The following is a 55,082-nucleotide window of genomic DNA, read 5'->3' as shown; positions in this document are numbered from 1 at the left end:
GAACCTTGTTGAAGCAACGACTCCTTCTGGGACCCGTCCTGATCCTGCTCCTCGTAGGGGGCATATGGCTCGACGGCTGGCTTGATCGCCAGAGGATGCCCGACTGGCTCGGACAGATCTTCCCGGGCCACCGCGATTACCCACCGGGCGTCGTCGTGTTCATCGTGGTCCTCGCCCTCAGCTTTGTCGCGGCTCGTGAACTCGTCAAAATCCTGCGAGACAAGGGCATCGAGGCCTCGATGCGCCTCTGCTGCGCTTCCGCGATGATCGGATTGGCGGTCTCCTGCCTCGTTCCGACCGAGTTCAAGGGCGAGCACAGCGCAACAATCGTCTCGTCCGCCGCCGCACTCGTGCTCGTGATCTCGCTCGCCTTTTACTCGAGGCGTCAGAAGTTCGAGGGCGTCATCGCAGCAACCGGCGGCACCCTCCTGGCCTTTGTCTATCTCGGGCTCATGTTCGGGTTCATTCCGGCGATCCGGCGCGAGCATAGCGCGTGGATCCTCCTCTGGATCCTCGTGACAGCCAAGAGCTGCGACATCGGTGCCTATTTCACCGGAAAGGCGATCGGCAAGCACAAGCTCATCCCCTGGCTCAGCCCCGGCAAGACGTGGGAAGGGCTGGTCGGAGGTGTGATCTTCTCAGCCGCGGTTGGGGCATTCGGAGTGGAAGTCCTTCGAGAATATGGACATACGTCCATGCCGACGTGGCAGTGGGGGGCCTTGGCAGGGGTTTTGTTCGCGTTGGTCGCCCAGATGGGTGATCTGATGGCGAGTCTTCTCAAGCGTGATGCCGGCGTCAAAGATGCCGGCAAGATCCTTCCGGGGTTCGGGGGGATGCTGGATGTGATCGATTCGCCGCTGCTGGTTGCCCCAGTGGCGTATTGGTGGTTGCGCGTGGTCGTACACCACGTGACGCCCGAGTGAATAGACTATCGTGGTTGAAGAGCGGAGCAGTCGATGAGCGAGACGGCCAAGCTTCTAAGAGTCTTTCTGGTGGACAAGCAACTCAGCGGGCTTACGTCTCGTCTGAGAGCGGCCGAGCGCTTCCTCGGCGAGCAGGAGAAGCAGCTCACGCAGCTCGGCTCGCGAAAGTCCACGATCGAGGCGCAGATCAAGCAACTGGCGGCAACCGTCGCCAACCACGAGGGCGAGATGTCGCGCCTCGATGCCCGCATCGAGCACCTGCGTGGCCAGATGAACTCCGCTCAGACGAATCGCGAATACAAGGCTTTCCTCACCGAGATCAACACAATCAAGGCGGACCGCTCCAAGATCGAGACCGTCGCACTCGAGCAGATGGCCCAGATCGACGGTCTCAAAGGCCAGCTCGCCGAGATCGACACCAACCGCGAGGATCGCCAGAAGGTCCGCTCTGTCGCAGACGACGAACGCACCAAGCGTGCCGACGAGATCCGCGAACGAGTCGAGCAGCTCAAGAAAGAGCGCGAGGCACTCGTTGCCGAGGTTCCCACAACCGTTCTGAGCGACTACCAGGCGCTCTACGCCCGGCGTGAGGACGAGTCGATGGCCCCGGTTGAGGTCCAGGATCGCAAACGCCACGAGTTCAACTGCGGCTCATGCATGATGAGCATCCCCGTTGAGATCGTGAACCGGCTCATGACACACGGCACCATCACGCGCTGCGTCTCGTGCCAGTGCATCCTCTACATGGACGAGGCCGCGACCAGCGCGATGCAGCCCGCGAAGCGCTGAGCACGCTCGATGTCCTCACCGGAACGAACCCGCATCCGCTGGCGTGCCGCTCATCGGTGGCTGCGAGCACGGGTGTGGCTGCTTCCCATCGTGGCCCTGCTCGCCGTCACGCTCCCGCACCTCTCCGACGGCGACTGGATGAGAAGCGACTCCGGTTGGTACGCCGCGATCGGAGTGCAGGCATGGCGAACTGGCGAACTGCTCACGCTCGGCGCAGAGCCGGGTGTGCCGTATTTCAACAAACCCCCCCTCGTCTTCTGGATCATCGGCCTTCCCATGCATCTCATGGGGCCGAACGCGTGGACCGCGCGTCTCGGCACCATCGCCGCAGCCGCTCTCTGCGTTCTGCTCACGGTTTCGATCGCACGCACGGGCATGTCCCGGAGAGGTGCGCTCTGGGCCGGGCTCACGCTCTCCTTGACCTACGAGTTCTTCCGGCGCACACGCGAGATCTCACTCGACATGTGGCAGGCCGCCTTCTTGCTGATCGCGCTCCGTTTCCTCGTCGGTGCAATCACAACCACCCACCGCAGGCGGGCAGTTGTTGCGATCGCTCTCTCGGGGCTCCCCATCGGTCTCGCGTTGCTCTGCAAGCCCCTTGTTGGTCTCGCGGCAATACCGATGCTCGCGATCATGCTCCTTCTCTGTCGCAAAGGCCGCCTGATCCCGTGGTTGCTCCTCACCCTCGCCTCAGCCCTGCTCGTCGCAGCCCCCTGGCATCTGGCCATGCAGGCCATCCACGGCGAAGCGTTCGTTGCCCAGTACTTCGGCGCGGAGATCGCGGATCGCGCCTCGGGCGGCTCCGTCGTCAATGAAGGAGGCGTTGGCCGGTGGTGGTTCTATCTCGGGAAGATTCTCGCTGGCTACTGGCCCTGGCTCATTCCCATCGCCTGCTGCTTCGGCGCAACGATCCGCAGGCGTCGGATCGGAGGCGATGCACGTCTGCTCATCTGCGCCGCGATCTGGACCCTTGCCTGGCTCGCCCTCCTCAGCGTCTTTCCAGACCGGAGGGATCGCTACGCGCTCGTGCTCTACCCCACACTCGCGATTCCGGTCGGCGCGTGGCTCGCGTACCGGTCGCGCCCGGCGATTCGCTCACTCTTGAAGGGCGTAGAGCGGCACGGCATCTGGGCGATGCCGCTGGCAGCTTGCATCTTCGCGTTCCTGCCCATCAGAGTCCAGAACCCCCCCGATCCGCAGTGGACAGAGCTCTTCGCGTACCTGGAATCTGAGGGCAATCCCGACATCTGGCAAGGAGCGATGATCGGGCATCGTGGCTCTCGGATATACCTAGAAACCGGGAAGTGGCCCGCAACAACGAGAAATCGCCAGGGCGAGATCATCGCCGTTCCACCCGGAGGAGCCCTCATCATCTACCACGATCACGACGGCCTGAAGCCCGGACCGGGCGAGCATGTCGTCTTTCGAGCCAGAATGCTGACCCTCACGCGACTCACAGAAGACGCCGTCTGGAGCCCGATTCCCAGCGGCGGCTGATCGTCCACCCCGGCACGTGCGTCGCTCAGCTCCGCGATCCCTGAGTCCCCTCGCCGAACAGCGTCGGATCTGTCGCGGCCGCCACGCTCAGAGGCAGGCCAAGGTGCTCCGCCGCCGCCCGCGTCAGCGCACGACCCCGCCGCGTGCGAGCCAGAAAGCCGATCTGAAGCAGGTACGGCTCAACGACATCCTCGAGCGTGCCCGCATCCTCGTTCATGGTTGCCGCGATCGTCTCCAGTCCGACAGGGCCGCCGCTATAGGTCGTGCCGATCGTCCGCAGGAAAGAGCGATCCAACTCGTCCAGGCCGAGGTGATCGATCGCCTCGATCGCCAGTGCACGCTCAACGCTGCCCACCGTGATCGTGCCGTCCCCCTCGACCTGTGCGTAATCACGAACCCGACGAAGCAGCCGATTCGCGATACGGGGTGTGCCGCGAGATCTGGATGCGATCAGCGACAGCGCGTCCGGTTCCGCAACCCGAAGCGTCAGCAGGCGGCACGACCGTGCCAGGATGCTCAGCAGCTCGTCCACGCTGTAATACTGCAAATGGTGAACGATGCCGAACCGCGATCGCAAAGGCGAACTCAGGAGCCCCGCACGCGTCGTCGCCCCGATCAGCGTGAACGGCTTACAAGAGATCTGGACCGTCCTGGCGTTGATCCCCGAGTCAACCGTCACGTCGATCCGATAGTCCTCCATCGCCGGGTACACGAACTCCTCAACCGCGACCGGAAGCCGGTGGATCTCGTCGATGAACAGCACGTCCCCCTGCTGGAGGCGGGTCAGAGCCGCGACGAGATCCGTCCCCTTGGCAAGCGCAGGGCCGGATGTCACGGTCAGTCGGGTCCCCATCTCTTTCGCGATCACATGCGCGAGCGTGGTCTTGCCCAGTCCGGGCGGACCATGAAGCAGCACGTGCTCTGCCGGCTCGTTCCGCCCCCGTGCCGCCTTGATTGCGATCTGAAGCCGGCGGATCAGGTCCTGCTGCCCGGTGTATTCCTCCATCGAGCGGGGGCGCAACGCAACGTTCGCCTGCTCCTCGTCGGGACGGGACTCTTGGGGCGAGATGAGGCGTTCCGTCGCCAAGGCGTGTTACTCCAATCTTTCACAGTGTAGCGAACTCCGGAAGCAAACCGGCCCCGGCAATCTGCCGGGGCCGGTGAAACTCACAGATCGCGCCGCGCAGCCGCCAAATCGCTCAGTTTGATCCCTCCTGCTGCACCCGCGGCAGAAGCGTCGGGGCGCACGCGAGGTTGTACGCCGTTATCGCGGCATTGGTCGCGGATTGCACCAGGTACTCAGGAATCGCAAGGTCGAGCTTGTCGTTCTGTGTGTGCCAGCCGTACTGGTAGTCCGAGCGGCCGACCTCGTCCCAGAAGAACCCGGGAATCCCGACCGCGTTGAACGACGCGTGGTCAGAGCCGCCGCCCCGGGGAAGCGTGTCCCCCACGCGACGGATGTTCACATCCATCCACTTCTTCTCGACATCGTCGTAGAAGAGCCCGTTCGTCGGCGCGGTCGCCGCTGCCATCATGTCAGCCATGCTGTTGGTAACCGGGGCACCACCCTGGTAGTTCGTGCCGCCGTCGTCGACGAATACTGCTGAGATCTTCGGCCACTCGTACTTGATGCGATCGACATACGAGCGAGAGCCGAGCAGGCCCTGCTCCTCGCCCGTCCAGAGAATGAAGCGGATGGTCCGCTTCGGCTTGGCGCCGACCGCCATCAGGATTCGCGCCGCCTCGAGCGTGACTGCCGAGCCGGTTCCGTTGTCAAGCGTTCCCTCAGAACCCGGACCGTCCCATGAATCAAGGTGCGCCGAGATGATCACCACCTCGTCAGGGAACTCCGTCCCGCGAATCTCCGCGATCGTGTTGTACACCGGGATCGGACCAGGAGTGAACGTCGCCTTGGCGTTGATCTCGACCTCGATCGGAATCCCGTCGAACACGCGAGAGTTGATGAAGTCGTAATCCGACTGGCGGATCGCATACTCCGTGTCGCGCCCGATCCTGTCGAGCGTGAGCTCGCGCCAGCCACGCGCGGAAGTCGTCCACACACGCTCGTCACGCGAGGTGCCGAGGAAGCCGGCGGGGTTCAGTGCCAGCACCTGTTCAAGCACGTCCGGAGCCGCCGCCGGATCCGGCATCGAGGCCTCGACTACGGACTCCCCGGCCGCGCTCGCCGCCTTGCCGGCGAGTTTCAGCCCGCTGCGCGTGAGCGTGTATGCCGACGTGCCCGAAGGAGAGACCCAGTCGAATGAGATCGTGTCGCCGCTGACCGTCACGTTGGTCGCTGGGCCCGTGTGGAACCGGCGCACGCTCACGCTCACGTCAGTTCCGTTGATGGTGATGCTGATCGGAACGCCGCCCTCGGGCAGATTCGCGCCCGAAAGCGTCCCTTCAAAGCGGTCGCCGGACGCGGCATCAGCCGTCACAACGCCCGCCTGCTTCGCACGGATGTCCTTGAAAAGCTGGTGACGGTCGCCCATCTGGCCACCGACGCCCCGGATACCCCGTCGAGTCTCACGATTGCTCGGAATCAGAATCCACGAGCCAGCGATCTGATCCTTCACAGCATCAAACTCGGCCTGATCCTTCGGCAGGCGAACCACCGGTGCGCGGACCGCCCCGTTCGTTCCCGGAGCCCAAGCGAGCCATGAGAACTGCATCTCGCGCACGCTGTCGTACTCAACTTCGACACGAGGCGAGCCCCCCTCTGGTCGAACCTCTCGCTCACGCCTCAGCATCACCCTCGCCGAGGATGGGCCTCGGTCGAACCGCATCGACACCTCGCCCCACTGATCGAGCGTGACGTTCGTGAGGCCCCATGATCTGAACTGATCTGCAGTCCAGCGGTTAGCCGCTTCCATGCTCGTCGAGCCGGTCAAGCGAGGGCCGATGGTCTTCGTCATATACGTCAGGTGGTCCATCACCTGGTTGCGGTTCATCCCCTCATCGATGATCCGAGCGATGGTCGCTTGGTCGCCCATCGGGATCTTGGGAACCTCGGTCGGTTTCCCATCAATCACGGCATATGGCCGGGACATCGGCGGCTTCACGCCCGCTGGCGCGCCCGCGGCAGTGTCTGTTCGTTGTGAACCACCCCCTGAACAGGCCGTCAGGCCGGCGAGCAGTGCGATCGCAAGAGTGGGGGTCAGACGTCGTGCAAGATGCTTCATGTTGGCGTGAACCTCCGCGTAGGGCCGGTATGGCCGGGTGGACAGCATACCGATGTCCCACCCCTGGGGTTTCTCGCCTGCAAAGCCCGGCTGGACTCAGTCCATCGGGAGGCCTGCCCGTCGCCACAGCGAAACAAGCCGGTCCAGCTGCGTCGGCTCCCACACACGCCCCTCGGATAGCATCGAGCGAATCAGGTCCCCTCGTTCATTCATCGATGTCACCTGTGCAGGGCTGTCATCGTTGAGTCTCGTCGTCAGCACCCACAGCCCAGACCGATCCTCCGGCTGTTCCAGCACATCACGCCGGAGTCTGATCGAGCCGCTCTCAGACTGGTATGTGTAGAAGCCGTACTCGGCGGGGATCCGCTTGTTCATGAGAAGATCAGGCAGCAGCACGGCCTCGAGACGGCTCAGATATCCCTCGCCCTCGATGCTCGGCTTGATCGTCTGGCTCTGCCCATCCGGCGGATCGATCCGCACAGTCATGCTCGACCCCTCACGAGCACCAGTCTCGGTCCATGTCGCGACGACGCCACCTTCTCGCCTCGAACTGCGGATCAGCCACGCCTCTGAGGCCCTGTCTTCCGAAAGGAAGAACATGCTCACCGTATCGTAAATACCACTCCCATCAAGAACCCGTGCCTCCAGTTTCAGGAGGTAGCCAGACTGGCGATCCGCGCTCCGCCAGCGCGCCTTCTCGCGGCTCGAATCCAACTCTCCGCGCTGGCCGACCCAAGCCGTGATTCGCTTATACCCAAGCTCCTGATCATCCGACCCGACCGGAGATGGCGCAAATAACCTGTCCCAACGCGGCTTCCCCTTCGGCGAATATCGCTCGATCACGCCGCGATAGTCGTCAAGCGTCATCTGCGACATGAGTTGGACGCCCATCGCCACAGCCGCTTGGCGCGCCGCACTCAGGCGGCTTGGGTCTTCAAACGCCACTGTCGCGATGACCGTCTCGTACAGCGGTCTCACCTGCGCAAAGGCCGGCTCCGGCGTGAGCAACTCGAATGTGATGTATCGCTCGGGTTGCGGATTGAAGACCGTGTAACCCTTCACCGAGGCCGGGCCGGATGGGCCCGGCACCTGAACGTACACACGCTCGGCAGGCCCCCCCTTCAGCGAGAGTCCCTGCTGGCGATCGATGACGCGCCCCATCGTTCTCGCGACCGTGCCGTCAGAGTTCAACACACCCACGGAGCCCAAAATCTGATCCCGGATCGCGTCAACGACCGTCGAGAGCGGACGCTGGCTCGTCGTTTCGCGGCTCTCTATGTTGATGATCCATGTCTGATCAGGCGCGAGCACCCGTGCAGTCACCTTGCTCCCGTCACGGGTCAACTGCGTCGTCGAGCCCGCCGGCAACTGCATGGTAAGACCGATCGATTCGATCCTGTAAAGACTCTCTGCAAACTCGACCGTCGCCATCGGCTTTGCCTGGTTCGATGGAGGAGGTGTTTGTTTGGGCTGGACCGTCGCAGTGCCTTCTGAGAGGTGGGTCGCGGCCGAAGCGTGCATCCCCATCGAAGCCATCATGGACAAGACCGACATTGCGAGCATGTGCGTGGCCTTCATGCCTGTATTCTCCGGCGGACGGGTGGCTGGACCAGTGACAATCGCTCCGAACAACCTGGTTCAATGGTTCCATCGTTCAGGTCGGCCGCGCCGCGATAGTCCCTGCAACGAGAATCCAGAGAGGACCCTGACGAGACATTGACAATGCGTTGAAGCCCTCTACTCTTACGGGCTCATCTCGGAGCGATCCGGGGTGGTGTCGTATGCCGGGCGGAGCCCGGCACCCCCGAGTGCGAGGGTTTACCGCACTCATCGCCGAAGGACGGCAGTTGATCAGACAGGGACTCGCCCGGGGCGAGTTCGGTGGATCAATCGCCCCCTGATCGATCAAGGGTGCCGAGCGACGGATCGATCGGCGACGACAAGAGTGTGTGAGCGATCGGACGAAAGGTCAGGAACGAGCCATGACGGGGACACGGATTCGAATTCGGATGGAGGCCTATGACCACCTGGCGCTCGACGCGTCGGCTCGCGAGATCGTTGATCACGCGAAGCGGACCAACGCCAAGGTCGCCGGTCCCATTCCGCTGCCCACACGCATCGAGCGATACACAGTTCTCCGCTCGCCCTTCATCGACAAGAAGAGCCGCGAACAGTTCGAGATCCGCACGCACAAGCGCATCATCGACATCATCGAGCCCAACGCCCGCACCGTCGAAGCGCTCAACCGCCTCGTCGTTCCCGCAGGCGTCTTCGTCAAGATCAAGGCATGACATCTGCCAGAGGACGCCGCGAAAGCTGCGTCCTCTGCTTCATTCCAGAAACCTTCCTCTGCACGGTTCCGTCGGACTGAACCATGGCACGAAGCGGTCCCGGCCGTAACCGGGGGCGACCCGCGGGGGCTCGCCGAGTGGAAAGGCGATTCGGATGGCTTTCACGCTTCTCGGAAAGAAACTCGGCATGACCCGGATCCTCACGCCCGAGGGCGTCTCGGTTCCGGTGACGGTTATCGAGTGCGGCCCGTGCGTCGTCACGCAGCTCCGCACCGCAGAGACCGACAAGTACACCGCAGTCCAGATCGGTTTCGGCGAGATCAAGCCTCGCCGCTCAACCATCCCCATGATCGGGCACGACGCCAAGGCGGGCACCACGCCCAAGCGTCACCACAGCGAGTTCCGCGTCGATGCCTCTGAGCTCGCGAACTACACCGTCGGCCAGGTCCTGACCGTGAAGGATCTCGAAGGCACGATGTACGTTGATGTCGCCGGCACCAGCAAGGGCAAGGGCTTCGCCGGAACCATGAAGCGTCACAACTTCAAGGGCATGTGCGCCTCGCACGGCACCGAGCGTAAGCACCGTGCCCCGGGTTCCATCGGTTCGCTCGGCTCGAACCGCGGCTTCGGCGGCGGTCTCAAGAAGGGTAAGAAAATGTCCGGCCATATGGGTGCCGAGCGGGTCACCGTTCGGTCCCTCGATGTGGTCAGAATCGTCCCCGAACAGAATCTTTTGCTGGTCAAGGGGCCGATTCCCGGTCACAACCAGTCTACAGTCTCCGTTCGCACCTCGACCCGTCTCTATCGCAGCAAGGCGAAGAAGGTCCAGGCCGCGAAGAAGTAAGTCGTAGCAAGTCCAGTCGCGGGCAATCCCCGCAGCACACGTCACCGGGCGCTCCAGTCGTCCCGGTGAGCCCGGTAGGTTCGATCAACGAATACCGCCGGGCGAGGACAACGAGTGGACGCGGGCGTGCGAGTCACGATCCGCGATGACGGCCGAGTCGATTCCGATCCGCCCCATATGTGAAGGAGGCGAGACGGATAGGCGAAGCACCCGCAAACCACCCGGTTTGTGGAAGATTCCCGGAGACGGTCTTCGGGAACACAAGGCGTCGGACGAGGTGAATCATGAAGGTCCCCGTCTACAACCTGCAGGGCAATGAAGTCGGATCGATGAACATCGACGAGGCTGCCCTGGGGTCCACAATCAATGCTCCCCTCATCAAGCAGGCGTACGTCATGTACCACGCCAACACCCGTCAGGGGTCGGCGCGTACAAAGAAGCGCTCGCAGGTCGAGGGATCCACGAAGAAAATCTACAAGCAGAAGGGCACCGGCAACGCACGCCACGGCGATCGCAAGGTCGCTCAGATGCGAGGCGGCGGCCACGCCCACAGCAAGAAGCGCACGCGCGAGGACTTCCACCTCGACATGCCCAAGAAGATGCGTCGCAAGGCAAATCGCAACGCGCTCCTCGCCAAGCTTGTTGACAACGAAGTCCGTATCCTTGAGACGCTCGCTCTCTCGTCACCCAAGACGAAGGACTTCGCGACGCTACTCCAGGCGTTGAAGATCGACCGCACGGCCCTTCTCGCCCTCTCATCGGACGAGTCCAAGGCCGCCAACGCTCGCCTCTCGGCTCGCAATGTTGACGACGTCACGACCTGCAGAGTCGATCAGCTCACCTGCTTCAACATGCTCAACAGCCGCTACCTCATCATCTCCAAAGAAGATCTTGAGGGTTGGCTGAGCGGCCCGACCTCTCAGACCGGCAAGGTCGCCAAGGTCTCGCCGATGGGCCGCGTCGATACGCCCGAGCCCAAGGCCGCAGCGAAGCCCGACGCCCGCCGCGTCCGTGCCGACGCACGCCGCGCTGCCACGAAGGAGAAGGCGTAAATGGAATCCATCCACGTCATCCGACGCCCCCTCCTCACCGAGAAGTCCACGTTCGGCATGAACGAGCGTGCGCAGTACTCGTTCGAGGTCGACCGCCGCGCCACCAAGACCGATGTCAAGCGCGCCATCGAGGAACTCTACAAGGTCCATGTCGTCTCGGTGAACACGCTCGTCCGCAAGGGACGCGTGAAGCGGATCAAGACCGGCTACACCACGACCGCAGAGACCAAGCGTGCCATCGTCCGTCTTCGCGACGGTGAGGTCATCGAACTGCTCTGAGGCGCGATCCTCCAAGACTCTGAAGGAACAGATCCATGGCCATTCGCGTTTACAAAAAGACCAGTGCCGGACGCAGATTCGCGTCCGTCAATATGCACGTCGAGGTCACGAAGAAGACCCCGGAGAAGTCCCTCCTCGCTCCCCTCCCAAAGAAGGGCGGCAGGAACAACTCCGGCAAGATCACGGTCCGTGGCCGTGGCGGCGGTGCAAAGCGTCAGTATCGTCGCATCGACTTCAAGCGTCGCGACCGCGCCGGCATCGTCGGCAAAGTCGCGGGTGTTGAGTACGATCCCAATCGCTCCGCTCACATCGCCCTGATCCAGTACGCAGACGGCGTGAAGCGGTACATCATCGCTCCCATCGGCCTCGTCACGGGTGCCGAGGTGATGACCAGCATCGACGAGGCGATCGATCCGAACCCCGGCAACGCCATGCCCCTCAAGTTCATCCCCCTCGGTCTTGAGGTCCACTGCATCGAGATGCAGCCCGGTCGCGGCGCACAGATCTGCCGCTCCGCCGGTTGCACCGCCAAGCTCTCGAACAAAGAGGGCGAGTACGCCACCTTGGTCATGCCCTCCGGCGAGATCCGGCGTGTCCATGTCAACTGCCTGGCGACCATCGGCCAGGTCGGCAACATCGACCACCAGAACCGTCGCCTCGGCAAGGCCGGTCTCACACGCCACCTCGGTCGGCGCCCCATCACCCGTGGCGTCGCCAAGAGCCACCACGCCCATCCGCTGGGCGGCGGCTCCGGACGCTCCAAGGGCAACCGCCCGCCGTGCGGACCGACCGGTGTCGGCGCAAAGGGCGGACGCACGCGTAATCGCAAGAAGCACAGCACGAAGTTGATCATCCGTCGTAGGCGCTCGGTCCGCTACGGCCAGTTGAAGTGATTGAAGGGCCAGGAGCACACACATGGGACGCAGTCTGAAGAAAGGCCCCTACGTCGATGAGAAGCTCTACCGAAAGGTCGAGAAGCTCAACGAGCGAAACAAGCGAGAGCCCATCAAGACATGGGCAAGACGCTGCACGATCGTGCCCGAGTTCGTCGGACACACGTTCAAGGTCCACAACGGACGCGTCTTCCTTGACGTGTTCGTCACCGAAGACATGGTCGGCCACAAGCTCGGCGAGTTCAGCATCACTCGCACGTTCAGAGGCCACACCAACAAGAAGGAAGGCATCGCCGCGGGCGATACCAAGAAGTAAGCCGGCAGAAGCAAGCCGAGCCACAGCGACGAGTACCCGACTCCCCACGCTTTCTGAAGGAAACGTGCCGTGAAACTGCGAGGCGACAAAATCAAGACACTCGCCGAGGCCAATGGCGTCAGCCGCCAGGACCTCGCACGCTCGATCGAGCGCACCGGTCTGAAGGGCGATCGCGCCCTCTCCGCCGTCAACAACTGGATGGCAGGCAAGGACCACCCACGTGCCCGGGCCGAAGACATCCGCCGCCTCGCGCAGACAATCGGCTGCGAGGTCAAGGACATCTCCCGGTTCGTCAGCATGGTCCGCTTCCACAGGGGGAGCGAGCGCAAGGCCAAGCTGCTCGTCGATCTCGTCAGAGGCAAGACCTTCCTCGAGGCCGACAACCTGCTCCGCTTTAACACCAAGCGGGCCGCTGTCAACGTCCGCAAGGCGCTCAACGCCGCGCGTGCCGATGCGGAGCTCCAGCAGGCCGATGTCGAACTGCTCGTCGTCTCCGAAAGCCGCGTCGATCGCGCGTTGCACATCAAGCGATTCAAGGCCAAAGACCGCGGCCGTGCCCACCCAATTCTCAAGCGAACCGCCCACATCACGGTCGGTGTGGAGGAGCGTAACTAATGGGACAGAAAACCCATCCATTCGGTCTCCGCGTCGGTATCACAGAGGCCCACCGCAGCCGCTGGTACGCCCCCAAGGCGCTCTACGGCGAGCTTCTGGTTGAAGACGAGAAGATCCGTCAGCACCTCGACAAGCGCCTCAACCGCAGGCCCCCGAACGCCGCGGTCTCCGATATCCACATCGAGCGCACCCGCGAAGAGCTCAAGGTCATCATCCGCACCGCACGCCCCGGCCTGGTCATCGGTCCGAAGGGCGCGGAAGTCGAGCGCATGACCGAGGAGCTGCAGTTCATGACGGGCCGCAAGGTCTCGATCTCGATTCTCGAGATCAAGCAGCCCGACCTTGATGCACAGCTCGTCGGCGAGGCGGTCTGTGAGCAGCTCAACAAGCGGGCCGCGTTCCGTCGCGTCGTGAAAAGCCGCGCCGAGGCGACGATGGCCGCCGGCGCCAAGGGTGTCCGCATCCAGATCTCCGGCCGCCTCGGCGGCGCGGAAATGAGCCGCACCCTCGATGTCCGTCTCGGCTCTCTCCCGCTCTCAACCCTCCAGGCCAACATCGACTACGGCTTCGCCCAGGCGTTCACCACCTATGGTGCGCTCGGCTGCAAAGTCTGGATCTACAAGGGGCTCTACACCCAGGAGCAGGTGCAGGACGAAGTCCAGTCGAACGCAGCGGGCGGCAAGGCGCGTGCAAGAGGCCGTCGCTGATCAGAAGTTTCTTTGTGTATCAGTTGTACGTGAGTGAAGTGTCGGTTTGATCGAAGGAACCTTGCCATGGCGATGCTGCCAAAGCGAGTGAAGTACCGGAAAGAGATGCGTCGCGTCCGCGATCGCAAGGCCACCAAGGGCAACTACGTTGCCTTCGGTGACTACGGACTCCAGGCCCTCGACGGGGCATGGGTCACCGCGCAACAGATCGAGGCCGGGCGCGTCGCGCTCGCCCACTATCTCAAGCGTGAGGGCAAGCTCTTCATCCGTATCTTCCCCAACAAGCCCATCTCGAAGAAGCCCCTCGAAACCCGAATGGGCACCGGCAAAGCCGACGTGGATTACTGGGCCGCTCGCGTGAAGCCCGGCACCATGCTCTTCGAGATCGCCGGCGTTCCCGAGGCCGCCGCGAAGGCCGCACTCGTCCGCGTCGCCATGAAGATGCCGATCAGGTGCCGCTTTGTCGGTCGTCGCGTCTCGGTGTGAGTCAAGGCCCGAAAGGGCCGTTTGGAGCCAGCGGGTAAGCCCGGAGCCAGTGCCATGAAGTCCAAAGAAGTACAGAGCATGACCGCCGACGATCTGAACGACAAGCTCACCGACCTGCGCCACAAGGTCTACAACCTTCGCGTGCAGGCCGTCACACAGAAGATCGAAGACAACAGCCAGATCGGCAAGACCAAGCGTGACATCGCTCGGCTCCTGACCGAACGCCGCGCCCGTCAGATCGTCGCGACCACCAAGAGCGCCTCCTGAACCCGAACCGGAAAGACCAGATGAGCACCAGCACAGCAGCCAAGGCCGAGAAGAAGCAGGTCACCCGGGTCGGGGTCGTCGAGTCCGACGCCCGCAGCAAGACCCGCAAGGTCGTCATCAACTTCCTTGCCAAGCACCCCAAGTACGGCAAGTTCCTCCGCAAGCGCACCATCCTCCACGTCCACGACGAAGAGAATGTCTCGAAGAACGGCGACATCGTCGAGATCACCGAGTGCCGCCCCATCAGCAAGACCAAGCGCTGGCGGCTCGTCCGCGTCGTCGAGAAGCGTTCGCAGTAAGCACCCACGTCTCACTCCGGTCCGATCGCCGCAAGCGTCCGGACCCGTTCAAGGGATCGTTCCCATGCTCCAGCAAGAATCACGATGCGAGGTCGCGGATAACTCAGGCGCAAAGATCGCCTACGTCATCCGTGTCTACGGCGGCTCCACCGCAACGGGCGCGTTCACACGCCGCACCGCGGGCGTCGGCGACCGTGTCCTCGTCTCGATCAAGAAGGCCCTCCCCGGCGGCGACATCAAGGCCGGCGACAAGAGCAAGGCCGTTGTCGTTCGGACCAGCAAGCCCCGCCGCCGTGCGGACGGCTCGTACATCCGCTTCGACTCATCCGCCGTGGTCCTCATCCAGGACGACGGCAATCCCAAGGGCACACGCATCTTCGGGCCGGTCGCCCGCGAGCTGCGCGATCGCAACTACATGAAGATTGTCTCACTCGCTTCGGAGGTGGTGTGATGCCGGCTCATGTTCGCAAAGGTGACACCGTGGTCGTCCGCTCCGGAAGCCACAAGGGTCAGGTCGGCGAGGTCATCCGCGTCGATCCCGACAGCAAGACCGTCGTGATCAAGGGCGTCAACCTGGTCACACGCCACATGCGTCCCACTCGCACGAATCCCAACGGCGGCGTCGTCACTCGTGAGGCCCCGCTCGATTGGTCAAAGGTCAATCCCGTCGTCGATGGCAAGCCGACTCGCGTCCGCTTCCAGACCAAGGACGACGGATCAAAGGTCCGCGTCGCCGCTCGGGGCGGCAAGGTTCTCGGCACCGTCCGGGGACCCCGGAAGACGTCGAAGAAGTCTTGAGGTTCATTCCCGCATAAGCATGAACGCCTCGAAGCCAGTGGCTCGAAGCGAACGACAGAGATGGCAAGGCGACAGCCAAGCCGAGGAACGAAGCAATGGCCAAGGACACGAAGCCAGCCGGCAAATCAGGAACCGGGAAGAAGAAGGGCCACTCCGAAGAGGCAGTGGCAACCGCTTCCGCTCCCGCGGGCAAGCCGCGCCTCCAGACCATGTACGAGTCCAAGGTCCGTGAGGCCGTAACCGAGAAGTTCGGCATCAAGAACCCCATGGCCATGCCCCGGCTCGACAAGATCACGATCAACGTGAACATGGGCCGCCACATCGAGGGCACCAAGATCCCGCCGCACATCCGCCAGACCGTTCTCGACACCATCGTCGCGATCAGCGGCCAGAAGCCCGTCGTCCTCAAGGCCAAGAAGTCCGTCTCGAACTTCAAGGTCCGCGAGGGCGTCGAGACCGCAGCGATGGTCACCATCCGCCGCGACCGGATGTGGCACTTCCTCGATCGCCTCATCAACCTCGCGACGCCCCGTATCAAGGACTTCCGGGGCCTCAACGACAAGGCCTTCGACAGGCAGGGCAACTACGCCATGGGCCTGACCGAGCAGGGCGTCTTCCCCGAGATCAACATGGCCGACGTGCAGTTCACGCACGGCATGAACATCAACTTCTCGTTCCGCAACTCATCTCCCGAGCTCAGCAGGTTCGTCCTCGAACAGCTCGGAATGCCGTTCAAGAAGGCCGGCGAGAACTAAACAACACCACCGACCACACCATCGGACGGAGTGAATCATGGCCAGCAAGGCGCAGACCGCAAAGTCTCAGAGAAAGCCCAAGTTCAGCACCCGCGTGGTGCGCCGGTGCGAGCTCACCGGGCGCGACCGCGGCGTCTACCGCAAGTTCCGCATCAGCAGGATCATGCTCCGAAAGCTCGCGCTCGAAGGAAAGATCCCCGGCATGCGCAAGGCGAGCTGGTAACACGTCAACCAATGTGAGTCACAGTCATCCGGACGCTCCCACACTCGGGGCGACGGCAGAACGAATCGCGAATCGACGCTCTTCAAACAGCGAGTCTGGAACGAAACATGGCCATTAGCGACCCCATCGCAGACATGCTCACCCGCATCCGCAACGGCCTGCGGAACCGCGCAAAGACGGTGAACTGCCTGAACAGCAAGGTCTGCCGCGGCATCGCGGACGTCCTTCGCGACGAGGGCTACATCACCTCATACGATGTCATCGAGGACGGACGCCAGGGCATCATCCGCCTTCATATGAAGTACGGACCTAGCGGTGAGGCCCTGATCTCCAGGATCACCCGCTCCAGCAAGCCTGGGTGCCGTGTGTACGCCGCCGTCGATGAGATCCCAAGACCGCTCCAGGGGCTCGGCATCGCCGTTGTCTCCACCAGCCGCGGCGTGCTGAGCGATCGCAAGTGCCGCACCGAGCGTGTCGGCGGCGAACTGCTCTGCGTTGTTGAGTAAAGAAGGGCCTGAGTTTCGGAGTTCAAGCCATGTCAAGGATCGGAAAGAAGCCAGTGCCCGTCCCCGCGAACGTCAAGGTCGCGATCTCAGGACGCAGCGTCTCGATCACGGGCCCCAAGGGCACCCTCGTCTTCGAGCACCACCCGCTCGTCAAGGTCACCTGGACCGAGAGCGAGAAGTCGATCGTCTGCTCCGTCGCGGATGCCGCTGATCGCGTCGCCAAGGCGCAGTGGGGCACCACCCGCGCCATCCTCAGGAACATGATCGAGGGTGTCTCGAACGGCTATGAGAAGACGCTCGAGGTCAACGGCGTCGGCTGGGCCCCCTCCATGCAGGGAACCAAGCTCAAGCTCGTGGTCGGTCTCGCCAGCCCGATCTTCCTCGAGATCCCCAAGGGCATCAATGTCGTCGTCGACAAGCAGATCATCCGTGTCAGCGGCGCTGATCGTCAGATGGTCGGCGAGTTCGCCGCACGAGTCAGGTCGCAGCGCAAGCCCGAGCCGTACAACGGCAAGGGAATCAAGTACACCACCGAAACAATCCGTCGCAAGCAGGGCAAGCAGTTCGGCGCTTGAGCCGGATGATCTCTCCAGAGGTTCGGACACATGGACAAGAACGTACTCAAGGCAAAGCGTCGCACGCGTCGAAAGATCGGCATCCGCAAGCGGGTCGCCGGCACCGCCGAGCGTCCGCGCCTCTCGATCTATCGCTCGCTCGGCCACATCTACGCCCAGCTCATCAACGACCTGGACGGCACGACCATCGTCGCCGCGTCCTCGCGTGACAAGGATGCCGCTGGCACCCCTGGCAACACGAAGTCCGCCGCCGATGTCGGGTCCCGCCTGGCCGCAAAGGCCAAGCAGTCCGGCGTCTCCGCGGTTGTCTTCGATCGCAACGGCTTCCGGTATCACGGCCGCGTCAAGGCACTCGCCGACGCCGCTCGTGAGGCCGGCCTGAAGTTCTGATCCGCCCGTTCACTCAACGTATCGCACCAAACGAAGATCCACACCTCGCAGAGCAGACCCCATGCAAGACCTTCTCGAGCAGTCCTCCCAGATGGATTCCACGACGATCGCCGTCGGTCGCACCTCAGCGACTGTCAAAGGCGGCCGTCGATTCTCCTTCGGTGCGCTCGTTGTCGTCGGCGATCGGCGCGGCAAGGTCGGCTTCGGCTATGGAAAGTCCAACGAAGTACCCAACGCCGTTGAGAAGGCCCAGAAGTACGCCAAGAGGGCTCTCGTCACGATCCCCATGGTCGGAACGACCATCCCGCACGAGGTCGAGGGCACCTTCTCCGCATCCAAAGTGCGGCTCATCCCCGCCGCTCCCGGAACCGGCGTCGTCGCAGGCGGCACCGTCCGCTCGATCCTCGAGATCGCGGGCATCACCGACTGCCTCACCAAGTGCTACGGCTCCACCAACAAGACCAACACCGTCAAGGCCGTCTTCGACGCACTCCGTCGCCTTCGCACCGCAGAGCAGATCGCCACGCTCAGAGGCGTCAAACTCGACACCACACACATCGAGAGCATGATCGAGAAGGGCAAGCGATTCATGCCCGTATCCACCGGCGAGAAAGCCCGCGGCCCCGTCAACACCATCGGCCAGGACCGCCGCGGCGGCCGTGGCGGTCGTGGCGGACCCGGCGGCGGTCGTGGTGGCCGTGGACGCGGCCCGCAGAGCGACAGCCCAGCTCCTGCAGCTGACGCATCCGCGCCACCCGCTGAGAACGCCTGAACACCGATACCACAGCCCTTCCGTTTCCTTCCCATACAGACAGCAATCGCAGAGACAGACGATCGAAGGAGTGACCGGCCATGATGATCCATGACATCACCTCACTTGCCGGAAAGAGCAAGAAGCGCAAGCGCATCGGACGCGGACACGGCTCCGGCCAGGGCAAGCAGGCCGGTCGTGGCCACAAGGGTGCGGGCTCACGCTCCGGCGACGCCGCCAAACGTGGCTTCGAGGGTGGCCAGATGCCATACTTCCGCCGCTTGGCGAAGTTCGGCTTCACCAACGCCCAGTTCAAGACCGAGTTCTGGATCGTCAACCTCGCCGATATTGTCCGTCACCCCGCCTTCGCAAAGGGCGGCAAAGTCGATATCGACACGCTCATCAAGGCCGGTTTGGTCCGCGATACATCCAGAGACCTCAAGATCCTCGGCTCGATCGGCGAGGACGGACTCAAGTCCAAGCTCGACGTCACCGCCAGCCGCGTCTCCATGTCCGCTCGTCGCCTGATCGAGGGCGCAGGTGGCAAGGTCCACGAAACGGGCACCCGCCGTGATCATGTCCGGGGCGTTGATCGCAACGCCGAGGACAAGTCGCCCAAGAAGCTCACCAAGAAGCTCAAGCGAGGCGCGAACTCGCGAGGCAAGGCCGCAGTGGCCGCTCAGGAAGCAGCACAGGAATGAGCCCACGGATCGGCAGCGATCTGGGCCTACCATCATGACCCATCCGGCGGACGCCGACCCACCGGGTCGGCGTCTTGTCCGTCAGAGGGACGTTTCGCACGCGTCAGGGACGACCAACAGAAGATCCATCACGGAATCACGATGTTCAAGATCATCGCAAACATCTTCTCGATACCGGAACTGCGGAACAAAATCCTGTTCACCCTCGCGATGCTCGCCGTCTACCGCATCGGGTACTGGGTCCCGCTTCCGGGCATCGAAACCGGCGCGCTGAGCGAGTACTTCGCCACCCAGGGAGGCGAGAGCTCCGCAGCCAAGAAGGCCGCATCCTTCGTCGCCATGTTCGCGGGCGGCTCTCTCTCCCAGTCCACGATCTTCGGACTGGGCATCATGCCCTATATCTCCGCGTCGATCATCTTCCAGATCCTCACGGCCGTCTCGCCCGCGCTCAAGAAGATCCAGGAAGAAGGCCCCACCGGCCGCCAGAAGATCATGGAGTGGACGAGGTACGCCACCCTCGTGCTCTGCGTCTTCCAGGCCATCGGATGGCTGATGTTCATCTCTCGCCCGGGCGTCGGCGGCGTCGATCCCATGTGGGTCCGAAACCCCATGTGGTGGGTCACCGCAATCTCCATGCTCACCGCCGGCACCATGTTCCTGATGTGGCTCGGCGAACAGATCGACCGACACGGCATCGGCAACGGTGTCTCGCTCATCATCACCGCCGGCATCATCACGGGCATGCCCAACGCCGTGAAGTGGCTGATCGAGAACTTCAATCCGTCCGATCCGAATCAGCTCGACTGGATGAGCATCATCCTGCTCGCGCTCGGGTTTGTCGGCGTCATCATGGGCGCGGTCCTCATGACCGTCGCACAGCGACGAATCCCCGTCCAACAGGCCAAGCACACGCGAGGCCGCCGCGTCTTCGGAGGCCAACGCTCCTATCTCCCGCTCCGCGTCAACCACAGCGGCGTCATGCCCGTCATCTTCGCCTCCTCCCTCATGATCTTCCCCCAGGTGCTCATCTCCGGACTCGGTGAACAGCTCCGCGCTGCCGGCAACATCGGTTTCTTCACCCAGACGCTCCAGTGGCTCGGTGCAAACCTCACCGCCGGCCAGTTCCTGTTCGTTGTCCTCGAAGCGATCCTCATCTTCTTCTTCAGTTATGTCTGGATCACCATCCAGTTCAATCCCGAGGAGATGAGCAAGCAGCTCAAAGAGCACGGCTCGTTCATCCCAGGCCTGAGGCCCGGGCCCCGCACCGCCGAATACCTCGAATCCGTGATGGAACGCATCACCTTCGTCGGTGCTGGCATGCTCGTCATCATCGCCATCCTCCCGCAGGTCATCGCAACCTCAATGCGAATCGACTGGTCCGTCGCACAGTTCCTCGGCGGCACCGGCCTGCTCATCGTGGTCTCCGTCAGTCTCGACCTCCTCCAGAGGATCGAAGCGAACCTGCTGATGCGAAACTACGCTGGCTTCCTCGGTGGAGACAGCGCGGGCAACGCGCCTCGAATCCGCGGCCCCCGCGCCTGACGCAAGCCGCCGACGCGCATCATGCCATGGCGATACACCTCCGCTCCGACAGCGAGATCGACGCGCTCGCGCGAGCAGGCCGCGCGTGCTGGGCCGCGCTCGATCGCATCGCGTCCGCCTGCGTCCCCGGCTGCATCACACGCGATCTGGACGCCATCGCGCGAGAAGAGATCAAACGCGCGGGTGCATCCCCGCTCTTCCTCGGCCACAAAGGGCCCGACGGTCGCCCGCCCTTCCCCGGCCACCTCTGCGTCTCGATCAACAACGAACTCGTCCACGGAATCCCAGGAGAGCGTTTGCTGCGCCCCGGCGATGTGGTCTCGGTCGATCTTGGCCTGACCCTCGACGGGTGGTGCGCAGATGCCGCACGAACAGTCCTCATCGACCCCGTGCCGGATCACCACCGCGAGCTTCACGCCCGCACGCTCGAGATCCTCAAGCTGGCAATCACAATGATGGAGCCCGGCATCGCGTGGTCGACGATCGTCCAAGCCGTCGCGAAAGCAGTGGGGGAGACCGACACACGTCTCGTCGAGCCATACGCCGGACACGGCATCGGAAGGGCACTGCACGAGCCGCCGCGTGCTCCGCTCCTGAACGCCGGGTCCCCCCTCAGCCCGAACGAAGACTTCATACTCAGACCAGGCATGGTTCTTACCGTCGAGCCGATCCTCGTCCGTGGCAACGCCAAGACCATCACCGGCTCCGACGGATGGACGGTTCTCGCCGCTGACAACGCCGTCGGCTGCCATGAGGAGCGAATGGTGGCTATTGTTCGAGGCGGCTATCGGATGCTCACCGGTGCGCCGATCTGATGCGGCACTCGCCGATCGATCTTCACTCTTCCGAGCACACGGGCAAGTATGTCAAAGCAGGACGACAAGTTTACATTTGATGCGGTGGTCACCGAGGCGCTCCCAAACGCCATGTTCAAGGTCCGGCTGCCCAACGAGCAGAAGACAGAGGTCTTGGCCTACGTCTCCGGCAAGATGCGCATGAACTACATCCGCATCCTCCCCGGCGACCGCGTCACCGTCGAGATGACCCCATACGACCTCTCCAAGGCCAGAATCACGTACCGGCACTGATCACCAGCCCCGCTGGCGAGCCGGCCAGGCATCGCCCCGGGAACAGGCCCGATCAGGCCCCAATCTTGGACGTGACTTCCTGGCAGACCAGGTCTAACATCCCAGCCCGGCCAATCGGATTGGCCTATTGTTGCGTCCCACGGGCGTAGCAGTGGGGGTGGATCGATCCCGTTTCGGGGTTGATCCAGAAGTGTCGAGAGTTTCCCGTGGCGTGTCGGACACGGCGTCATGCCGGTGTCGGAGGTGGGCCATGAAGGTTCGGTCGAGTGTCAAGAGAGTCTGTGGCAGCTGCCAGATCGTTCGCCGCAAGGGCAAGGTCCGGGTCATCTGCAAGGCGGAACCCAAGCACAAGCAGGTTCAGGGCTGAGTCTCTGATCTTTTAGCAGGAGCGCACGAGTGCCCCGTATCGCAGGTATTGACGTTCCGGATCGCAAGAAGATCCTCTACGCCCTCCAGTACATCCACGGGATCGGCCCCAAGTTCGCCGCAGACATCCTCGCAGAAGCGGGTGTCGATGGTGACGTGCGCGCCAACGAGGTCACCGAGACCGCCATCGCGCAGATCAACGCGATCATCGACGGCGGCTATCTCGTCGAGGGTGCCCTCCGTCGCCAGGTCCAGCAGAACGTGCAACGCCTCAAGGACATCAAGTCCTACCGAGGCGAGCGCCACCGCAAGGGCCTTCCCGCCAGAGGCCAGCGCACCCGCTCCAACGCCCGCACTCGCAAGGGTCGCAAGAAGACCGTCGCCGGCAAGAAGAGCGTCAAGGCCAAGTAATCCTGATCATCCGATCCGCACCCGCCCTCACGCCGCACGCGTGCGCCGCACACAGAGGTTGTCATGGCCAAGAAGGTCAAGAAGATTCGCAAGAACGTCGTTCGTGGCATCGCCCACGTTCGCGCGACGCAGAACAACACCATCGTCACCATCACCGACATGAACGGCGAGGCCCTCGCGTGGGACTCCGCCGGAACCATCGGATTCAAGGGCACTCGCAAGAGCACCCCCTTCGCAGCCACGCGTGCCGGTGAGCAGTGCGGCCAGAAGGTCCGCAAGATCGGCATGACCGAGGTCGAGGTCCGCATCACCGGCGCAGGCGCCGGACGCGAATCCGCCGTCAACGGCCTTGTCTCCACAGGCCTCCGCGTCACCGCCATCGAAGACCGCACGCCCGTTCCCCACAACGGCTGTCGTCCTCGCAAGCGCCGCCGCGTCTGATCCGTCATCACACGTCGGGCACGACGAGAGCCGTGCCCAACGCTTCGTTCATGCGGCATCCGAGCAGAAGGACAACGGGTTCCAGCGGGCCCGTCACGAGCCGAGAATCGGAACACCGCGCGTCATCAAGGCGTCCGCTGGATAGCAGAGGTCACACCCATGCGGGTTCGTTGGCGCGGGCTTGAATTGCCCACACGTGTTGCTCCCGATTCCAAGTTCCGCAGCGAGGTCTACGGCCGGTTCACGGTCGAGCCGTTCGAACGCGGCTTCGGCACAACCATCGGAAACTCACTCCGTCGCGTCCTCCTCTCCTCGCTCGAAGGTGCCGCCGTCACCGCCGTCAAGATCAAGGGCGCAACCCACGAGTTCACCTCCCTCCCCGGCGTCATGGAAGATGTCACCGACATCATCCTCAACGTCAAGAACCTCGTCGTCCGCATGGACTCCGACGAGCCCAAGACCCTCCGCCTCGCGGCCCAGGGCCCCGGCGATGTCACCGCCGACCTGATCGAGGGCGACCCCTCCGTCACCATCGTCAACAAAGACCTCGTCATCGCCACGCTCACCAGCGAGGTCGATTTCGAGATGGAACTCCACGTCGCCAAGGGCCGCGGATACGTCCCCGCGACCGAGCAGTACGGCAAGGCCGACGAGCAGGAAATCGGCCTTATCCACGTCGACGCGATCTACTCCCCTGTCCAGCGCGTCCGCTACAAGGTCGAGGACACACGCGTCGGACAGCGCACCAACTACGACAAGCTCACGATCGAGATCTGGACCAACGGCACCATCTCCTCCGACATGGCCATGGTCGAGGCCGCCAAGATCCTCAGAAAGCACCTCAACCCCTTCGTCCAGTACTTCGAACTCGGCTCCGACCGCGTCTCCGACGAGGCCGCCGCAGCCGCCGGAGTCGACGAGGAACTCATCCGCAAGCTCAACACCCCCGTGTCGGAGCTCGACCTCTCCGTCCGGGCCTCCAACTGCCTCGAGTCGGCACGCATCGAGCACGTCGCACAGCTCGTTACCCAGACCGACACCGATCTCCTCAAACTCCGCTCCTTCGGCAGAACATCCCTCCGAGAGGTCAAGCGCAAGCTCCAGGACATCGGCCTGGACCTCGGCATCGCCCTCCCCGAGGGGTACTCGCCGCCTCAGAAGTAATCGTCCCGAGTCCCAGTGGGCAAAGCAGGGAACTGTTCGCCCCTTCCACGCGGCCGAGGCAACTCCTCGTTCGCCCGATCGACGCCTAGTATCAAGGCCCGTCGGCCCCGCCGCCGGGCTTTCATGATCGACCTCTGGAGTCTCTCCGATGCGCCATCGCAAGGCCGGATACAAGCTCGGCCGTACCACAGCCCACCGACTCTCGACCCTCCGCAACATCGCCGCGGGTCTCTTCGAGCACGGACAGGTCACCACCACCGTCCCCCGCGCCAAGGCCGTACAGCCCTTCGTCGAGAAGATCATCACGCTCGCAAAGCGTGGAGACCTTCACTCTCGACGCATGGTCATCGCCAAGCTCGGTGGCGACCGTCGCGGCTTCGAGTGGCTCTACCTCCCCAAGAACGCATCCGACGCCGAGAAGGAGCACGTCGAAAAGCTCCGCGACTTCTCCGGCCAGTTCTTCAACCTGCCCGAGTCCAGCCAGGTCGAGCGAAACCGCTACGGCGAGCTCCGCAAGGCACCGAAGATCGTCAAGCACATCTTCGACAACATCGCACCTCGCTACCAGGATCGCGCGGGTGGCTACACCCGCATCGTCAAGCTCGGACGCGCACGCCTCGGCGATGCCGGTGAACTCTGCGTCATCCAGCTCGTCGGAAACGAGCAAGGCCCGGAGATCGGCGGCAAGCCCAGCACCCGCCGCCGCATCGCAGACAAGCGCACCGCCTACGCCGCCAAGGTCCGCAAGGAAGCCGCTTCCGCCTGATCCCGCGACTGGTCTGGCACCTGATCTTGCGATCGAGTGCAATCACATGTCCACCCCAACGCCCGCACACGCCGTGCGGGCGTTGTGCTTTCCATCTTCCGCGTACAATGCCGCCAACAGCCGCTTGTCGCGGCACTTGACCGGGGTCGCAACCATGTCCACCCGGACCGCAAGATCCTTCGGCGTGATCCTCGGATGCATCGCCCTCTCCGCGTCTTCGCTTGTCGGCTGCCGCTCAAAGGACAACTGCTACAAGACCTATCCGCACGCCTACTCACCGACAGATCGAGCCATGAACCCCGACGATGATGCTCCCGAGATCGAGCACGCGCCCGCCGGTCCCACGGCCCAGACGCTCCCCCGCCCATCAAACCCGAACGCCGCGCCGCGCTGAGCCGCACCCCCCGCTCGCGCGACACAAGAGACCAACCCCATGCTCGCAGAGATTGAGTCGATCGAATCCGGCGCGCTCGCCGAGCTCGCCGCCGCCTCCGACGCCGACACGCTCGAATCCTGGCGCCAGGCATACATCGGCCCCAAGGGCAAACTAAAGGCCCTCATGCCCCGTCTGAAGGACGTGCCCCCGGCCGACAAGCCCGCTGTCGGACAGCGTCTCAACGCGCTGAAGTCCACGCTCGAATCCGCCTTCGATTCGCGAAAGGCCGCGCTCGGCGCAGGAGCCGCCGCAGCCTCAGGCCCGATGATCGATCTCAGCGAGCCCGGCCTGCTCCGCTCAGAGACAGTCGCCCGCCGCCACATCATCACGCGCGTCCGCGACGAACTCGTCGATGTCTTCGCCTGCATGGGCTTCCAGGTCGCCGACGGACCGGAACTCGAAGACGACGAGCACAACTTCATCAAGCTCAACATCCCCCCGAACCACCCAGCCCGCGAGCCCATCGACAACTTCTACGTCGACGATCCCCGCACAACGACACGCCCTCGCATGCTCCGCTCCCAGACCTCGACCGTGCAGATCCGAACGATGGAGCGCATGATCGCCGAACGCAGCGGTCCACCCATCAAGATCGTCTCACCCGGACGCGTCTATCGCCCCGACACCGTCGACGCGACCCACTCCTTCATGTTCCACCAGATCGAAGGGCTCTACATCGACCGGGGCGTCACCATGCAGGACCTCAAGTCCACGCTCCTGCACTTCGCTCGCGCCTACTTCGGGCCGAACGCCGACGTCCGCCTCCGCCCCTCCTTCTTCCCCTTCACCGAACCCTCCGCCGAGTTCGACATGAAGATCCGCCTCCGACCCGACCAGCCCGAACGATGGATGGAACTCGGCGGCTGCGGCATGGTCGATCCCGCCGTCCTGCAAGCGTGCGGCATCGATTCCGAAGAGTGGACGGGCTTCGCCTTCGGATTCGGCATCGAACGGCTGGCCATGGGCAAATACGGCATCCCGGATATCCGCCTGCTCTACCAGAACGACATCCGGTTCCTCAACCAGTTGTAGCCGCCGCTCCCGCATCGAGAGAGGATTCGCCGGCAGACACGGGGGTCACTCAATGAGCCACACACCAGGCACGCCAGCCCCGCAATCCCCTGACTTCATCGACCTCCCCGCGGACCCTCCTGTCTGGCCGAAAGTCATCGGCATCATCAGCATCGTTTTCGGCACCCTCGGGCTCGTGTGCGGCGGCTGCGGCCTCGCCGTCATGCCCTTCATGGGCCAACTCATGGGCAACGTGGCGGAGGGCCAGGACCTCCCACCGGCGTACCAGCCCAACATCGGCACCATGGCATACGCAGGGTTCGGACTGCTCCACGCGATCCTCCTCCTCATCGCCGGGGCCGTGACAGTCGCCCGCAAGCCCGTCGGCCGCCCGCTCCACCTCGTCTACGCGTGCATCGGCATCCCTCTCGCCATCACCGGCCTCGTCATCCAATGGAAACTCCAGCAAGAGAACATCGCGTGGGCCGCTCAGGCCGATCCGAACAACCCGTTCGCGCAGCAGTTCAACTCGCCGCAATCTCGCATGGGCAACATGCTCGGCATGACCTTCGCTGCCGCCATGGGGCTCGGCTACCCGCTCTTCCTCCTCGTCTGGTTCGGCCTCGTCAAGCGCAAGGGATCCGACATGGGTCAACTCCCCGAGTACTTGTGAGTCGACACGTGTCCCCGCATGCCACGAACCCGCTTGGGTCAGTGCCGCCTCGAAGGGAGCCCCGAGCGCAAGAGCATTTTGCGCCATGTGTTCCAAGTGTTTCCATTGTGGAGACTTGCGCGATCTGATGGCTCATGCCATGCTCGGTCCCACTGGTGGAGCTGCCAGACAGGAGACCGAGCATGGACAACGCGAGTTGGAGGGTGTTGGCGGCGAGCGTGCGGAAGCTGGATCGGAGCCCGCGTGGCGGTCGCTTCACCTTCACCGATGCGGACATCGTGCTGACCTTTCTCTGGGCCGTCTTGCACCGACGACCCACCTCCTGGGCGTGCCGACGCGATGCATGGCCGTTGTGGCGGCGTGGTCGATTGCCCTCGCCAAGCAGGATGAGCCGGCGGCTGAGAACCACCAGCGTCCAGGCGTTACTTGCCGCGGCGGAGGCGGAGAATCTGGTCTCTGCATCGGGAGCGTTGGTGCTGGCTCTTGACGGCAAGGCCCTGCGCGTCGCCTCGCACTCCGGAGACCGGACCGCGACCTTCGGCGCATGGGGACTGCGCGGCTACAAGCTCCATGCGATCTGCGATCTCGCGGGCTCGATCGTCTCCTGGCGTCTCACGCCCATGCACTGCCATGAAGCAGTGATGGCCAAGCGGATGATGCGAGACATGGAGTTGAACGGGTATGTGCTGGCCGACTCGAACTACGACAGCGTGAAGCTCTATGAACTCTGCGCGTGCAAGGGCGGACAACTGGTGGTTCCGCGGAAGGACTGCCGCGTGGGTCGCGGCGTGCGGCGGTCCGGAACGCATCCGGACCGCCGTCGAGCCATCGACATGCTGGAGCAGAGCATGACGGGCTTCGGCAGGGGCCTGCTGTCACTCCGGCGCGTGATCGAGCGTGTGTTTGCACGCCTGGAAATGACCCACCATGTGGGGCTTATCCCGCCGCACGTGCGCGGCATCGAGCGGGTCCGTCGATGGATCCAAGCCATCATCATCCTTGATCGACACACACAGGCAATGAAGCGATGACGCAAAAAGCTCGCAAGCTCGGCGGTGCCTTTCGTTCCACCCACCCATACACCCACACCTTTGCGGCTCCTCACCACCCGGCATACACTCCACCCGCCGCGGGCGTAGTTCAGCGGTAGAACGTCAGCTTCCCAAGCTGAATGTCGCCGGTTCGATCCCGGTCGCCCGCTTTCGTGGACCAATGACCGCCGCCGATGTCACCCACACGGGGCCCGACACCGGCGGCGTTTCGTTGCCCCCCGGGACGCTGGCCTCGCGGACTCCGCGAGTTCCGGCGAGTGGGGGGAGCGAGCCGGAGCGACCAGATCGCGACCGAAGGAAATCGATCAACACGAAAGTACTTGCGTGCATGTTCTTGCACATCATCGCGAGCCGCACTGACGTCCCGCATGTGGCCTAATCCGCAGCTCGTCAGCGGACCCCGCACACCCCCACAGCACCGCCGCGTTCCACCCTGGCGCGATCCCGCCCCATCCTCCGCGTCCTGTGTCAGACCCAAACCCACAACGGTCACACAGGAGAATCCAATGCTCTCGATCAATCGTCACGCCGAACGCCGCACCACCCCCAACATGCCCGCTGCCATCTTGGCCCTCTCCGCAGCCGTCGGGCTCGCCTCAGCATCCAGCCCGGCCCACACGCAAGACTGCAAACTCACCATCCACGCCACGCCCAATGTGGTCTATACCGGCCAGAGCGCGGCCGTCGATGTCATCGCTCACTTCCCGACCGGCATGTACGCCCTCGCCTCTGCCCAGTTCGATGTCCGCGCCACCATGCCGATGTGGTCGTCCGTCTCCTCAGGCGTCATCGCCGGGAGCGACGTCACGGGCATGGCCTTCACGCAGCCACACGCCCCGCACGTCGGCGTCTACGCCAACCCTTCCAATCCGAATCGCATCTGGTTCGGACGCTTCACGCCCAAGTCTGACGCGCCCGCGCTCGTCGAGATCAAGGCAGATCCCACCGCCATGTCGGTGTACCCGAACAAGCTCACGCCTTCGTCTGTTCCCGGCGTGGCGACCGGCGGCAGCGCGTGGGTGCTCGCCAATCCGCTCAGTGTCGGCCGCTGGCGCGCCGCGCCCGGAAACGGCACAAACGTCTCCGTCAGTGACGACGTCATCGTCGACGGTCGCATCATCACCGCCGAGAACAACTCCGGCGTGATCCTCATGGGATTGCTGCTCCCCGCTGTGCAGCAGGTGCGGGAGTCGGCATCAATCATCGATTTCGACGGCCGTCCCGATTCCTTCACCGCCACGGTTCAGGTGCAAGGAGCCGTGATGGAAGAACTGTCACTGAACTACACCAAAGTCGTTTGGCAGAACAATGACGACCAGAACATGTACGCCCTCGCCGCGGACATGGGCGGCGCGTCAGCCGAGTACGGCGCATTCCTCGGTGGCGTGGTCGTCGCCGCAGGCGACCTGAACGCCGACGGCACCCCGATTCTGATCGACCGCATCCCCGACGAGATCGCCGCCTCTGTCAAGCCGAATGGTGAGAACGTTCGCACCAAGGCCTATCTCCCGTACACCCTCGAAAACGCCCTTATCAGCTCGTGGAGCACGAGCGGAAACGGTGGCGACGCGGCGCTCATCGTTCTCCCCAGCGGCCGCACCATCATCGCCGACACCCTGGCCATCCGCTCGTCGCGACCGATCCCGAGCACCAACATCAAGCAACTCGGGCTCGGCATGCACACATTCGAGGCCGCTGGTGTGCGTCGCATGATCATCTCGCCCGTACAGCCCGAATGAGCGAGTGAATCCAACATGGAGAGTAGGGCCGGCGAAGCGTTCGCCGGCCTTACACCGTTCCACCATACGCCCATCCCCTTCCCGGCCGATCGCCGCCGGACGCGAAGCCACGACACGCACCCGGGACGATCCTGTACCATAACGAGCCATGCCATGAGCCACACACCCGCGGACAAAGCACCCTCTGAAATCACCCTGCTGCTCCACGCCGCTTCTTCCGGGCAGCGGGACGATCTCGACGCGCTCATGGCCGCCATCTATCAGGACATGCGACGGCTCGCCGCATCACACATGAGCGGCGAGCGACGCGATCACACACTCAGCCCGACCGCGCTCGTCCACGAAGCCTACGTGAAACTCATCGACCAACGCAGCACCGACTGGAAAGACAGGCTCCATTTCTTCGCCATCGCCTCCCGCGTGATCAGGCGCATCCTCATCGACCACGCCCGCGCACGCGACGCCGAAAAGCGTGGCGGCCCCGGCAGCCGAAACGCCGCAGGCAGCGCAGACCGCACGCTCATCCGACTCGTAGACCACGATATCGCCTCTCCCGAGCGCGATGTTGACCTCATCGCCCTCGACGAGGCACTCCAGGAACTCGCAGCCCTCGACGAGCAGCAGGCAAGGATCGTTGAACTCCGCTACTTCGGCGGCTGTACCGTCGAAGAGATCGCCGAACTCCTCGGCATCGGCAAACGCACCGTCGATAGAGACTGGCAGGCCGCCCGCGCTTGGCTCTTCGTCAGACTCTCCGACGACGAGGGCTCCCCACGCGACAGTGGAGGCCCGCCGCATGGACCCTGATCGCGCCAGACGCGCCCACGCCATTCTGACCGCCGCACTCGGCGTCTCTCGCGCAGAGCGTGAGCAGATGGTCGTCGCAGCGTGCGAAGGCGATCCCGCGCTGGAATCAAAGGTTCGCAAGCTCCTGGCCGCCTCAGACATGAGCACGGGCTTCCTGGATAGGCCCGCCCTCACCTCGCACAGCGACATCGCCGCCCGTGTGCCCGACGCCGTCGGCAGCTACCTCGTCGTGGGCGTTCTGGGTGCAGGCGGCATGGCAACCGTCTACGAAGCCGTCCAGGAGAACCCGCACCGGCGCGTCGCGCTCAAGGTCATGCACCAGAGCATGACGAACACCGACGCCTACCTGCGCTTCCGCATCGAGACCGAGACGCTCGCTCGCCTGCGTCACCCCGGCATCGCTCAGATCTACGAGGCAGGCACCGCTCAACTCGGCCTACCCACGCCCTCCCCGTTCTTCGCGATGGAACTGGTTCCCGAGGCCTCAACCATCACCGAGCACGCCCGAAGCCGGAATCTCTCGCTCCGCGATCGTGTGGCCATGTTCGCCTCGGTCTGCGACGCGGTGCTTCACGGTCACCAGCACGGCGTCATCCATCGCGACATCAAGCCCGGCAACATCCTCGTCGGCCCCGACGGAGTCCCGAAGGTCATCGACTTCGGCATCGCACGCACGACCGGAGCCGCTTCCGGTCCAAACCCCGGCATCACCGCTCAGACACGCAGCACCAGTCTGCTCGGCACGCTGAACTCCATGAGTCCCGAGCAGTGCGCTTCTCCAGACAGCATCGACGTCCGCTCAGATGTCTACTCACTCGGCGTCGTCCTCTACGAACTTGTCACAGATCGGCTGCCCCACGATCTCTCGAAGCGATCAATCCCAGAGGCCATCCGAATCATCACCCAGGAGCCCGTCCCCGACGCAGGGAAGTTCCGCCCCGAAGCCAGGGGCGATCTCTCCGCCATCATCGCAAAGGCATTGGAGAAAGATCGCGAGAACAGATACGTCGGAGCCGCGGCACTCGCCGCAGATCTCCGCCGCTGGCTCGCCTTCGAGCCCATCGAAGCCCGCCCCGCCACCGCTGCCGAACTGATCCGGAAGTTCATCCGCCGCAATCCGCCTCTCGCCGGCGCCATCGGATTCGCCGCGATCGCGCTCATCGCAGGCACCGCCGTCTCCGCACGCTTCGCATACGTCGCAACCAAGGCCCGAGACCAGGCCCTGCAGCGAGAGCAGGAACTCGAAGCGATTACTGAGTTCCAGGGCTCGCTCCTCCGCGGCATCGACGTCGCAGACATGGGCGACCGCCTCCGTGCCTCACTCGCAGAGCGTGTCGCCGAACTCGCCCGGCTCTCGCCAGAATCAGACCCGAGCAGCCAACCACCCCACGACGCTCTCACAGCGTTCGCACGACTCACCGATCCCGTCAACTTCACCTCGATCGCCGTTCGATCGCTCAGAGAGAGCATACTCGCGCGATACGCCGCCTCCATCGACACGCAGTTCGCGGCACAGCCCCACACACGGGCACGTCTCCTCCAGCAACTCGCCGAAACCATGAACACGCTCGGGCTCTACAACGATGCAGAGCCGACGCTCCGCACCGCGCTCGAACTCCGACGCGAGACCTTCGGCGAGAACCACCCCGACACACTCCAATCGCTCCACGCCCTCGGCTCATTGCTCAGCACCCTCGGACGCAACGACGAAGCCGTCGAGATCCTCAAAGACGCCCACGCACGCCGTGCGGCTCTCTTCGGCCGCGATCACCAGCTCACGCTCCGAACCGGCACAAGTCTCGGCGGCGCATATCGCAGACTGGGCAACCTCGATGAGGCCCACCGCGTCTGGAGCGAGACGCTCCGCTCGCAGCGTATCGTCCTCGGTGACGACCACCCCGACACCCTGCGAACCCTCAACAACGTCGGCATCGTCCTCGCGATGCAGAACCGGCCCGAAGATGCCGAAGCGTGCTGGCGCGAACTGCTCGAACGCCGCCGGCGCACCCTCGGCGAAGACCACCCCGAGTATCGCAGCGCGATGAGCAATCTCGGCGTCCTGCTCCAGGATCAGGGCAAGTTCTCCGAAGCCCGAGAACTCATGGAGCACGCACTCGCCTCCGATCGCCGCACCTACGGCGACACGCACAAACACACACTGGTCGCGATCGCGCAGCTCGCCTCTTTGCTCATCGCCTCCGGCGATCTGCCGGGAGCTGAGACGCTCCAACGCGAGTGCTACGCAGGGCGAGTCGCGACCCTCGGCCCCGAGCATCCAGACACCCTCCGCGCTCTCGCTTCACTCGGCGCGATCCTCAACGCCCGAGGCGACAAAGCCCAGGCGATCGAGCACATCGCACGAGCGCACGATCTCCAACGCAGCACCCTCGGAGAGTCGCACCCCGACACCATCGAGTCCGCGAATCTCCTCGCAGGCATCACCAACGCCCCAGCCGACGCTCCCAGCGAACCCCAAGCCACACCCTCCGGCTGATCCCCTCGCGCAGCGCGGCTCACATCCGCAGCGAATCGGCGCAACCCGTGGCGTGATTCCACGGTTCCATCCGCGTCTGCACATGGGAGCAACCCCTCTCGGAGTGAAACCGATGCCCGTACGCAGACACCCCGTCGCATCCTCAACATCGCACGCACCCCTCAGCCGCATGCCCCTCGATCTCGGCCTCGCAGACCGCCTCAAGTCCACATACGCGTGCGTCCGCGCCCACGATCTCCGTCTCGCACGGACGTTCTACAACAAACTCTTCGCCGCGGCACCGGACCTCCTCGCCATGTTCCGCAGCGACCCGGAATCGCAGGCACGGAAACTCATGGCCGCGCTCGACGCCGTCGTCCGAAACCTGGAACACCCGCAAGAGAACGCCGCCATGCTCGCCGATCTGGGCAGACGCCACGTCAGATACTGCGCAAAGCCCGAGCACTACGACCTCGTCATCGACCTCCTGATCGAATCGATGCAGGAAGTCCTCGCCGAGCCCGACGATGCCCAGCCCATCCTCGAATGGCGTATGGCCCTTCGCCTCGTCGCACAACAGATGATCGCGGCATCGGAAACACCCAACCCTTCGCCGTGACCATCAGCCCGAGATACTGGCGAGACTTCAACGGAACCTCTCCGAACATTGTGCAGCTCATGTCGGAGATCGTCATGCATGCGAGAGCAACCCCTGAGTTGCGAAGCACTCAAGGAGAGACACGACGCAGGTGCTCGTGACGCGACCATCCCTCATACGCACACAGCAGCACGATGCACGTGACCTTCTCGGCCCGCCATTCCCCGGAATACTTCCACTCATCCGAGACCGGAATGTCGGCGGCAAAGCTCTCAACATAACTACGGAAAGCAGGCATCGCCGCGGTCACGAACTCCTCACGAGTCTTCGGCATCGGCTTCCCCTCGAGACGAAGCTCGCCCAGCCCCTTGAAGAATGACTTGAAGGACTCGCCATAGTCCGCCGCGTCCGAGCACAGCGATGCAACAACGCGCACCAACGCGATGTGCCCCTCCGGATCCTTGATGAGTGGGTCGGCGCCGGCTCTGAGCAGCGCCTCCGTTTTCACGTCCTTGTGCACACCAATGCCATCGGCGGCATGGAACAGCAGCGGCACGTCAACCCGCGCGCACTCTTCGCTGCCGCACTCGTGCTTGGGGCATACGGCGTTGGGATCCGCGCCGAGCTCGCAAAGAATCCTGACCTCAATGCCCGTGCCCTCCTGGATGGCGCGGGCCAGCGGTGTCTGGCCGGCCTTGTTTCGGTGTTCGATGTTCACGCCAAGCTGTTTGAGATATGACAGCGTATCGCGCACGGATTCCTCGGCGTTCGCTTCGCCGTTGACATCGATAGCAGCGTGATAGGCGTTGTACCCCCGGTCGGAGGCCGCGTGCGGGTCCGCGCCGGAAGCCACAAGGAGCCGGAGAACATCGGGCACCCTGCCCGATCCGACCGCCGACATGAAGATCGTGTAGCCGTGGTCGTGCGTCGCGTTGACGTCCGCACCCGCTTCGATCAGCGCACGCACGCGTGGCAGCGGCTCCTCGCCGTCACTCAGTGCATTGCAGAGCGGCGACCACCCAAACTCGTCAGAGTCCTCCAAAGGGAGTCCCGCCTTCATGAGCTCCCGGATCACGCCGACGGAGCTCGTGTAGTACATGGCAGTGCGCTTCGAGTTGTCGCGTGTCTTGGGGTCGGCTCCCGCATCGAGCAGCAACTTGAGGCACTCGGCGTTTCCGGACTCTGCGGCACGGAACAGTGGAATCTCGAAGGATGAGGGAGCAGAGGTTTCCTGCTCGGCCCTCTGTTCTTCACTCTTCCGCATGGTCTCGGCCACCGAGGCACGAAGCTCCTCCGGTATGGACTCGAATACATCGGGCTGACCAGCGTGATACTCGGCCATATCCCTCATCATCGCGTGATACCGCTGCTTCGCTTCTTCAGGATCAAAGTACCCCCTCGCATCGAGACCGCGCGAGAGCAGCACCCCCAACCGATCGGCATCTCCCGACGCCGCTGTGTCGCAAAGGAGGCGGTTGGACGCTCCCGGGCCAGGGGGCAAGGGGCTGCCTGCTTCCAAGAGAAGTCGCAGCCGCTCGCCATCGCCACCCGGCTTGTAGTTCCACCCCAGCCCCGCACAGGCGAACGTGGCGGCAGACCTGTTTCCCGCGATGAGTCTCGGGTCCGCACCCAATTCGAGCAGCAGCGACACAGTGGCAGAGGATGCTCCGTCGCCCGATCCTGCCGCCACCATGAGCGGCGTCGCGAGGTGCGGGCAAGCACCGGGATCAAGCCCGATGTCGAAGAGCATGTTGAGGTCTGCGCCCTCCTCAACGAGCCGACGAATTGTGTCACCGTCACCCAACCGAGCCGCGCGGTGGAGCGGCGGTTCCCCCGCCTTCGGTGGCGGATATTCGCTGTTGGGAGCAACCCAGGCGTTCATGCATGATCGTAGAACCTGATCCCTCCCACGAACGCAAGGCCCACGATCACAGCCCTCCAGTGATGGCCGGCCCATCCGCCAACCAGAGAACGAGAGAGTCCGAGTGGGTTGCCGCCGGACCGGCACAAAAAATCTCCATCTGGCTGCTGAACCCGCCCACCCCCTCCGTAGGAAGGAGTGAGCCCAGTTCCCCATGGAGATCCCCGTGCCAACCGCCACGCCCGCTCAACACCACGATCATGCCATCAATGACCCGCCGACCCGCCGCGGCTTCGCGCTCGTCGAATTCATGATCGTCACCATCGCGACGCTCCTCGTTGCCGCAACGCTGCTGATCTGGCTCGGCGATACCCGCCGGAACGCACGCCTGGAGCAAGACCTCGCGAGTCTTCGCCACTACGGCATGGGAACGATGTCCTATGCCGCGGACAACTCGGATCTGTTCTGGGGGCTCACATGGAAGGTGGGTAATACGCCCGGCGCGGATCCGGATCTCACGAATGCCGGCTCTGACCTTCAAGCCCAAGCCGACCAAGCGGTGCAGATTCTGCGCAATCGTGCCAATCGTCCTGAGATCACGCGGATCACGGGTTGGATTCCCAACATTCTCTTTTCACACCTCGTCTTCACGGACTACATGGGCTCTCCATTGGCCGACCATGCCGCGGTGAGTTCCGGCGATCAGAATCGCATCCTCTGGCGGAATGACCCTGCGGGGCACGATGCGGGCTTGTATTCGCCGCGGGCGTTCGCGGGCGAGACCGCCACGAACAACGACAAACGCTGGCCGTATTCGGCGTCGTGGCGCCTCAGCATTGGCTTCATTGACCAGGGCACATCACCGACGCAGCGTCTGAAATGGGGCGCACACAACTCCTACTTTGTGCCGTCAGGCGTGGACCTCCGCGCACCCCGCATGTCCGATGTCCGCTATCCCGCCCAGAAGGCCATGCTCTTTGACGAGTTCTCTCGCCATCACGGCGAGCGTCAGGCCTTCTACGGCTACGCCGAGGCCAGAGTGCCCGTGCTTGCCGCAGATGGAACCGTCAACGTCCGCACCAACGGCGAAGGCAACATCGGCTGGGACCCGAACAGTCCAACGATCAGGGGCGAATCGGTCAGTTGGTACACCTTCGCGATGAGTCTGCACCCCCGGAATCGCTGGTATCCCGATCCTCTCAACGGTCAGTTGACAGACCCGAACATGACCGACCGGCTGATGTGGACCCGCGGCGGCATCCTCGGGCGAGATTTCGACGGGCCGGAGATCAACACCGGGCAGTGGTGATCGGCCCACTTCCCGCGGTCTTGGGACGCACGCCCGGTTGCTGAGGACCGGGCGTGCAACTTTTTCTGCGCCGAATCGCTACAGTGGCGATCCCGATCCGGCGCACGGGTGCGCCGAGCCGGCCAATGTGAGGTGCGAACGTGTTGAACACGAATCTTCTGAAGCGACTCTGCCAGACCCCCGGCGTTCCCGGCCGCGAAGAGCGTGTCCGAGCCCTGATCCAGTCCGAGGTCAAGGGGCTCTTCGACGAGGTCCGGGTCGATGCCATGGGCTCACTGATCTGCACGCGTGGACCGCGTCAGAAGGGCGGACCGAAGAGCGGCAAGGGCGCCGGCAAGAGCGGCGCGACCCGACCCCTGCGCGTGATGCAACTCTGCCACATGGACGAGATCGGCTTCTACGTCTCGCACATCGACGACAAGGGCTTCCTCTGGCTGAACAACGCGGGTGGGTTCGACCCACGCAACCTCTTCTCGCGCCGGGTCCTCGTCTGCACCGAAGGCGGCGATCTGGTCGGCGTGATGAACCCCGGTGGGCGGCCCATCCACATCTCAGCGCCGGAGGAACGCACGAAGGTGCCGGATGTCAAAGAGTTCTTCGTCGACATCGGTCTGCCCGCCGACAAGGTCAAGAAGCAGGTCAAGATCGGCGACTATGTCGTGATGCACGAGCCCTTCGAGGAAGTGGGGGACAAGCTCGTGAGCAAGGCGATGGACAATCGTGTGGCGTGCTGGCTCGGCATCGAGTCCGTCCGCGAACTCGACCGGCTGGGGACCGGCCACGCCTGCGAGATCGTCGTGGCGTTCACCGTGCAGGAAGAGGTCGGCCTCCGCGGCGCCAAGACCGCCTCGCACGCCGTTGAACCGGATGTCGGCCTCGGCATCGACGTGACGCTCGCGTGCGACACGCCCGGGGTGCCCGATCGCGAAGCGGTCTCCATCCACGGAAAGGGCTTCGCGCTGCACATCAAGGATGGCTCTTTCATCAGCGATCACGCACTGGTCGCGGAGATCGAGGCCCTGGCCAAGAAGCACAAGATCCCGTACCAGCGATCCATCCTCGCAGCGGGCGGGCAGGACGGGGCCGCCGCTCAGCAGGCGGCGGCCGGCGCGCGCGCCGTCGGGATCACCGTCGGAACGCGCTACATCCACACCGTCACGGAGATGATCGACAAGACGGATCTCAAGGCCGCGCGGGACATCCTGGCTCGCTATATGAGCGCAGCGAAGTGAGAGCCGATCGCCCAATGAAAAGCTCGCGGCGCGAGTGAACGCGGCCGCGAGCATGGGGTGGGGGTGGCTGTCGGACCTTGCGGCCCCTGGCTTGTCCGGCCCTGCGTCGCCACCGCGCCGCAAGGCCGATCGTGATCAGTGAACGATGTTGGTCGCTGCCTCGATCGCAGCGACAACCTGCCGGACCTGGAACGGCTTCTTGAGGAAGTCGTCGAACCCCTGCGAACGGAGAGCGTGGGCCTGTCCGTCCGTCAGCTTGCCCGACATCGCAACGATGCGGGTCATCTGGAGATTGCTGGAAGTACGGACCGCATCGGCAACCCTGCGTGAATCGCCATCGGAGAGGTGCAGGTCAAGGAGCAGGACATGCGGCTTGAACCGCTCGCACTCAAGGCCGGCCTCGAACGCCGTGTTGGCGCAGTGGGCCTCGTAGTTCGTCTGCTCGGCAAGGACCCGGGCCAGCGTGTCGGTGACCTCGCGGTCGGCATCCACGACCAGCACCCTGGTGCGACCGCTCGAAAGCCCTTCCAGCGGGATCCCGTGCGACTTCATGAAGCGGACGAGCTCGCCGACCGGTATCCGGCGGTCCTTGGAACCGGGGATGCGATACCCCTTGAGGGAGCCCGTGTCGAACCACTTCGAGACCGTTCGGGGCGCAACGTTGCAGATCTTGGCAACCTCGCCCGTGGTCAGCACTTCTTTTTCCATCATGCGTCACCTCTCTCACAACCTGGGTGATCGCGAGTGCAAGCCACCCGCGCCGCATTCCATCGACCCACGCGGGGCCTGAGTTGATCGTGCGGGTCCTGAGGGGCATGAAGTTCCGGTTTTGGGACGTGGTTGGGGGGAATTCACCGGCTCTGGGGCTTCCCCGAGGGGCTTGGTGTGGGAGGGAGGGGTCATCGCCCTATCAATGGGGGGCCAGATGAACGGGTTCGAACAGGAGGGGCGGGAGGGTGTCCGTTCGTGTCGGATTGACACCGCTTCATGGCTGGGTGTAGATTGGTGGCCCATTCCGACGGGTCCGTTCGGATCCTGAGAAGGGACCGGGACGTATTGGCCAGACCGCCGGCGCGGCCTGTGTTCGATGCGTTCGGCGATGGCCCGTGTGGCCCCGTCGGTGCCCGGTGTGGCTTGGTTTCTTGTGTCTTCCCGCGCTGCGGGTCCTCAGGAGTCTCACGTGCGTCAACTGCCGCTCGCTCGCGCCCTTGTCATTGCCTGCTCCGTCACCACCCTCGGCCCTCTCGGACTGCTTGCGCCCACAACGCTGAGCGCTTCGGCCCAGGAGACACGCCGCGAAGAACTCAGGCAGCAGGAGCTTCTGAAGGACTTCATCCATTACATCAGGATCGATCGGGCCGATCTCGCGAAGTCGGTCGGCGATGATCTGCTCGCAATCGGGCTCTCCGGACCGGAGTTTGTCGATCTCGTCGAAACGAGCGGCGAGACCGAGCGGTTCACCCAGGCGGCCCCGAAGGGGACCCGCATGGGTGAGCTTGAGCCGACTGCCGCGGGGCTCATGCACCTGTACGAGCGAGGGCTGCTCGAGCGTGCGCGGCTGGCCGAAGAGATCGCCAAGAACATCCAGATGCTGACCACGACGGCGCGTGGCAAGATCCTGGCTCGCGAGCGTCTGCTGACGGCCGGCGAGTACGCGATGCCCCAGTTGCTCGACGCGCTGCTTGACCGCTCGAACCCCGCGCTGCAGGCAGAGGTCTCCCGCATCGTTGTGGATCTCGGCAGGCAGGCGATCATCCCTCTTGCGACCGCGCTGCCGGGACTCGATGCCGGCGCTCAGGAGCGGGTCGTCGACGTGATGGGGCTGATCAACTACCGGACCTCGATTCCTTTCCTGCAGGATCTCGGGAAGGAGACCGCGAATCCTGCGGTGCGGGCGGCCTGCGATCGTGCGATCGCCCGGCTGGGTGGTGAGCGGGGCGGCTCTGCTGCGAAGGGGTACGCCGAGCTTGCCGACGCGTACTACCAGGAACGCAGCGAGCTGACGAGTTTCCCCGGCGAGGAGATCCAGTTGCTCTGGTCATTCGACCCGGGGCTGGGCCTCGTGATGACGGGTATCGCGACTCCGGTCTTCCACGAGGCCATGGCGATGCGGATGGCCGAGCGGTCGCTGACGCTCGATCCCGCCAACCCTGAGGCCATCGCTCTCTGGGTGGCCTCGAACTTCTCTCGTGAGATCGACGGACCTGTCGGCTATGACAACCCGGCATACGGTGCCAACCGTCGCGAGGCGATGTATTACGCTGTCGCGGCCGGCGCGGACACCTCTCAGCGTGTGCTCGCGAGAGCTCTGGATGATCGCGACACGCCGCTGGCTCGCCTGGCGATCGCTGCGATCGAGAGAACCGCGGGTGGGGATTCGCTCTGGTCGGGGCAGGGACCTCGGAAGCCGCTGCTTGAAGCGTTGTCGTACCCGAATCGTCGGGTGCAGTTCGAGGCCGCGCTCGCGCTCGCTTCGGCGCAGCCCCGGAGCGGCTTTGCGGGATCCGATCGCGTGGTTCCGATCCTCGGCGGTGCGATCCGCGAGGCAGGCACGCGTTACGCCGTCGTTCTGACTCGGGATGCCGAGGAGTATCCGCGTCTTCGCGCGATGCTCGAAACAATGGGCTATCAGGTTGCTCCGCCGGCGGGGACATTGGCTGCGGCAGCCAACGCGATCGCCGAGGCCGCCGCCGTCGATCTGATCGTGGCGATGCAGTCCGCATCGTCGATCAAGGAGACGATCGCGGATTCACGAGGAAACCCGAAGTTGCTCGCGACTCCGGTGCTCGGTCTGGCCCAGCCACAGGATGTGACGGACCTCCAGGCGGAATACTCACGTCAGACGATGGTCGCGATCCGCTCTGCACGCATCGCGGACCAGGCGATCACGGCAAGTGTTGAGCAGTTGGTTGAGCAGGCATCGGGCAGCCCCATCCGGGCCGACGAGGCGCAGCAGTACGCGTCGCGTTCGATCGCCGCACTCCGCGACCTTGCGGTCGCAGGGAGCACGGTCTTTGACGTTGGCGATGCCACGACCCCGCTCTCACAGGCGCTCTCATCCACGAGCGGTGAGTTGCAACTGCGGCTAGCCGAAGTCCTCGCGAGGATCGACAGGCCCCGGGCGCAGATCGCGATCATGGATGCCGCGGTATCGGCATCGGGTAGCCAGCGCGTTGCGCTGCTGGGTAAGGCGACCGAGTCGGCCCGCCGGTACGGGAACCGCATCGAGGAGCGTCAGGTCGGGCGGCTCCTGCAGATGGCGAGATCTGCCTCGGGAAGCGAGGCGACGGCCGCCGCTGGTCTGATGGGGGCACTCGGCCTCAGCAGCCGGGACATCGTCCCGCTCCTCCTCGGCGAATAAGCGGGCAACCAATTGATGATTCAGGCACAAGCCGCCGCGTGACCAACGCGGCGGCTTGCTTTTCAGCATGGCCGGTTCGTGGTCGTTGATCAGTGATGTGGTGGGTGAGGAAGCGAGGCCTGGGTATCACTGCGACTCTGGCGTGATCTGGATCAGGCGGCCCAAAAAGAAAACCCGGCAACAGGTGCTTCCGCCCGCTGCCGAGTCATAGGAGGAGAGAGAGACAAGACACGGTAAAGATGCCACACGTTCTCTGTTTTGCCAGCTGTTTGGACAAGAAATCTTCAGAATCTGCATGATTTCTGGTAAGTGCTTGCGGATTAGCAAGATAGGAACCGGTTCGGGGGTGGGAAGGATCACTTTCCTGTCGCCCAGTCGAGATGCTGAGCGACTCGAGCCCAGTTCACGACGTTCATGAAGGCCTTGACGTAATCCGCTCTGCGGTTCTGGTAGCGGAGGTAGTAGGCGTGCTCCCAGACATCAACCCCAAGCAGGGGGGTGACGCCAGTCAGCATCATGTCCTGCTGCTTCTCACCCTGGATCACGAGCAGACGTCCAGCCGTGGGTTCGTGCACGAGCCATGCCCAGCCGGAGCCCTCAACTGCGTTGGCGGCGGCCTGGAAATGGGTCGAGAAGGCGGCAAAGGAGCCGAAGTCCCGCGCGATGGCATCGGCGAGTGGTCCTTCCGGTTCGCCAGGTCCTGCAGCAGCGGGTGCCATGGTGATCCAGAAGATGGAGTGGTTGATGTGGCCTGCACCATGGAACGAGACCTCGCGCGACCAGTGCTTGATGAGCGACGCGTCGCCGGAGCCGGCGCGGATCTCGGCGAGCTTGGCGAGGGCGGTGTTGAGTCCTCGGACGTACCCGGCGTGGTGCCGGGAGTGATGGATCTCCATGGTCTGCGCGTCGAGGTGGGGCTCGAGCGCGTCGTAGGCGTACGGGAGTTTCGGAAGGGTGTACTCGCCGGTTTGGGAGTCCCAGCCGAGCTCGGACGGCGTGAGCAGCGAGGCCCGGTTGTGAGCTGTGACGGGCTGTCCAGCGAGTGCGGCACTTGAGAAGGCCGCGAGACCTCCGAATGCTGCGGCCGAGGTGAGGATGTCACGGCGCGTGAGCGCGGGGTTGGTGTTCATGCTGAAGGGTACCGGCGAACGAGGGTGCAGGTTTGCGGAAAGAAAGAAGCCCGGGATGTCCCGGGCTTCTGATCAGTTCATTCTCTTTCAGGATGAAGGGGGGGAGCAGATCGGAATCAGATCTGCTCGCCGACCTGCCAGCGGAGGAACTGGAGGACCTTGCCACCGGATCCGACAATGTCCTTGACGGTCTTGGTGGGGTCGACCACGAAGGGCTGCTCCATGAGGGCGATCTCGGCGAAGAACTTTTTCATGCCGCCCTCGACCATCTTCTCGGCGATCTCTTTGGGTTTTCCGGACTCCATCGCCTGAGCGATGCGGAAGGCACGCTCTTTGTCGACGATGGATGCGGGGATGTCGTCGGCGGTGATTCCCTGGGGGCGGGGGACGGCTGCCGTGACGTGCATGCCGATCTGCTTGAGGGTTTCCTGCGAGATCGAACCGGAGGCCTTGATCAGGACGCCGGTCTTGCCGTCGTGGTGGATGTAGAAACCGAAGGACTCGCCGGCGGCGGCGGTGAGTTTGACGCCGCGTGCGTAGGAGCAGTTCTCGCCGGTGGAGATCTTGAGGTCCTCGACGAGTGCCTTGATCGCGGGCGACTCGGCGACTGGTCCTGCTGCGGAGGCGTTGAGGACGTCGTCGGCCATTTTCTGGGCGGCGGCGACGAACTTCTCGTTCTTGGCTGTGAAGTCTGTCTCGGCACGGAACTCGATGATGGACGCCGCGCCGTTGCCGATGGAGATCGAGACGCGGCCTTCGCCAGCGACGCGATCGGTGCGGCTTTCCATCTTGCCCTTGAGCTGCTTGCGGAGGATCTCTTCGGCCTTTTCGAGGTCGCCAGTGGCCTCGATGAGTGCGGCCTTGCAGGCCATCATGGGGAGTCCGGTCTTATTCCGGAGCATCATCACGTCTTTCGCGTTGGGCTCGTACATTGCTCCGTCTCCTGGGTCGCCTTGTCATGGCGGTGGGGCGGGTGTGGTTGCTGAAAGAAGGCCGGCGACTGAACCGGCCTTCGAGTGGGATGGGGTTCGCGTGCGGCGAGGGCCGTCACGGTGGATTCGGTCAGGCCTGAGCTGCGGCGGGATCGGCCGCGGCTGGGCCGCGTTCGTCGTCGCTCCCGTCACGGCGGAACTGAGCGCGACGGCTGCGACGCTGTGCACCGTCGGAGGAGGAGCCCTCGGCGGAGCCGGCGGCCTGACGCATCTCGCGCATCTGCTTGCCCTCGGCGACGGCGAGGCAGAGCTCGCGGATGATAACGTCGATGGCGCGCATCGAGTCGTCGTTGCCGGGGATGGCGATGTCGGCCATGTCGGGGTCGCCGTCGGTGTCGAGGAGGCAGATCGTCTTGATGCCGAGCTTGCGGGCCTCGTTGATCGCGGTGACCTCCTTGCGGACGTCGACGATGACGAGGGCTCCGGGCATGTCGGTCATGTTGCGGATGCCGTCGAGGTTGCGCTTGATCTTGGCCTGCTCGCGCCGGAGTTGGCTCTCCATCTTCTTGGAGTAGCTGGCGTAGTTGGACTCACGCTCGACGGTCTCGAGCTCTTCGAGCCGCTTGAGGCGGGAGCGGATGGTGCGGAAGTTGGTGAGTGTGCCGCCGAGCCAGCGCTCGGTGACGTAGTGCATCTTTACGTCGGGGACGCGGGTCTCGAGGACGCCCTTTGCCTGGCGCTTGGTGCCGACGAAGCAGACGTCCTTGCCCTCGGCGACGGTCTTTGCGATGTAGCGCTTGGCGAGGAGGAGACCCTTGACGGTCTCCTTGATGTCGATGATGTGGATGCCGTTGCGCTTGCCGTAGATGTACGGACCCATCTTCGGGTTCCAGTTCGCGGTGCGCTGGCCGAAGTGGATACCTGATTCGATAAGGTCTTTGACGATCGAGTTCGCGTCAGCCATGGACAGACCCCTTTCCTGGGGCAGCGACACCGGCGGGCAGATCGGGCGGCGGGTGAAGACCCGCTGATGCTCCGCGCAAGGGCGCTTGTGTGTTTCCAGGAGCGCTGGGCTGAGAACGTCGCGCTCCATCCTGAGTGCTTCGTCGGCGCACGCCGAACGAAACCCGACCCCGATCAGGCCGAGACTTCAATAGTAGGCGGGTGAAGAGGAGCGGCAAGCCGCAGGATCGGTCTGTTGGGGCATCGGTTTGCGGACGCGGGCTCATCAAAGCGTTCGAATCGACCGAGACAGAACCCGGGAGTATCCCCTGCTCGACCGAGAGGTGCAACTCGATGGGTAGCCACTCTGGATTGATCTTTCGGAAGTCGGCGAGGTTTGATCTCTCGCTGCCATCGCGGATCCGCGTGTCGGAGGCGCACGGGCGGATGGTGAGTCTGACGGCCGGGGCGGGCGTGAAGCAGGGCTGGCTGCCGGTGGATGTGGTGGACTTCAGCGCGGGTGGCATCGGGGTTCTGAGCGGTGTGTTCATTCCGCGCCGGTGCGTGCTTGATGTTGAGATCTTCACAGTCGAGAACGAGCGTCGGCAACTGGTGCTGTCGGGCGTGGTGCGGGTGCAGCGCGTGGTGATGACGGATCGTCGTCCGGCGTATCTGATCGGGGCGGCGTTTGAGTCTCCCTCTGAAGAGCAGGTCGAGCAGATCGAGCGGCTGCTCGAGTTGCTTGGCGGGGCCGACGCGCAGGAGGGTGATGCACATGCTTGACTCGAGCCAGTTCCTGGTGAGGTTGTTGCTTCAGGACGGATTGCTGAAGCAGGCGGACATGGAGCGTGCGAGCGCACACGCGAAGTCTGCCGGTATTGGCCTTGCGGAGGCGATTGTCTCGCTCGGGCTGCTCTCGTCGCGGGTGATGTCGATCTCGCGCGCGAAACTGACGGAGTACCCGTTCGTCGATCTGGCGGCGTTCACGGTGGATATCACGAACGCGTCGCTGCTCCCCCGGGGTGTGGCGGAGCGGCACGGCGTGTTCCCGCTGTTTGTTCTGGACGGACTGGCGACGGTTGCGATGCTTGATCCGCTGAACCTGCAGGCGATAGATCAGGTGCGGAACGCGCTTCGGTGCGATGTTGATCCGGTGATCTGTGATCCCGAGCCGCTGCGGGCGTTGATTGCGCGGGCGTACTCGTTGTCGACGGCAAAGCAGGACGTCGGCAGCGCGGCCGACGCGCCGACAGAGCGGGATCTGACGACGGGCGATGAGCCGATTGTCGCGGCGGTGAACCAGATTCTCGCGAGCGCGATCGAATCAGGTGCGTCGGATGTTCACATCGGGCCGGATGAGCACGACCTGCATCTGAGGTATCGGATCGATGGTGCGCTCGCGGTTCAGCAGGGGCCTGCCAAGGCGGCGCATGCCGGTATCGTGCAGCGTCTGAAGGTGATGGCGAAGCTGGATCTGACGCAGACGCGCAAGCCCCAGGACGGCAAGTTCAGGTACACCCATCGCGGGCAGTATGTCGACGTGCGGCTGTCGCTGGTTCCGACGGTCCACGGCGAGAACGTGGTGATGCGACTGTTGCGTTCGGCGTCGTCGATCGGGCCGATCTCCTCGCTCGGGATGTCGGAGGATGTCGGTCGGTGGTACGACCAGTATGTGCATCGACCCCATGGGATGATTCTTGTGACCGGGCCGACGGGGTCGGGCAAGACGACCACGTTGTACACCGCGATCAATGCGATCAACTCTCCGGATCGGAACATCCTGACGATCGAGGATCCGGTGGAGATCCGGCTGCCTCTGATCCGCCAGGTGCAGGCGAACTCCGAGGTCGGATTGACGTTTGCCTCCGCGCTTCGGTCGTTCCTGCGGCAGGACCCCGATGTTGTGCTGGTGGGTGAGATCCGCGATGCGGAGACGGCGAGGATCGCCGTGCAGGCGGCTTTGACCGGGCACCTTGTGCTCTCGACGCTGCACACCAATGACGCGGTGGGTGCGATCCCGCGGCTTCGTGACTTTGAGCTGCCGTTGTTCGCGATCAACGCGTCGCTGTTGTGCGTGCTCGCGCAGCGGCTGGTGCGTCGGGTGTGCGAGGCATGCGCGGGACCGGAGCCGGAGAAGGTCCCCCCATCCGGATTCGGGATCATGCCAGAGGAGATGTCGCGGTTTGTGTTCGGTGAAGGATGCGCATCGTGCAAGAGCAGCGGGTATCGCGGGCGTCTGGGTGTGTACGAGATGCTGAGGATGACGCCGCAGGTGCAGCACCTGATCGAGAGTCGGGCGACGGCGGCGGAGATCCGTACGGCGGCGGAGCGTGAGGGGATGCGACTGATGTGGCAGGACGGGCTTGACAAGGCCAGACGCGGTCTGACGACGGTGTGGGAGCTGTCGAAGCTGCGTCCGATCGCCGACGAGGAGCCGGGGCCGGAACTGAGGTGCGCGGCATGAGTGCCAAAAACTTCAGATATGTCGCTCTGGCCAAGGACCGCACGCGTGTGAAGGGCGTGGTGCGCGGCGTGAACGAGGCGGAGGCGTGCGGCGTGCTGCGACGCGACGGGATGACGCCGATTCGTCTGACCGAGGCGAGGCCCGCTTCGGGCGTGTTCTCGTTCCAGAAGATCACGTCGCAGGACATCGTGGATCTGACACAGGAGTTGTCGGTTCTGGTTCAGTCGAAGATCCCGCTGGCAACGGGGCTGATGAGCATCGCGGAGCAGGAGAGAAAGCCGGCGTTGCGAGAGATGCTGCTGTCTGTTGCTTCGGCGATTGAGTCGGGAGCGTCGATTCCGAGTGCGTTCGAGCCCTATCGCGCGGTTGTGGGCGATATCTACATCGAGACGATGCAGGCGGCGCAGAAGTCGGGGAACATGGCAGAGGTGCTGGAGCATCTGTCGGAATTGCTGCTGAAGCAGGCGGAGACGCGGCGGCAGATGCGCAAGGCGTTGTCGTATCCGGCAATTGTGATGGGCGTGGTTGCGGTCGCGGTGACTGTGATCATCGTCTTTGTGGTGCCTCGGTTCGGCGCGACGTTCCAGGCGCAGAACGTGCAGATGCCGCTCGTGACGCGCGCGATCCAGGCGTTTGGTGAGCATGTGCGGGGGATCTGGTGGGTCTATGCGATTCTGGCGGCGTCGGGCGCGGGATGCTGCTCGATGGTGTGGAAGACGACGAGTGGGCGGCTGCTTTATGAGCGGCTCTTTCTGAGACTGCCGTTCGTGCGTCGGGTGATCGTGGCTGAGACGACGTCGCGATTCACGCGGGTGCTCGGGCTGGGCGTCGGATCGGGGCTGGGGATGATCGAGGCGATACGCATGGCGGGTCGGGCGACCGGCAGGCCGCTGTTTGTGATGGAGTGCGAGGGCTTTGCTGAGCGTCTGGGACGGGGCGATGAACTCTCCGGGGCGATCTCTGAGAGTCGGTACCTGACGCCGTTTGCGAGGCGGATGCTTACGGCGGGTGAGGATGCGCGGGAGCTGTCGCGGGCGTGCACCGTGGTCTCGAAGCAGTATGACCGAGAGGTGGGTCACCTCACGGGTCAGATCGGCACGCTGATTGAGCCGCTGCTGACGCTGGCGTTGGCGGCGGTCGTGCTCGTGGTAGCGTTGTCCGTATTCCTGCCGATGTGGCAGATGATGCAGGTCGGAAAGTGAGGCGTCAGATGGTTGCGTTCACGGTGCGTCGCGGGTTCACGATGCTTGAGGTGATGGTCGTTGTGACGATCATTGCGATCCTTGCGGCCGTGGTTGTGCCGCGGTTCGGCGGGCTCACGGAAGAGGCGAGGAGTTCGGCGGCGGTGTCGGCGGTTTCGGGTGTTCGGACGTCGATCTCGGCCTTTCGCACCAGGCGGATTCTGACGGGTGAGACGCCGTTCCCGACGCTCGTGGAATTGACAACCGAGGGCGTTGTGATGCAGCAGGGGCTTCCGGCGAATCCGTATACAGGGGTTCGTGGTGTCCGTGCGGTCTCGCGTGCCGAGGCGGATGCGCGGGCCGTTGCATCATCGGCGCTGTACGGGTGGTGCTACTTCGTGGACAACGACGATGAGCCGCCGAGGGCGATTCTCTATCTGAATAGTGAGGACGAGACTCGCGTTCCGAACGAGTCGGGCGGATACGTGACGGCGAATCGGTTGTAAGTGGTACGGGAGGTTCTCGGGATGCCTCGTTCCGGTTTCTCACTTCTGGAGACGATGGTCGTGGTAGCGATCATCGCGATTCTCTCGGCTGTTGCGGTGCCGATGGTGGCATCGCGGGCCGAGATGAAGGAAGCCGCGGCGTGCGCGGATGTGGCCGGGTTGCTGCGCACAGCGAGGGCTCTTGCGATGGCGACTGGTGATGTGTGCGGCGTGAGCATCGATCGCTCAAAGGGTGTGATAGAGATCGTCGTGAGCGCAAAGGCTGAGCATGGTCTCGATGCGATAGAAGCAGCGAGTGGTGCAGGGACAGGAACGGTGCTGCTCTCGTCGGTCTACGGCGGTGCGGCGGTGACGGAGGTGGGTGGGGCGGTTTCGGATGGTGGTCGCGAGTACATCTGGTTCGGGCATGATGGTGTGCCGCGGCGGGCGGGTGCGGCGGGAATTGTGATCGGCATTGCTGAGCACGACGCGTTGATCGAGATAGGCGAGGCGGCGCGAGTTCGGGTGTATGCGTACAGCGGAGCGATTGAGTGATGCGTGCGTCGGCTCGACAGCATGTGCGATTGCGAGCGGTGACGCTGATTGAGGTCGTCGTCGTTGTGGTCGTGCTCGCGCTGACCCTGCCACCGATGCTGGTCGTGTCGAGTGATGCGGGTGATGCGCGTCTTGAGTCGGTGCGCGTGGCAGAGGCGGTGGCTCTCACACAGGGGATCGCGGAGCACATTCTCGCGGATGCGTTCGATGACGCTGACGGACTCGGGCCGACGGCGTTCGAGGACGCTGCGGCGTATCTCGATCATCCGGAGCATGGGCTCTGGGTGAGGATCGAGTGGCTGACGGGTCATTACCGCGGGCGAGGGGTGGAGTCTCGCGTCGAGATCGGTGAGCCCGTGGACGCGAGCGGTGCGGTTTCCGAGACGGCCTCGGAGAACCGTTATCGGCGCGTGATGATCACGACGGAGTTCGTCGGTTCGAAGGGGCGTGTCGAGATGCCGCTGGTACTGATGGTCGGGAGGGGCATGTGATGCATCCGATGAAGCGGATAGCCCGCGGGATCACGCTGGTCGAGACGCTCGCGTGCGTCACGGTGCTTGCCGTCATGGGCGCGACGGTGATGCCCGTTATCGATGCTGTCGGCTCGGGGTTTGCGGAGTCGGTTGCGCAGCGGCGGACGGTCGAGCGGCTGTCGTTTGCATCGGACCGGATCTCGCGCGTGCTGCGAGAGATTCCGGCGAGCGATGGCGGCGAGGGGCTTGCGATCGCATCGATCGACGAGCGTTCCATCCAGCTCGTTGACGGATCCGGCGTGTGGCTTGATGGCGAGCGGCTTGTGCTCGCTACGGGCGCGGGGAAGGCGGTCCTGTGCGAGGATGTGGACTCGTTCACGATCGTTGCGTTGGGGTCTGGCGGAGTCGGCTCGACGATGGAGACACCTAGTCTGACGAGACGCATCGGATTCGAGATCTCATCCAGCGGCATGTCGATGCGCACGGCGGTGTTCCCCCGTTCGGCTATCGGACTGGGGGGTGAGTGATGGGCTCACTGAGGAGCACGCCGAGTGCACACGGTCGCAGAGGGTTTGCGGTGGCAACGGTTGTTGTACTGCTTCTGCTCCTGAACTTCCTTGCGTTCGGCTCGCTGAAGGCCGGGAGCGTGGATGCGGCGGTTGGTGCGCTCAGGGTTGAGACGCTGCGGGCTTTATATGCGTGCGATGCGGGAGTCATCGTCGCGATGAACGAGTTATCCGGGGATGGGGAGTGGGGAGGGGACAGGACGCTCCTGTTGCCACACGCAACGGTGTCGCTCTCGGGTGGCGGTGGGAGCGAGGAGGGGTTCGATCTGGTGATAGATGGGCGATCGGGCTATGGGCGGCGTCGGGTTGCTGTACGGGTTGATATCTCTGAGTGAATCGGGAAGCGGGGCAGGCCGATTGAGCAGAGGCGTTGAACGGCAAGGAGGCATCGTGGCGGCAGACAGACTCATCCTGGTCATCGGTTCGGGGAGGGTTGACGGCGCGCGTGTCCGTGGGCGTCAGATCATCGCCACGTCGCGAGTCGAGGCGACGGCGATCGAATCGGAACGCTTCTGGGAGGGCGACCTTGAGGAGATTGATGAGGCCGTCGCGCAGGTGGCGCGGGGCGTCGGCTCGAAGCCGGGAGCCAGAACAACTGTGGTTTATGACTCGCCGCTCACGACAGTGGAGGCGATCGCGGTTCCGGGACGCGGCTCTGAGGTTGCCGGCTCGATGCGGCTTGCGTTGAGTGAGTTGGTTGGAGCATCGCTGGACTTGTACTCGTTGGGGCATGAGCCGTTGTGGGGAGCACGCGACACGTCGGATCAATCGATCGGCTTGTGGGCGGCAGAGTCCGAGGTTTCCGTGTCGAGTGTGTGCGCGATGCTCGACCGTGCGGGGCTCGTCACTGAGCGGATTGTGCCGTTGCGTGCGGTCTCTCTGGCTTCGTGCTGGTCTTCGGCTCTCTCGCTCGACGATAAGGACGCGATTCTTGTTGACGTTGATGAGCAGGTCACGACACTGTGTGGGATGATCGGTGGTGTGCCACGGCTTGTGAGACAGGTGGCGATTGGTACGGATCAGCTTGCTGATGCGTATCTGAGAGCGATTCGGCACAAGATCGGTGATGACGGTTACGGCGTGCGGCGTGAAGATGCGGCGGCGTGCGTCTGGTCGCACGGCGTGCCTACTCGGAATGAAGAGATTGGCCGCTGGGCTGAGGTCAAGGGGCAGGATGTGCTGCCGCTGATGCAGAGCGTCGTGCAGCGTCTGGCGATCGAGATCAAGCAGACTGCGCGATTCGGGATGGACACGGAGAGCCGCCCACTTCGCGTGTATCTCTCGGGTCCTGGAGCGAGGGTGAAGTCTCTGGATGCCCTTTTGAGCGACTACGCGGACTCTCTGGTTCGGGCTGTTGATCGCGATGGCCCGGCTGGAGGCGTGTGGGGACCTGAGGAGATCGTGCGTCGCGTGCTCGCCAGCATACCTGAGGGTGTCAACCTGCTGCCCGCGCGAGTTGCCGTCCAGGGGGCGACACGTTTCATCAGGCGAGCGACGCTCGTGGGGGCGGGCATCGCGGCGGCCCTCGTCGTAGCGGATGTCGGGAGCAAGGGGAGGGGGCTTGCACGAGTTGAAGCAGAGCTCGCAGCCATCTCGCCTCAGATCGCTTCATCGGCGGAGCTGGTCGCGCATCGCGAGCGTGCGATCCAGTTGTCGCGCATCGTGACCGAGACCGAGCAGCGGTTGCGTGCCGCGTTGGGCGAGACACCGGAGTGGCACGCCGCGCTCGCGTCTATCAGCGAGGTCGCGTCGATGGGGATTCATGTATCAGATATCAGCTGCGGCTACGAGCACGGCAAGCCGGTGATGACGCTGCGGGGATCGGCGAGCATCACGGAGCAGCACGGCGATTCTCTGCGTGCGTTGATGGCGTGGCTCTCGGGCGTGCCCGTCTTCGATGGAGTGACGCTTGGGTCGACGCGGCTCCAGCAGTTGCAGGGGTCTCCGTCGCGGACGTTCTCGATCTCGATGAAGCTGAAGCAGAGCGAGGCGTACGCGAGCGAGACCGGAGGTGGCATGTGAAAGGCAGAACGAGTCTCATGTCACCAATGGTCGAGGCCGGGTGCGTCGCGCTGTTGTTGTCGGCTTCGTGGACGCTGGTCGCACGGCCGATGCAGTCACGTCTCGACAGGGCGACGGCTGAGGTTGCGAAGGCACAGGCGCAGATAGATCGCGCGGCATCCGTGCTTGAGAGCGATCCGGTGGACCCTGCCTTTGCCATGACGACAGTAACAGATCATGCATTGCGTCTGCAGCGAATGTGCGATCTGTCCTCGGATACCGGGCATCTCTATGAGACGATCGGCGAGTTGGCGCGTGAGCACGAGCTCTCGATCGATCGGATGGATCCGAAACGGATCACGATTGCTTCGTCAACAGCTTCGAAGGGGGGCGTGGCAAAGGGCACAAGGGCCGAGAAGGGGCAGCCGACAAGCCCGACTGTGGTCGGCGCGGGGTACAGCATCGAGGTCTCGGGGGCGTACGGCTCTATTGCGTCGTTCGTGGAGTCGATCGAAGAGCGGACGGGCCTGTCGAAGGTGGTGTCTTTCAAGCTGCTACCTGGGCGCGATCTGACTCGGCCGAATGCTGTTCGCGCGACGATCGAGACCGCACACTATCGGCTCTCCAAGCCGCTGATCGAGGCCTCGGCCAAGGGGAAAGAGTGATGGAAGCAACACGCGTGCGACGGCATGCAAAGTTCGTGGCAATAGCTGCTGTTGTGTGTCCGGTGGCTTGCGTGCTCTGCATGAATACGCTGGCCCCCGGCCCTTCGAGCGCGAGGGCAAGCGTGGCCGGACACAAGTCCATCGAGGCACAGAAGCTGGTGTTGCCGGATGATTCTTGGGTGAGGGGGCTTGCGAACGAGCGTCAGTCTGCGCCGATTGACGGGTCGCCATTCCCTGAGGTTGCGGTGTCGAGCGTGCCGCTGCCTGAGGCGGTGATCGCGATTGCTCCGGAGAGGATGGATCCGGAACCGGTGATCAGACTGACGGGGATCATGCGGAGTGTGTCGGGCGACGTCGCGTTGATCGGCGGGAAGATGCTGAGGGCCGGCAGCGATGTCGATGGAGCTTGGCGTGTGGACGCGATTGACGCCGCGGCGAGAACGGTGACTATTCGACACGGCACGGACGGACGCTCGTTCGTGGTTGCGCTCGAGCGGCAGTGACGCCCGAACGGTGCACGTTTCAGGCATGCGTGCTGGTGCGACCGGTTGACGCCCCGGCTGGGGAAAGGGTGCAAGTGGCGGCCTATCCTCAGGCCACGCCGATGGCGTGTTCGGGCGCATAGCTCAGTTGGCTAGAGCGCGGCTGTCACATAGCCGAGGTCACAGGTTCGAGTCCTGTTGCGCCCACTTTCTTGTTTCGCGTCGATTCGCGATTGATCGCAGGATCACGCATAAACCCACTCTCAACCGAGACTTCCAGACGTTCCTTCGAGTCCTTGCGATTCGGGGCCGGTGGGTGCTGCGCCTCGTTTTGCGCCGCAGGTGCGCCGGATTCTGCGCCGCTTGGCGTGAGTCCAGCCGCGAGGTCGAAGTGTGCATCGCGGGTCTGGAGGTAGTGCTGGGCCGCGATCATCGGGGAGTGGCCGAGCCATTTGGCGACGGCGTGGGCGGGGAACCGTTCAACCCAATCGGTGGCGCATGAGGCCCGGAGATTGTGGAAGAGCCGCGGCCAGACGGGTTCGCCCGCGCGAACGATGATCTTCTGAAACGTCGTGCGGAGGTTCACGCCCGGCTCGCGGAGGCGAGGAAGCATGGCGTCGGTGCCTGGCTCGGCACCGTCGAAGAGCGCGGTGAGGATGCCAAAGAGTTCCGGGGCGATCGGCACCACGCGCTGGGCGTGTCCCTCGTGGGCTGCGGTCTTCGGGCTCCGAACCGTGAGGCGAGCCCGCTCCCAGTTCACGTCCGACCACTTCAATCCCAAGTGCTCGGATGGACAGCGGAGCCCCGCGAACCTTGCCAGTGCGATGATCGCTCGCCAGTGATGATCGGGGCAGGCATCCAGGACGGCGCGGATGCACTCTGTTGAGACGTAGTACGCCCGGTCGGGGTTGCATTGAGAGCCGGAGCGGAGGTCTTCAAAGGGGCTCGCGTCGATGATCTCCCACCGAACTGCCTTGCGGAAGATAGCTTTCGCGATGTTCACTCGTTTCGCAACAGTGGCAGGGGCGAGCCCCTCGTCCGCGATCGCCTTGCGCCAGCGGTCGGCATCTGAGGGCGTGAGCGCGTCAACGGGGGTATCGGCACCGAGATGTTTGCGGAGACTCTCCGTCGCCTGTCGGTATGCCGCTCGGGTCGATGCTTTGATCACGCCCGCGTTCACGAACCGATCGAGCAGCGAGCCGAGCGAGGTCGATTCGGGGGCCACGCGGGGATCGGCGAGCCCGACGCGGACAAGCCGCTCGTGCATGGCGGCGGGGAGACCCCGGAGCCACTCGGCGGTGGAAGCGTCAGGGGACTGGTTCAGGGCGCGGGCCGAGATGAGCGCATCCACGCGGACTCGGAACTTCTCGGCGTCGCCGATGCCGCACTTTCCGAGTCGGATCGTGCGGCGTGCATCGACGGGCCCGAACGTGATGCGCTTGCGGCCTTCGGGATCACGGATGATGCTGGACATTGATTCACCCTCCTTCGGTATGTGCATTATGCCATGTCTTGCGAGATGGCGCAAGTGGGTGCGATCAAGAATCGCGGACTTTGGATCGGCGCAGCTGCTCGATCCGACCCACCACAGGATCGATGTCACGAGCGAGCGTGCGTTGGCGGGCTGATTCGATGCCTGCGATTCTCAGAAGCCGCTTGGCCAAGACGGCGGCCTTGTTCCGCACTCCGGGAGCAGCATCGACGCTGGTGGCCTCAGCTCGTACCTGTGCGACTGTG

At 63.9% G+C, this 55,082-nt stretch carries 64 protein-coding genes and 2 tRNA genes (2 of these 66 only partly in view); 56 read left to right on the top strand and 10 right to left on the bottom strand.

Annotated elements, in window-relative coordinates:
- The 4 genes in view from uppS to KF838_06370 are tightly spaced (at most 33 nt apart) and all read left to right on the top strand, a layout consistent with a single transcriptional unit that may run on beyond the window.
- Positions 1-12, top strand: partial view of a di-trans,poly-cis-decaprenylcistransferase gene (gene uppS / locus KF838_06385; protein QYK49474.1) — the final stretch only. 693 nt of this gene lie to the left of the window's left edge; 12 of the gene's 705 nt are visible here — the last part of the coding sequence; its start codon lies beyond the left edge, outside the window; its stop codon occupies positions 10-12.
- On the top strand, positions 6-923 hold the full coding sequence (locus KF838_06380) for a phosphatidate cytidylyltransferase (GenBank protein ID QYK49473.1): 918 nt from the start codon (positions 6-8) through the stop codon (positions 921-923). The genes uppS and KF838_06380 overlap by 7 nt, the downstream gene beginning before the upstream one ends.
- Positions 924-956: 33 nt before the next feature.
- Positions 957-1,712 (top strand): hypothetical protein, encoded by a 756-nt coding sequence (locus KF838_06375; protein QYK49472.1) that lies wholly within the window; start codon positions 957-959, stop codon positions 1,710-1,712.
- 9 nt (positions 1,713-1,721) lie between these two features.
- Positions 1,722-3,209, top strand: a complete 1,488-nt coding sequence (locus KF838_06370; GenBank protein QYK49471.1) for a glycosyltransferase family 39 protein — start codon at positions 1,722-1,724, stop codon at positions 3,207-3,209.
- Positions 3,210-3,234: 25 nt separating this feature from the next.
- Here the strand turns inward: KF838_06370 and ruvB are convergent, their stop codons facing one another.
- The 3 genes from ruvB to KF838_06355 form a co-directional block, all read right to left on the bottom strand.
- Positions 3,235-4,296 carry a Holliday junction branch migration DNA helicase RuvB gene (gene ruvB, locus KF838_06365; protein ID QYK49470.1) on the bottom strand — a complete coding sequence of 354 codons (1,062 nt, stop codon included), beginning with the start codon at positions 4,294-4,296 and terminating at the stop codon, positions 3,235-3,237.
- Between the two features lie 112 nt (positions 4,297-4,408).
- The gene (locus tag KF838_06360) at positions 4,409-6,259 is read right to left on the bottom strand and encodes a M20/M25/M40 family metallo-hydrolase (GenBank protein ID QYK49469.1); all 1,851 of its coding nucleotides are present in this window, start codon (positions 6,257-6,259) and stop codon (positions 4,409-4,411) included.
- Between the two features lie 228 nt (positions 6,260-6,487).
- Positions 6,488-7,969 carry a hypothetical protein gene (locus KF838_06355; GenBank protein ID QYK49468.1) on the bottom strand — a complete coding sequence of 494 codons (1,482 nt, stop codon included), beginning with the start codon at positions 7,967-7,969 and terminating at the stop codon, positions 6,488-6,490.
- Between the two features lie 404 nt (positions 7,970-8,373).
- On the opposite strand from KF838_06355, the gene rpsJ reads away from it, so the two are divergent.
- The 37 genes from rpsJ (at position 8,374) to KF838_06170 (ending at position 33,727) form a co-directional block, all read left to right on the top strand.
- Positions 8,374-8,682, top strand: coding sequence for a 30S ribosomal protein S10 (gene rpsJ / locus KF838_06350; GenBank protein QYK49467.1), 309 nt, complete (start codon positions 8,374-8,376; stop codon positions 8,680-8,682).
- A gap of 154 nt (positions 8,683-8,836) precedes the next feature.
- Positions 8,837-9,526: a 50S ribosomal protein L3 gene (gene rplC / locus KF838_06345; GenBank protein ID QYK49466.1), complete on the top strand. Its 690-nt coding sequence runs from the start codon at positions 8,837-8,839 to the stop codon at positions 9,524-9,526.
- Between the two features lie 284 nt (positions 9,527-9,810).
- Positions 9,811-10,578, top strand: a complete 768-nt coding sequence (gene rplD, locus KF838_06340) for a 50S ribosomal protein L4 (protein ID QYK49465.1) — start codon at positions 9,811-9,813, stop codon at positions 10,576-10,578.
- Complete coding sequence (gene rplW, locus KF838_06335; GenBank protein ID QYK49464.1) at positions 10,579-10,857, top strand: 50S ribosomal protein L23; 279 nt, start codon at positions 10,579-10,581, stop codon at positions 10,855-10,857.
- 35 nt (positions 10,858-10,892) lie between these two features.
- The gene (gene rplB, locus KF838_06330; GenBank protein ID QYK49463.1) at positions 10,893-11,750 is read left to right on the top strand and encodes a 50S ribosomal protein L2; all 858 of its coding nucleotides are present in this window, start codon (positions 10,893-10,895) and stop codon (positions 11,748-11,750) included.
- A 22-nt stretch (positions 11,751-11,772) separates the two neighbouring features.
- Positions 11,773-12,066, top strand: a complete 294-nt coding sequence (rpsS, locus tag KF838_06325) for a 30S ribosomal protein S19 (protein QYK49462.1) — start codon at positions 11,773-11,775, stop codon at positions 12,064-12,066.
- A gap of 69 nt (positions 12,067-12,135) precedes the next feature.
- Positions 12,136-12,681, top strand: a complete 546-nt coding sequence (rplV, locus tag KF838_06320; protein ID QYK49461.1) for a 50S ribosomal protein L22 — start codon at positions 12,136-12,138, stop codon at positions 12,679-12,681.
- On the top strand, positions 12,681-13,388 hold the full coding sequence (gene rpsC, locus KF838_06315; protein QYK49460.1) for a 30S ribosomal protein S3: 708 nt from the start codon (positions 12,681-12,683) through the stop codon (positions 13,386-13,388). Before rplV ends, rpsC begins: the two co-directional genes overlap by 1 nt.
- Positions 13,389-13,454: 66 nt before the next feature.
- Positions 13,455-13,874 (top strand): 50S ribosomal protein L16, encoded by a 420-nt coding sequence (rplP, locus tag KF838_06310; protein ID QYK49459.1) that lies wholly within the window; start codon positions 13,455-13,457, stop codon positions 13,872-13,874.
- Positions 13,875-13,928: 54 nt separating this feature from the next.
- Positions 13,929-14,141, top strand: a complete 213-nt coding sequence (gene rpmC, locus KF838_06305) for a 50S ribosomal protein L29 (protein ID QYK49458.1) — start codon at positions 13,929-13,931, stop codon at positions 14,139-14,141.
- Between the two features lie 20 nt (positions 14,142-14,161).
- Positions 14,162-14,440: a 30S ribosomal protein S17 gene (rpsQ, locus tag KF838_06300; protein QYK49457.1), complete on the top strand. Its 279-nt coding sequence runs from the start codon at positions 14,162-14,164 to the stop codon at positions 14,438-14,440.
- 64 nt (positions 14,441-14,504) lie between these two features.
- The gene (gene rplN / locus KF838_06295; GenBank protein QYK49456.1) at positions 14,505-14,891 is read left to right on the top strand and encodes a 50S ribosomal protein L14; all 387 of its coding nucleotides are present in this window, start codon (positions 14,505-14,507) and stop codon (positions 14,889-14,891) included.
- Positions 14,891-15,238: a 50S ribosomal protein L24 gene (gene rplX, locus KF838_06290; GenBank protein ID QYK49455.1), complete on the top strand. Its 348-nt coding sequence runs from the start codon at positions 14,891-14,893 to the stop codon at positions 15,236-15,238. Before rplN ends, rplX begins: the two co-directional genes overlap by 1 nt.
- Positions 15,239-15,333: 95 nt before the next feature.
- Complete coding sequence (gene rplE / locus KF838_06285) at positions 15,334-15,993, top strand: 50S ribosomal protein L5 (GenBank protein QYK49454.1); 660 nt, start codon at positions 15,334-15,336, stop codon at positions 15,991-15,993.
- Positions 15,994-16,030: 37 nt separating this feature from the next.
- Positions 16,031-16,216, top strand: a complete 186-nt coding sequence (locus tag KF838_06280) for a type Z 30S ribosomal protein S14 (GenBank protein QYK49453.1) — start codon at positions 16,031-16,033, stop codon at positions 16,214-16,216.
- Between the two features lie 107 nt (positions 16,217-16,323).
- Entirely contained in the window at positions 16,324-16,722 is a 399-nt protein-coding gene (rpsH, locus tag KF838_06275) for a 30S ribosomal protein S8 (protein QYK49452.1), read from the top strand.
- Positions 16,723-16,751: 29 nt separating this feature from the next.
- Complete coding sequence (gene rplF, locus KF838_06270) at positions 16,752-17,297, top strand: 50S ribosomal protein L6 (protein ID QYK49451.1); 546 nt, start codon at positions 16,752-16,754, stop codon at positions 17,295-17,297.
- A gap of 30 nt (positions 17,298-17,327) precedes the next feature.
- On the top strand, positions 17,328-17,687 hold the full coding sequence (rplR, locus tag KF838_06265) for a 50S ribosomal protein L18 (GenBank protein ID QYK49450.1): 360 nt from the start codon (positions 17,328-17,330) through the stop codon (positions 17,685-17,687).
- A 91-nt stretch (positions 17,688-17,778) separates the two neighbouring features.
- On the top strand, positions 17,779-18,459 hold the full coding sequence (gene rpsE / locus KF838_06260; protein ID QYK49816.1) for a 30S ribosomal protein S5: 681 nt from the start codon (positions 17,779-17,781) through the stop codon (positions 18,457-18,459).
- An 80-nt stretch (positions 18,460-18,539) separates the two neighbouring features.
- Entirely contained in the window at positions 18,540-19,139 is a 600-nt protein-coding gene (rplO, locus tag KF838_06255; protein ID QYK49449.1) for a 50S ribosomal protein L15, read from the top strand.
- A 141-nt stretch (positions 19,140-19,280) separates the two neighbouring features.
- Complete coding sequence (secY, locus tag KF838_06250) at positions 19,281-20,681, top strand: preprotein translocase subunit SecY (protein QYK49448.1); 1,401 nt, start codon at positions 19,281-19,283, stop codon at positions 20,679-20,681.
- 26 nt (positions 20,682-20,707) lie between these two features.
- Positions 20,708-21,496, top strand: a complete 789-nt coding sequence (map, locus tag KF838_06245; GenBank protein QYK49447.1) for a type I methionyl aminopeptidase — start codon at positions 20,708-20,710, stop codon at positions 21,494-21,496.
- Between the two features lie 48 nt (positions 21,497-21,544).
- Complete coding sequence (gene infA / locus KF838_06240) at positions 21,545-21,769, top strand: translation initiation factor IF-1 (protein QYK49446.1); 225 nt, start codon at positions 21,545-21,547, stop codon at positions 21,767-21,769.
- Positions 21,770-22,019: 250 nt separating this feature from the next.
- A complete protein-coding gene (rpmJ, locus tag KF838_06235) occupies positions 22,020-22,136 on the top strand; it encodes a 50S ribosomal protein L36 (protein QYK49445.1) in 117 nt (38 codons plus the stop codon).
- A 29-nt stretch (positions 22,137-22,165) separates the two neighbouring features.
- The gene (gene rpsM / locus KF838_06230) at positions 22,166-22,546 is read left to right on the top strand and encodes a 30S ribosomal protein S13 (protein ID QYK49444.1); all 381 of its coding nucleotides are present in this window, start codon (positions 22,166-22,168) and stop codon (positions 22,544-22,546) included.
- Positions 22,547-22,609: 63 nt separating this feature from the next.
- A complete protein-coding gene (gene rpsK, locus KF838_06225; protein ID QYK49443.1) occupies positions 22,610-22,987 on the top strand; it encodes a 30S ribosomal protein S11 in 378 nt (125 codons plus the stop codon).
- A 159-nt stretch (positions 22,988-23,146) separates the two neighbouring features.
- Entirely contained in the window at positions 23,147-24,151 is a 1,005-nt protein-coding gene (locus KF838_06220; GenBank protein ID QYK49442.1) for a DNA-directed RNA polymerase subunit alpha, read from the top strand.
- Positions 24,152-24,299: 148 nt separating this feature from the next.
- Entirely contained in the window at positions 24,300-24,917 is a 618-nt protein-coding gene (locus tag KF838_06215; protein ID QYK49441.1) for a 50S ribosomal protein L17, read from the top strand.
- 154 nt (positions 24,918-25,071) lie between these two features.
- Entirely contained in the window at positions 25,072-25,311 is a 240-nt protein-coding gene (locus tag KF838_06210) for a hypothetical protein (protein ID QYK49440.1), read from the top strand.
- A gap of 39 nt (positions 25,312-25,350) precedes the next feature.
- Positions 25,351-26,385 carry a phenylalanine--tRNA ligase subunit alpha gene (pheS, locus tag KF838_06205; GenBank protein QYK49439.1) on the top strand — a complete coding sequence of 345 codons (1,035 nt, stop codon included), beginning with the start codon at positions 25,351-25,353 and terminating at the stop codon, positions 26,383-26,385.
- 52 nt (positions 26,386-26,437) lie between these two features.
- Positions 26,438-27,037 carry a hypothetical protein gene (locus KF838_06200; GenBank protein QYK49438.1) on the top strand — a complete coding sequence of 200 codons (600 nt, stop codon included), beginning with the start codon at positions 26,438-26,440 and terminating at the stop codon, positions 27,035-27,037.
- A 182-nt stretch (positions 27,038-27,219) separates the two neighbouring features.
- The gene (locus KF838_06195) at positions 27,220-28,068 is read left to right on the top strand and encodes a transposase (GenBank protein ID QYK49437.1); all 849 of its coding nucleotides are present in this window, start codon (positions 27,220-27,222) and stop codon (positions 28,066-28,068) included.
- A gap of 98 nt (positions 28,069-28,166) precedes the next feature.
- Positions 28,167-28,238 (top strand) — tRNA-Gly (locus KF838_06190).
- Positions 28,239-28,595: 357 nt separating this feature from the next.
- A complete protein-coding gene (locus KF838_06185; GenBank protein QYK49436.1) occupies positions 28,596-29,828 on the top strand; it encodes a hypothetical protein in 1,233 nt (410 codons plus the stop codon).
- Positions 29,829-29,981: 153 nt separating this feature from the next.
- The gene (locus KF838_06180) at positions 29,982-30,635 is read left to right on the top strand and encodes a sigma-70 family RNA polymerase sigma factor (protein ID QYK49435.1); all 654 of its coding nucleotides are present in this window, start codon (positions 29,982-29,984) and stop codon (positions 30,633-30,635) included.
- Complete coding sequence (locus KF838_06175; GenBank protein QYK49434.1) at positions 30,625-33,129, top strand: serine/threonine protein kinase; 2,505 nt, start codon at positions 30,625-30,627, stop codon at positions 33,127-33,129. Before KF838_06180 ends, KF838_06175 begins: the two co-directional genes overlap by 11 nt.
- A 112-nt stretch (positions 33,130-33,241) precedes the next feature.
- Positions 33,242-33,727, top strand: a complete 486-nt coding sequence (locus KF838_06170; protein QYK49433.1) for a hypothetical protein — start codon at positions 33,242-33,244, stop codon at positions 33,725-33,727.
- Positions 33,728-33,836: 109 nt separating this feature from the next.
- Here KF838_06170 and KF838_06165 read toward each other — a convergent pair whose 3' ends face one another.
- Positions 33,837-35,588, bottom strand: a complete 1,752-nt coding sequence (locus KF838_06165) for an ankyrin repeat domain-containing protein (GenBank protein ID QYK49432.1) — start codon at positions 35,586-35,588, stop codon at positions 33,837-33,839.
- Positions 35,589-35,793: 205 nt separating this feature from the next.
- Between KF838_06165 and KF838_06160 the strand changes: the two genes are divergently transcribed.
- Complete coding sequence (locus KF838_06160) at positions 35,794-36,876, top strand: type II secretion system protein (GenBank protein QYK49431.1); 1,083 nt, start codon at positions 35,794-35,796, stop codon at positions 36,874-36,876.
- A gap of 143 nt (positions 36,877-37,019) precedes the next feature.
- Positions 37,020-38,108, top strand: coding sequence for a M20/M25/M40 family metallo-hydrolase (locus KF838_06155; protein ID QYK49430.1), 1,089 nt, complete (start codon positions 37,020-37,022; stop codon positions 38,106-38,108).
- A 135-nt stretch (positions 38,109-38,243) separates the two neighbouring features.
- Here KF838_06155 and KF838_06150 read toward each other — a convergent pair whose 3' ends face one another.
- The gene (locus tag KF838_06150) at positions 38,244-38,819 is read right to left on the bottom strand and encodes a response regulator (GenBank protein QYK49429.1); all 576 of its coding nucleotides are present in this window, start codon (positions 38,817-38,819) and stop codon (positions 38,244-38,246) included.
- A 469-nt stretch (positions 38,820-39,288) separates the two neighbouring features.
- Between KF838_06150 and KF838_06145 the strand changes: the two genes are divergently transcribed.
- Entirely contained in the window at positions 39,289-41,469 is a 2,181-nt protein-coding gene (locus KF838_06145) for a hypothetical protein (GenBank protein QYK49428.1), read from the top strand.
- 356 nt (positions 41,470-41,825) lie between these two features.
- On the opposite strand, the gene KF838_06140 is transcribed toward KF838_06145, so the two are convergent.
- The 3 genes from KF838_06140 to rpsB form a co-directional block, all read right to left on the bottom strand.
- A complete protein-coding gene (locus KF838_06140) occupies positions 41,826-42,599 on the bottom strand; it encodes a superoxide dismutase (GenBank protein ID QYK49427.1) in 774 nt (257 codons plus the stop codon).
- A 116-nt stretch (positions 42,600-42,715) separates the two neighbouring features.
- Positions 42,716-43,531, bottom strand: coding sequence for a translation elongation factor Ts (gene tsf / locus KF838_06135; GenBank protein ID QYK49426.1), 816 nt, complete (start codon positions 43,529-43,531; stop codon positions 42,716-42,718).
- 130 nt (positions 43,532-43,661) lie between these two features.
- Positions 43,662-44,495 carry a 30S ribosomal protein S2 gene (gene rpsB, locus KF838_06130; GenBank protein QYK49425.1) on the bottom strand — a complete coding sequence of 278 codons (834 nt, stop codon included), beginning with the start codon at positions 44,493-44,495 and terminating at the stop codon, positions 43,662-43,664.
- Between the two features lie 332 nt (positions 44,496-44,827).
- Between rpsB and KF838_06125 the strand changes: the two genes are divergently transcribed.
- The 12 genes from KF838_06125 (at position 44,828) to KF838_06070 (ending at position 53,552) form a co-directional block, all read left to right on the top strand.
- Entirely contained in the window at positions 44,828-45,256 is a 429-nt protein-coding gene (locus KF838_06125; GenBank protein ID QYK49424.1) for a PilZ domain-containing protein, read from the top strand.
- The gene (gene tadA, locus KF838_06120) at positions 45,249-46,937 is read left to right on the top strand and encodes a Flp pilus assembly complex ATPase component TadA (protein QYK49423.1); all 1,689 of its coding nucleotides are present in this window, start codon (positions 45,249-45,251) and stop codon (positions 46,935-46,937) included. The genes KF838_06125 and tadA overlap by 8 nt, the downstream gene beginning before the upstream one ends.
- The gene (locus tag KF838_06115; protein ID QYK49422.1) at positions 46,934-48,139 is read left to right on the top strand and encodes a type II secretion system F family protein; all 1,206 of its coding nucleotides are present in this window, start codon (positions 46,934-46,936) and stop codon (positions 48,137-48,139) included. Before tadA ends, KF838_06115 begins: the two co-directional genes overlap by 4 nt.
- An 8-nt stretch (positions 48,140-48,147) precedes the next feature.
- Positions 48,148-48,624, top strand: a complete 477-nt coding sequence (locus KF838_06110; protein ID QYK49421.1) for a prepilin-type N-terminal cleavage/methylation domain-containing protein — start codon at positions 48,148-48,150, stop codon at positions 48,622-48,624.
- Between the two features lie 21 nt (positions 48,625-48,645).
- Positions 48,646-49,158 (top strand): prepilin-type N-terminal cleavage/methylation domain-containing protein, encoded by a 513-nt coding sequence (locus KF838_06105; GenBank protein QYK49420.1) that lies wholly within the window; start codon positions 48,646-48,648, stop codon positions 49,156-49,158.
- Positions 49,158-49,649 (top strand): hypothetical protein, encoded by a 492-nt coding sequence (locus tag KF838_06100; protein QYK49419.1) that lies wholly within the window; start codon positions 49,158-49,160, stop codon positions 49,647-49,649. Before KF838_06105 ends, KF838_06100 begins: the two co-directional genes overlap by 1 nt.
- Positions 49,650-49,657: 8 nt before the next feature.
- Entirely contained in the window at positions 49,658-50,158 is a 501-nt protein-coding gene (locus KF838_06095) for a hypothetical protein (protein QYK49418.1), read from the top strand.
- A gap of 50 nt (positions 50,159-50,208) precedes the next feature.
- Positions 50,209-50,532, top strand: coding sequence for a hypothetical protein (locus KF838_06090; GenBank protein QYK49417.1), 324 nt, complete (start codon positions 50,209-50,211; stop codon positions 50,530-50,532).
- 55 nt (positions 50,533-50,587) lie between these two features.
- On the top strand, positions 50,588-52,219 hold the full coding sequence (locus tag KF838_06085) for a hypothetical protein (protein QYK49416.1): 1,632 nt from the start codon (positions 50,588-50,590) through the stop codon (positions 52,217-52,219).
- Positions 52,216-52,863, top strand: coding sequence for a hypothetical protein (locus KF838_06080; GenBank protein ID QYK49415.1), 648 nt, complete (start codon positions 52,216-52,218; stop codon positions 52,861-52,863). Before KF838_06085 ends, KF838_06080 begins: the two co-directional genes overlap by 4 nt.
- 80 nt (positions 52,864-52,943) lie before the next feature.
- The gene (locus KF838_06075; protein QYK49414.1) at positions 52,944-53,366 is read left to right on the top strand and encodes a hypothetical protein; all 423 of its coding nucleotides are present in this window, start codon (positions 52,944-52,946) and stop codon (positions 53,364-53,366) included.
- Between the two features lie 112 nt (positions 53,367-53,478).
- Positions 53,479-53,552: transfer RNA gene (locus KF838_06070), tRNA-Val, on the top strand.
- On the opposite strand, the gene KF838_06065 is transcribed toward KF838_06070, so the two are convergent.
- A complete protein-coding gene (locus KF838_06065; GenBank protein ID QYK49815.1) occupies positions 53,512-54,846 on the bottom strand; it encodes a site-specific integrase in 1,335 nt (444 codons plus the stop codon). The genes KF838_06070 and KF838_06065 overlap by 41 nt on opposite strands.
- A 37-nt stretch (positions 54,847-54,883) precedes the next feature.
- Positions 54,884-55,082, bottom strand: partial view of a hypothetical protein gene (locus KF838_06060; protein QYK49413.1) — the final stretch only. Its footprint extends 605 nt past the window's final position; only the last 199 of its 804 coding nucleotides appear in the window; its start codon lies beyond the right edge, outside the window; its stop codon occupies positions 54,884-54,886.

This window comes from Phycisphaeraceae bacterium (genome assembly GCA_019454185.1).
Lineage (GTDB): Bacteria > Planctomycetota > Phycisphaerae > Phycisphaerales > UBA1924 > JAHBWV01.
This window is presented reverse-complemented; position numbering and strand designations above follow the sequence as displayed.

What these genes read in the sequence shown, in the direction of transcription:
- KF838_06185 (QYK49436.1), top strand. Translation starts at nt 28,596, where the DNA reads ATGCTCTCGATCAATCGTCACGCCGAACGCCGCACCACCCCCAACATG.
- tsf (QYK49426.1), bottom strand. Translation starts at nt 43,531, where the DNA reads ATGTACGAGCCCAACGCGAAAGACGTGATGATGCTCCGGAATAAGACC.
- rplX (QYK49455.1), top strand. Translation starts at nt 14,891, where the DNA reads ATGCCGGCTCATGTTCGCAAAGGTGACACCGTGGTCGTCCGCTCCGGA.
- KF838_06375 (QYK49472.1), top strand. Translation starts at nt 957, where the DNA reads ATGAGCGAGACGGCCAAGCTTCTAAGAGTCTTTCTGGTGGACAAGCAA.
- KF838_06215 (QYK49441.1), top strand. Translation starts at nt 24,300, where the DNA reads ATGCGCCATCGCAAGGCCGGATACAAGCTCGGCCGTACCACAGCCCAC.
- map (QYK49447.1), top strand. Translation starts at nt 20,708, where the DNA reads ATGGCGATACACCTCCGCTCCGACAGCGAGATCGACGCGCTCGCGCGA.
- rplE (QYK49454.1), top strand. Translation starts at nt 15,334, where the DNA reads ATGGCCAAGGACACGAAGCCAGCCGGCAAATCAGGAACCGGGAAGAAG.
- rpsB (QYK49425.1), bottom strand. Translation starts at nt 44,495, where the DNA reads ATGGCTGACGCGAACTCGATCGTCAAAGACCTTATCGAATCAGGTATC.
- KF838_06355 (QYK49468.1), bottom strand. Translation starts at nt 7,969, where the DNA reads ATGAAGGCCACGCACATGCTCGCAATGTCGGTCTTGTCCATGATGGCT.
- KF838_06075 (QYK49414.1), top strand. Translation starts at nt 52,944, where the DNA reads ATGAATACGCTGGCCCCCGGCCCTTCGAGCGCGAGGGCAAGCGTGGCC.
- rplR (QYK49450.1), top strand. Translation starts at nt 17,328, where the DNA reads ATGGACAAGAACGTACTCAAGGCAAAGCGTCGCACGCGTCGAAAGATC.
- tadA (QYK49423.1), top strand. Translation starts at nt 45,249, where the DNA reads ATGCTTGACTCGAGCCAGTTCCTGGTGAGGTTGTTGCTTCAGGACGGA.
- pheS (QYK49439.1), top strand. Translation starts at nt 25,351, where the DNA reads ATGCTCGCAGAGATTGAGTCGATCGAATCCGGCGCGCTCGCCGAGCTC.
- KF838_06195 (QYK49437.1), top strand. Translation starts at nt 27,220, where the DNA reads ATGGACAACGCGAGTTGGAGGGTGTTGGCGGCGAGCGTGCGGAAGCTG.
- rplB (QYK49463.1), top strand. Translation starts at nt 10,893, where the DNA reads ATGGCCATTCGCGTTTACAAAAAGACCAGTGCCGGACGCAGATTCGCG.
- KF838_06065 (QYK49815.1), bottom strand. Translation starts at nt 54,846, where the DNA reads ATGCACATACCGAAGGAGGGTGAATCAATGTCCAGCATCATCCGTGAT.
- KF838_06165 (QYK49432.1), bottom strand. Translation starts at nt 35,588, where the DNA reads ATGAACGCCTGGGTTGCTCCCAACAGCGAATATCCGCCACCGAAGGCG.
- KF838_06105 (QYK49420.1), top strand. Translation starts at nt 48,646, where the DNA reads ATGCCTCGTTCCGGTTTCTCACTTCTGGAGACGATGGTCGTGGTAGCG.
- rpsQ (QYK49457.1), top strand. Translation starts at nt 14,162, where the DNA reads ATGAGCACCAGCACAGCAGCCAAGGCCGAGAAGAAGCAGGTCACCCGG.
- rpsK (QYK49443.1), top strand. Translation starts at nt 22,610, where the DNA reads ATGGCCAAGAAGGTCAAGAAGATTCGCAAGAACGTCGTTCGTGGCATC.
- KF838_06370 (QYK49471.1), top strand. Translation starts at nt 1,722, where the DNA reads ATGTCCTCACCGGAACGAACCCGCATCCGCTGGCGTGCCGCTCATCGG.
- rplW (QYK49464.1), top strand. Translation starts at nt 10,579, where the DNA reads ATGGAATCCATCCACGTCATCCGACGCCCCCTCCTCACCGAGAAGTCC.
- KF838_06220 (QYK49442.1), top strand. Translation starts at nt 23,147, where the DNA reads ATGCGGGTTCGTTGGCGCGGGCTTGAATTGCCCACACGTGTTGCTCCC.
- rpsS (QYK49462.1), top strand. Translation starts at nt 11,773, where the DNA reads ATGGGACGCAGTCTGAAGAAAGGCCCCTACGTCGATGAGAAGCTCTAC.
- KF838_06095 (QYK49418.1), top strand. Translation starts at nt 49,658, where the DNA reads ATGAAGCGGATAGCCCGCGGGATCACGCTGGTCGAGACGCTCGCGTGC.
- KF838_06150 (QYK49429.1), bottom strand. Translation starts at nt 38,819, where the DNA reads ATGATGGAAAAAGAAGTGCTGACCACGGGCGAGGTTGCCAAGATCTGC.
- rpsC (QYK49460.1), top strand. Translation starts at nt 12,681, where the DNA reads ATGGGACAGAAAACCCATCCATTCGGTCTCCGCGTCGGTATCACAGAG.
- infA (QYK49446.1), top strand. Translation starts at nt 21,545, where the DNA reads ATGTCAAAGCAGGACGACAAGTTTACATTTGATGCGGTGGTCACCGAG.
- KF838_06140 (QYK49427.1), bottom strand. Translation starts at nt 42,599, where the DNA reads ATGAACACCAACCCCGCGCTCACGCGCCGTGACATCCTCACCTCGGCC.
- rpmJ (QYK49445.1), top strand. Translation starts at nt 22,020, where the DNA reads ATGAAGGTTCGGTCGAGTGTCAAGAGAGTCTGTGGCAGCTGCCAGATC.
- rplO (QYK49449.1), top strand. Translation starts at nt 18,540, where the DNA reads ATGATGATCCATGACATCACCTCACTTGCCGGAAAGAGCAAGAAGCGC.
- KF838_06110 (QYK49421.1), top strand. Translation starts at nt 48,148, where the DNA reads ATGGTTGCGTTCACGGTGCGTCGCGGGTTCACGATGCTTGAGGTGATG.
- KF838_06125 (QYK49424.1), top strand. Translation starts at nt 44,828, where the DNA reads ATGGGTAGCCACTCTGGATTGATCTTTCGGAAGTCGGCGAGGTTTGAT.
- rplC (QYK49466.1), top strand. Translation starts at nt 8,837, where the DNA reads ATGGCTTTCACGCTTCTCGGAAAGAAACTCGGCATGACCCGGATCCTC.
- rplD (QYK49465.1), top strand. Translation starts at nt 9,811, where the DNA reads ATGAAGGTCCCCGTCTACAACCTGCAGGGCAATGAAGTCGGATCGATG.
- KF838_06280 (QYK49453.1), top strand. Translation starts at nt 16,031, where the DNA reads ATGGCCAGCAAGGCGCAGACCGCAAAGTCTCAGAGAAAGCCCAAGTTC.
- rplN (QYK49456.1), top strand. Translation starts at nt 14,505, where the DNA reads ATGCTCCAGCAAGAATCACGATGCGAGGTCGCGGATAACTCAGGCGCA.
- KF838_06115 (QYK49422.1), top strand. Translation starts at nt 46,934, where the DNA reads ATGAGTGCCAAAAACTTCAGATATGTCGCTCTGGCCAAGGACCGCACG.
- KF838_06180 (QYK49435.1), top strand. Translation starts at nt 29,982, where the DNA reads ATGAGCCACACACCCGCGGACAAAGCACCCTCTGAAATCACCCTGCTG.
- KF838_06175 (QYK49434.1), top strand. Translation starts at nt 30,625, where the DNA reads ATGGACCCTGATCGCGCCAGACGCGCCCACGCCATTCTGACCGCCGCA.
- rpmC (QYK49458.1), top strand. Translation starts at nt 13,929, where the DNA reads ATGAAGTCCAAAGAAGTACAGAGCATGACCGCCGACGATCTGAACGAC.
- rpsJ (QYK49467.1), top strand. Translation starts at nt 8,374, where the DNA reads ATGACGGGGACACGGATTCGAATTCGGATGGAGGCCTATGACCACCTG.
- rpsH (QYK49452.1), top strand. Translation starts at nt 16,324, where the DNA reads ATGGCCATTAGCGACCCCATCGCAGACATGCTCACCCGCATCCGCAAC.
- KF838_06100 (QYK49419.1), top strand. Translation starts at nt 49,158, where the DNA reads ATGCGTGCGTCGGCTCGACAGCATGTGCGATTGCGAGCGGTGACGCTG.
- KF838_06210 (QYK49440.1), top strand. Translation starts at nt 25,072, where the DNA reads ATGTCCACCCGGACCGCAAGATCCTTCGGCGTGATCCTCGGATGCATC.
- KF838_06200 (QYK49438.1), top strand. Translation starts at nt 26,438, where the DNA reads ATGAGCCACACACCAGGCACGCCAGCCCCGCAATCCCCTGACTTCATC.
- KF838_06360 (QYK49469.1), bottom strand. Translation starts at nt 6,259, where the DNA reads ATGTCCCGGCCATATGCCGTGATTGATGGGAAACCGACCGAGGTTCCC.
- secY (QYK49448.1), top strand. Translation starts at nt 19,281, where the DNA reads ATGTTCAAGATCATCGCAAACATCTTCTCGATACCGGAACTGCGGAAC.
- KF838_06170 (QYK49433.1), top strand. Translation starts at nt 33,242, where the DNA reads ATGCCCGTACGCAGACACCCCGTCGCATCCTCAACATCGCACGCACCC.
- rplF (QYK49451.1), top strand. Translation starts at nt 16,752, where the DNA reads ATGTCAAGGATCGGAAAGAAGCCAGTGCCCGTCCCCGCGAACGTCAAG.
- rplP (QYK49459.1), top strand. Translation starts at nt 13,455, where the DNA reads ATGGCGATGCTGCCAAAGCGAGTGAAGTACCGGAAAGAGATGCGTCGC.
- rpsE (QYK49816.1), top strand. Translation starts at nt 17,779, where the DNA reads ATGGATTCCACGACGATCGCCGTCGGTCGCACCTCAGCGACTGTCAAA.